This is a genomic window from Rhizobium sp. 01L419, assembly GCF_056400025.1.
Genome location: NZ_JBFTSM010000005.1, coordinates 223,683 through 279,477, shown reverse-complemented (window position 1 = coordinate 279,477; position 55,795 = coordinate 223,683). Strand labels below are relative to the sequence as shown.

Here is a 55,795-nt window from a genome sequence, read left to right as displayed (position 1 = left end):
TTCGGTCATGTCGAGGCCGTCACCACGGATATGGTCAAACCCTACGCCGACCGTCCGCAGAAGGAAGGCGGCCGCCGCGCGGTGGAGAATCACGATGCAGCCAATGTGCTGATGCGTCTCGGCGGCGGCATCTCCGCCGTGCTGATGGCCAATCGTGCCGCCTGGGGCCGCAAGGGCCGCATCGCGCTGCAGATCTACGGCTCACAGGGCTCTATCCTCTACGATCAGGAGCGCATGAACGAGTTCGAACTCTATCAGGCCGAAGGACGTGGTTCCGAGCAGGGCTTCCGCAAAATACTGGCAGCACCCGTCCATCAGCCCTATGATCGCTTCATTCCGGCCCCCGGCCACGGTCTCGGCTTCAATGACCTCAAGATCATCGAATGCCGCGAGCTTATCCGGGCGATTTCCGGAGAGCCGGCGTCTATCGTGACATTCGAAGACGGTCTCAGGATAGAGAAGTCGGTTCATGCCATGGCACAGTCCTTCCATGAGCGCCGCTGGATCGAGATCGGCTGAGGTTAGCCTTCGCTTCCGTTGACGGCGTTTGGGGCAGGGGATAGGCCTTGTCCCTGTGGAATGGCGGATATTCGGGAGTGATATCGTGACGGACAGACTGGTGATCATCGGCGCGGGGCAGGCAGGCTTCGCATTGGCAGCCAAACTGCGTGCGCTGAAGGATATGCGCCCGATCACGATCATCGGCGCCGAAGACGTGCTTCCCTATCAGCGCCCGCCACTCTCAAAGAAATACCTGCTGGGCGAGATGGCCTTCGACCGCCTGCTGTTCCGCCCCGAGCATTGGTACCCAGACAATAATGTCGAGATTCGCCTGTCGACCTGGGCCGAGCAGATCAAGCGCGATGCGAAGCAGGTCTTGCTGCAGGATGGCTCCGTTCTCGACTATGGCACGCTGGCACTCGCGACGGGCTCGACGCCCCGCCGTCTGCCGGCGGCGATCGGCGGGGATCTCGATGGCGTCTATGTCGCCCGCGACAAGCGCGATGCCGATTTGCTGGCCGAGGAAATGCGACCCGGCCGCCGTGTGCTCATCATTGGCGGCGGTTATATCGGCCTTGAGGCTGCGGCCGTCGCCCGTCATCTCGGTCTTGAGGTGACCGTCATCGAGATGGCCGACCGGATCCTGCAGCGTGTCGCCGCCAAGGAAACTGCCGACATCATGCGCGCGATCCATAAGAGCCATGATGTGACGATTCGCGAAAAGACCGGCCTCAAACATCTTGTAGGCAAGGATGGCCGGGTGACCGGCGCCGAGCTTTCAGACGGCAGCACCATCGAGGTGGATTTCGTCATTGTCGGTATCGGTGTCGTGCCGAACGATCTCCTGGCGAAGGAAGCGGGTCTCGAAGTCGGCAATGGAATCATCGTCGATGAATTCGCCCGCACATCCGATCCATCGATCTTTGCGGCCGGCGATTGCGCGAGCTTGCCCTGGCAGGGCGGTCGCATCCGGCTCGAATCCGTGCAGAACGCCGTCGATCAGGCGGACGCTGCCGCTGCCGTCATTGCCGGCGGCAACGAATCGTACGACCCGAAACCCTGGTTCTGGTCGGACCAGTATGACGTGAAGCTCCAGATCGCCGGCTTCAATATGGGCTATGACGATACGCTGCTGCGCCCCGGCGCCCGCGAAGGAGCAAGCTCCGTCTGGTATTTCCGCGAGGGCAGGCTGATCGCCGTCGACGCCATCAACGATGCAAAGGCCTATGTGACGGGCAAGAAGATGCTGGAATCAGGAATCAATCCGGATCGGGCGATCCTGGCCGATCCTGCGGCCGATCTGAAGCAGTTGCTGGCCTGAATAAGCGCAGAGCGCGATCGGCTTTGGAGGCAGTTTCAGTTTTGACTGTCACCATCGCGTTTGCCGCCTAAATAAAGGACGTGTGAAAACTTCAAAAAAAGCTTGATCGTACCGGTGAATACCCATATCAGGGCTCCGACCGGAGAGGTGGCCGAGTGGTCGAAGGCGCTCCCCTGCTAAGGGAGTATACCAGGAATGGTATCGTGGGTTCGAATCCCATCTTCTCCGCCATTTTCCTTCAAACTCATAGAATGCTGACGTCGTGTGGCTAGCCACCACCACGGGCGGTTTTTCCCTTTTGCGAATTCGGGCGTCGAACGACCGGTTATGGAATCGATCTGATCGCGAACCGAATCGCGTCGGGAATCAGCGGGCTTCTCGGCGTGAAGACTGAAATCGGTTTCTTCTAATATATCACGACCGTTGCGCGACTGGCCGCCAATCACCCCCAAAGTGGCAGAATCAGGCGGAAAAATGGTGCCGATTTGGCACAGGAAGCGCCTCCGGCCTTTATGAAACCCCAATAAATACCGGGAAAATAAGCACTTTCTTAATAAAGCCTAAACAAGCAGCGGGCCCATTGCCCAACTTGTGGCCTTTCAGCAACAGGGTTTCGGTAAGGCTTTCGTAAACCCCTCCTGAACACAAGTTGGTGATTGCGTGACAGCCGCCGTCTTGTATTTTCACCCTCGGAAGCAAGGGCTTGACCGCCCGACTTCTTCAAACACCGGAGATGGGGCAGGGAAACGCTGTCCAGGCGTGATCCTATCTCCGATCGAAACTTGAATTGGAGGTCATTATGAACATCAAGAGCCTTCTTCTCGGCTCCGCTGCTGCTTTGGCAGTAGTATCCGGCGCTCAGGCAGCTGACGCAATCGTTGCTGCCGAGCCGGAACCGGTTGAATACGTTCGCGTCTGCGACGCCTACGGCACCGGCTACTTCTACATCCCGGGCACGGAAACCTGCCTGAAGATCAATGGTTACATCCGTTTCCAGGTTAACGTTGGCCCGAACGCCGGCGGCGACAAGACCACCAACGACTCTAGCTGGGATGCTGTCACCCGCGGTCAGCTTCAGTTCACGGCTAAGAGCGACACCGAATACGGTCCGCTCACCGGCGTGATCGTTCTTCAGACCAATGCGGACAATGCTTCGTCGCAGGTTTCTAAGCTTGACTCCGCTTACCTCGACATCGCGGGCTTCCGCGCTGGTCTCTTCTACTCCTGGTGGGACGATGGTCTCTCCGGCGAAACGGATGATATCGGTTCTGTCGTAACGCTGCATAACTCGATCCGTTATCAGTACGAAACCGGCTCCTTCTACGCTGGTCTGAGCGTCGACGAACTGGAAGACGGCGTTTACCAGGGTACCTTTGCTACCACCCCTGGCGGCACCACTGTCTTCACTGCGAACGATGGTCCGAACAATGTCGGCGTTGCCTTCGGCCTCGGCGGTAAGGCTGGCGCCTTCAGCTACCAGGTCACCGGCGGCTGGGACTTCGACAACGAAGACGGCGCAATCCGCGCTATGGGTACGGCTGAACTCGGCCCGGGCACGCTCGGCCTCGCTGCTGTCTACTCCAGCGGCCCGAACTCCTACTACTCGTCTGCTGAATGGGTAGTTGCTGCCGAATACGCCATCAAGGCAACGGACAAGCTGAAGATCACTCCGGCTGTTCAGTACTACGGTAACTACTTCGGCGGCAGCAAGAACGTTCCGGAAGACTTCGACGGTCTCGGCGATGCCTGGAAGGCCGGCCTGACGGTTGACTACCAGATCGTTGACAACTTCTACGCCAAGGCTTCGGTACAGTGGCTGGATCCGGAAGATAAGGACGACGTCACGACCGGTTACTTCCGCCTGCAGCGCTCGTTCTAATTCGAGTTGACTTCGGTCATAGAGAAGCCCGGCTTTTGAGCCGGGCTTTTTTTGTTAATTACCACCTTCGAAGTGGCGGGTGGTGTTTTGATGTCGCCGCTAGGCGCCATCACGAAAGCTCAGCTCAGCCTGCCGATAAATATCCTGATCGCCTCCGGAATGTCCCCGAGATGCAGAAGCGGCGCGTGACCTTGACCTTTTGCCGTGATCTGAACCATCCCCGGGTGCCGTTTCGTCATCTCCTCTGTTGTCTCTCGCGATAGCAGATTGGAGTTCTCTCCTCTGATCACCAGCAGCGGTGTGGAGCGCAGCCTCTCGAATTGCGGCCAGATGTCGGGGAGGGGATTGTTGAAATCGATTGTTTTCAACTGCTGGGCAATCGCCGGGTCATAGTCGGCGAGAGGTACGCCATTCTGTTCTCGATAGATGGCGTGCGCCATGCTCTCCCAGTCGGTGGGATCGAGCGAGGAAAAGGCAGCGCCGTGATTCTCCTTGAGGATATCGATCGCCTCACTCCAGCTTCGAGGTTTGCGGTCACGGTTGAGATAGTCCCTGATCGCCATCAGCCCGGCGGGCTCGATGACCGGGCCGATATCATTCAAGATGCCGCCGGTGAGCAGTTCCGGCTTTATTGCCGCCAGCAGATGCAGAATCAGCCCGCCGCGCGAGGTCCCAATGAAGATGGCGTGGTCTATGCCGAACGCATCGCAGGCGGCAATCACATCGCCGCATTCGACAGCGAGATTGTAATTCGCCTTGTTATCATCCCGATCAGACAGGCCACGTCCGCGATAGTCCACTGCCATGACACGCCGTGGGAAACCTGCGTCCCGCGACAGGATCAACGCGAGTTCGTGGAAATCGCGGGCATTGCGCGTAAGGCCCGGCAGGCAGACGACCGGCAACCGGTCGGTACTTTCACCGGTCGGCTGGTAGTTGCGGGCGTAAAGCCTGAGCCCATCGGTAGATTCAAAGAATTTTTCGGTAAACCCGTTGGTGACTGCGTTAGCCATGACATCTCCATCCGGTCTTCTGAACCGAGATGTAGCGTGCTTTCAACGTGGCTACTAGGCGAGCTTAGGTCGCGCCGCGACCGCCGATGAGGTCGCGCTCGATATCAGGGGACTGACCCAGTCGAGCCTTATAGACCTCGTAATTCTCCATCACCCTCTGCACGTAGTTGCGCGTTTCGGGGAAGGGGATGCGCTCGATCCAGTCGACGATCTCGTCGACCGGTTTGCCGCGCGGATCGCCATAGCGGCCGATCCATTCCGGCACGCGCTTCGGTCCGGCATTATAGGCGATGAAGGTCAGGATATAGGAGCCGCCGAAAGCTTCGATCTGCTCGCCGAGATAATGCGCGCCGAGCGTCGCGTTGTAGCCGGCATCGGCTGTGAGCTTGTCCTTGGAATAGGTGATGCTGTGCCGCTTGGCGACGGCCTGGGCCGTCCCAGGCAGAAGTTGCAGCAGACCGCGGGCATTGGCTGCGGAAACGGCCGCCGGGTTGAAAGCGCTTTCCTGCCGGGCGATCGCATAGGCGAGCGCCTTGCCCGAGCCGGAAATATTGGCGTTGGCGGGAATGACGCCGACCGGGAAGGCCAGCGCCGCGACATCGATGCCTCGCCCATAGGCGATCTTGCCGATCTGCAGCGAAAGATGATGGTCTCCCGCCTGCTCGGCCCTGGCCGTCAGGATCGCGAGCTCCCCGGGGCTCTGCAGCTGGTCGGCAAGGGCCAGGTAAATCGCTGCCGCACGCCAGCCATGACCTGCGGTCTCCAGCCGTCCGATCGCCTGCACGGCTTCGCGTTGCTGGAGATTCTGGCGGTCGGCTGGTGTCGGCGACGGATAGGTGACGTTCAAGGTCTTCCGCCCAAGCCGCTCAGCTGCCAGCTGCCCGTAGAATGTGCCCGGAAAATTCGCGGCCTTGGCGAAAAACTCGCTGGCCTTGCCCGGGCCGCCGGCTTCCGCTGAACGCCCGAGCCAATACCAGGCGCGAGAAACAGAGAGCGGGCCGTTCGAAACCTGCAGGATCTTGCGGAAATGTGTCTCGGCCGTCGTCGGGTCCTGCAATCCTCGCAGCGCATACCAGCCGGCATGGAACTGCGCTTCGACGATATCGGTCGGCACCGTCGCAACGGAGGCGGCAACGATCTGGTAGGCTGTCTTGAACTGGCCCTGGTCGACGAGACCGCGGCTGACGATCCGCTGCTCGTTCCACCATTCGCCCGAATTCATCAGTTCAGTCCGGTCGCGCGGTATCTGCTGCAGCAGTTTGGCGGCGTCGAGATACTTGTCCTGCTTGCGCAGATATTCGATGCGCGCGAACAGAAAGCCGGGATCGCTGCGCCATTTTGCGTCGATCGCGGTCAGCAATGCGCCGGCATTGCCCGCATTGTTGTCGACGGCAGCCCATGCCTTGTAGAGCGATTGCGCCTGGCCCATGTCGCCGAAGCGCTTGGCCTGTGCCACGCGGCCGCGATACATCAGGTAGTCCATCCGCGTCTTGTGGTCGGCAGCGGTCAGCACGCCGGCAAATTCGGCCAGGATTTTGTCTTCGGTCGCCTTGTCGAGCGCCTGTCCGCGCCAGATCTTGCCGATATATTTCGCCGCCTGCGCAGATTTGCCGGTTGCTACAAGCGCGCGCGACATGATGATCGCACCCTGCCACGTCTCGGGCGCGGTATCACCGAAGGCGTTCAGCACGGCAGCAGGAGCGGGATTCTCGTCATAGAGTGCGCGCTCGGAATTGTCGCGGAGCCGCTCGAGACCCGGCCAACCTTTCAGCTCGTCCGAAGCACTGGCTATCTCATAGGAGGGAACGCCCTTCAGCCCGGAAGTCGCGATTGCCCAAGTCAGGATATGGCGGTCGAGTGTTCCTGTCGCCATCGTATTGCGGATGGCGAGCGCCTGCTGCGGATCCTTGTTGGAGAGCGCATCGAGACCCGCCTTCAGATCGCTGCTGACAGGCGCGATCGCCGAATTGCGCGGAATGGCGCCGGTCGTAATCGCCTCGGGGAAGGATGATGTCTCCGGCACGAAGCCCAGCGGCTTGACGGCCGGCGCGGGGGCGCCCTCGCCGGGGAGCGGCGATGCGGCGCTGCCCCAGGCCGCGGCCACCAGGCCGAAGGCGGACAGGATCAGAACGGCTCTCTTCATCCGTATGACTCGCAACGAAAACATGCCCTTCCATTTGGCTGGAGGCATCTTAACGAAACCTTACCATAACAGGTAAAATTCATTCACATTTGCTATCGGAATTTGCCCTATCCGACTTATGCGCGCTTGTCGCAGCCATTTTGCCGCTCTATGGTGCGCAACTCTTATTCATGGAATGCGGCTGAAGCAAGGATATCGGCCGTGAGGAGCTTTGCATGTTCAATGGGTCCATCCCCGCGCTCGTAACCCCCTTCACCGATGCCGGACTGATCGACGAAGACAGCTTCGCCGCTCATGTCGCGTGGCAGATCGGGGAGGGCAGCAAGGGCCTCGTTCCGGTCGGCACGACCGGTGAGTCGCCGACGCTGTCGCATGCCGAGCACAAACGGGTGGTGGAACTCTGCATCGAAGTTGCGGGCAAACGCGTGCCTGTCATGGCCGGCGCCGGCTCGAACAATACGCGCGAAGCGATCGAGCTTGCCCAGCATGCCGAGAAGGTCGGCGCCGACGCGGTGCTCGTCGTCACGCCCTATTACAACAAGCCGACTCAAAAGGGCCTGATCGCCCATTATTCGGCGATCGCCGAAGCCGTTGACCTGCCGATCTACATCTACAACATCCCCGGCCGCTCGGTGGTCGACATGACGCCGGAGACGATGGGGGCGCTTGCCAAAACCCATAGGAACATCGTCGGCGTCAAGGATGCGACGGGTAAGATCGAGCGCGTCTCCGAGCAGCGCATCACCTGCGGTAAGGAGTTCCGTCAGCTTTCCGGCGAGGATGCGACCGCTCTCGGCTTCAACGCTCATGGCGGCGTCGGCTGTATCTCCGTCACAGCCAATATCGCGCCGCGCCTCTGCGCAGAGTTCCAGGCAGCGACGATTGCAGGTGACTATGCCAAGGCGCTGGAGCTGCAGGACCGGCTGATGCCGCTGCACAAGGCTGTCTTCATGGAGCCGGGCGTCTGTGGCGCGAAATACGGCCTCGCGAAGCTCGGCCGTATGAGCCGCACTGTTCGCTCTCCGCTGATGTCCTCGCTGGAACCCTCGACGGAGGCGGCGATCGATGCTGCCATGCGTCACGCCGGTCTGCTCAACTGAGGCTGCAAACCGGCCTGTCTTCACAAGACCGGGCCGCTCTCTTACATAGATGACAGGAAATGAGGGCGCGGCATTCGCGCCCCTCAAATGGAATTATCGTTATGGCCCCCAAAGGCAGCCAGCGTATCGTGAAGAAGGTCGTTGCGGAAAACCGCAAGGCTCGCTTCAACTACGAGATCATCGATACCTATGAGGCGGGCTTGGTGCTGATGGGCACCGAGGTCAAGTCATTGCGCGAAGGTAAGGCAAATATCGCCGAATCCTACGCTTCCGACGAGGATGGCGAGATCTGGCTGATAAATTCCTATCTGCCGGAATATCTGCAGGCGAACCGCTTCAACCATGAGCCGCGTCGTCGCCGCAAGCTGCTCTTGTCCGGGCGTGAGATCAACCGTTTGCGCGCGGGTATCAATCGCGAAGGCATGACGCTGATCCCGATGAAGATCTACTTCAACGATCAAGGCCGCGCCAAGATCGAGCTGGCGCTCGCGAAGGGCAAGAAGCTGCATGACAAGCGCGAGTCCGAGAAGGAGCGCGATTGGAACAGGCAAAAGAGCCGTCTGTTGAAAGACAACGGCTGATCATTTGCCTGCGGCATTCTGCAATTCGTGAATGAAGGCTTAAAGCATGTCGCGCAAAAGTGTGCAGCGGTTTTGAGCTAACGACATGCGAAAACGAAAGACCAAAGCGTGGCAAGCGAATCCTAGAGATCGCAACGCGCTTTAGTCTTCGAAATCGCTGGCCGGCGCCACTTCGGCGGGACGCGGAGGACGTTCGGAAGGATCGCGGCCGATCTCGGCTTTCAGCGACAGAAGATCGATGAAGTGGTCGGCCTGACGACGAAGGTCGTCTGCGATCATTGGCGGCTGGGTCGACATGGTCGAAATGACCGAAACCTTGCGTCCCTTGCGTTGCAGCGCTTCGACCAGATTGGTGAAATCGCCGTCGCCGGAGAAGATGACGAGATGGTCGACCGTTTCGGACTGTTCCATGGCATCGATCGCGAGCTCGATATCCATGTTGCCCTTGATCTTGCGGCGTCCCATGGAGTCGGTAAACTCCTTGGCAGGCTTGGTCACGACCTTGTAGCCGTTATAATCGAGCCAATCGATCAGTGGACGGATCGAGGAATATTCCTGGTCTTCGATCAGCGCGGTATAGTAGTAAGCGCGCAGCAGATATCCACGTTTCTGAAATGCTTTCAATAGCTTGCGGTAATCGATATCGAAGCCGAGACTCTTGGATGCAGCGTAAAGATTGGCGCCGTCTATGAATAGTGCAATTTTCTCGCGTGGGTCAAACATCGCTTACCAATCCAAAGAGAGTAATCGAAATCCATAAGCCACCAAGGCCAATAAAAACAGCGGCTTGTGGATGTGGCGTAGAGCTGTTTCATACTTTATGAATTATTCATATATGAAAGATTTAGGGCACGATTCGCGATATTCCAAGCAACCCCCGGTGGAAATGTCATATTGTGCATGGAAATTTGGACCGGCTACGGATAAAGGCGAGGGGACCCTAACGAAAAACTTGAATTTGCCCGGTTTTAATTGTATCGGGCGTTTTAATCCTGAAAAGACGACCGCAAAGGACAGGCAATGGCCCGTGTCACAGTAGAAGATTGCATTGACAAGGTGGAGAACCGCTTCGAGCTGGTTCTGCTCGCCAGCCACCGCGCCCGGCTGATTTCCCAGGGTGCATCGATCACGATCGATCGCGACAACGACAAGAATCCGGTTGTGGCTCTGCGCGAAATCGCTGATGAGACCTTGTCGCCCGATGATCTGAAGGAAGACCTGATCCACTCGCTGCAGAAGCATGTGGAAGTGGACGAGCCGGAGCCCGATCCGGCAAGCCTGATCGCAGCCGGTACGACGGCCGCCGCCGATGGCGAAGAGCAGGACGATGTGCCGGAAACGATCACCTTCGACCAGATGTCGGAAGAAGAGCTTCTGGCCGGCATCGAAGGCCTCGTCCCGCCGGAAAAGAGCGACGATTACTAAGCGCGTCCCTGGCCTCTGAACGGCCGGGGCTTCCTGCGCGGCAAAAGATCGACGATTACCAATCATCAATCTTGCGCCTGTAAGGCTTAGGCATAATATTGCCCATGTGTGCGCCAGTCTGCGATTGGCGCCCTTTTATTTTATTGGAGTGGCTTTGGAATGATGCGGCAGTACGAGCTCGTCGAGCGGGTTCAGAAATACAAGCCCGATGCCAACGAAGCTCTGCTGAACAAAGCCTATGTCTATGCCATGCAGAAGCATGGGCAGCAGAAGCGGGCGAGCGGCGATCCCTATATCTCGCATCCGCTCGAAGTGGCCGCCATCCTGACCGACATGCATCTCGATGAATCGACGATCGCAGTCGCCCTCCTGCATGACACGATCGAGGATACCACGGCGACTCGCGCCGAGATCGACGAGCTCTTCGGCGAGGATATCGGCCGCCTGGTCGAAGGTCTGACGAAGATCAAGAAGCTCGACCTCGTGACCAAGAAGGCCAAGCAGGCGGAAAATCTGCGTAAGCTGTTGCTTGCCATTTCCGATGACGTGCGTGTCCTGCTGGTCAAGCTTGCCGACCGCCTCCACAACATGCGCACCCTCGATCACATGTCGCAGGAGAAGCGCGCCCGCATTTCCGAAGAGACGATGGAAATCTATGCGCCGCTTGCCGGCCGCATGGGCATGCAGGACATGCGCGAGGAACTGGAGGAGCTGTCCTTCCGGCACATGAACCCGGAGGCCTACGAGACCGTCACCAAGCGCCTCGAGGAATTGTCGAAGCGCAATGAAGGGCTGGTCAAGAAGATCGAAGCCGAACTGCGCGACCTCCTGATTGCGAGCGGGCTGACGGCTGCCTATGTCAAGGGCCGGCAGAAGAAACCCTATTCGGTGTTCCGCAAGATGCAGTCGAAGTCGCTCTCCTTCGAGCAGCTTTCGGATGTCTACGGTTTCCGCATCATCGTTGAGGATATTCCCTCCTGCTACCGGGCGCTCGGTATCGTCCATACGCGCTGGCGCGTCGTGCCCGGCCGCTTCAAGGACTACATCTCGACGCCGAAGCAGAATGACTACCGGTCGCTGCACACGACGATCGTCGGCCCGTCGATGCAGCGTATCGAGCTGCAGATCCGCACCAAGCGCATGCATGAGATCGCCGAGTTCGGCATCGCCGCCCATACGCTCTATAAGGACGGCGCCACCAATGCCGATGGCGATATCCTGTCGCGCGAAAGCAATGCCTATTCCTGGCTCAGGCATACGATCGAGGCGCTGGCGGAAGGCGACAGCCCTGAAGAGTTCCTCGAACATACCAAGCTGGAGCTGTTTCAGGACCAGGTTTTCTGTTTCACGCCAAAGGGCAAGCTGATCGCGCTGCCGCGCGGCGCAACGCCGATCGACTTCGCCTATGCCGTCCACACGAATATTGGCGACACGACTGTCGGCGCCAAGATCAACGGCCGCATCATGCCGCTCGTCACCCGCCTCAACAATGGCGACGAGGTGGAGATCATCCGCTCCGGCGTGCAGGTGCCGCCGGCCGCCTGGGAAGAGATTGTCGTGACAGGCAAGGCGCGCGCCGCCATCAGGCGCGCGACGCGTGTGGCGATCCGCAAGCAATATGCCGGTCTTGGCCATCGCATCCTCGAGCGCACCTTCGAACGTGCCGGCAAGATTTTCTCGCGCGAAGCCATGAAGCCGGCCCTGCACCGTCTGGGGCAGAAGGACGTGGAAGATGCGATCGCCGCCGTTGGCCGCGGCGAGATGTCCTCGCTCGACGTGCTGCGCGCCGTCTATCCCGATCATCAGGACGAGCGTGTTACGGTCAAGCCGGCCGGCGACGAGGGCTGGTTCAACGTTCGCAGTGCCGCCGGCATGATCTTCAAGATCCCCGGCAAGACCAAGACCCATCTCGATGGCGAACGCGCCTCCACCGAGAGCGATCCCGATATCGTGCCGATCCGTGGTCTATCAGGCAATGTCGACGTCAAGTTCTCGCCGACCGGTGCCGTGCCAGGTGATCGCATCGTCGGCATCATGGATAAGGGCAAGGGCATCACCATCTATCCCATCCAGTCGCCGGCACTGCAGCGCTTCGACGATCAGCCGGACCGCTGGATCGACGTGCGCTGGGATCTGGACGAGGCCAACAAGTCCCGCTTCATGGCCCGCATCATGGTCAACGCGCTGAACGAGCCCGGTACGCTCGCCAAGGTGGCGCAGACGGTGGCAAGCCTCGACGTCAACATTCGCATGTTGAATACTGTGCGTGCGGCAACAGACTTCACCGAAATGGTGCTGGAGGTGGAGGTCTGGGACCTGCGTCAGCTCAATCAGCTTCTTGCTCAACTCAAGGATCTCGACTGCATTGCGACGATCCGGCGTCTCTATGAGTAGGATTTTGTTAAATTATTACCCTCGACAGAATTGCGGTTTGCACATTTTGTGACCATTTAATGGTCTGATGGGCACATCGAAATGGCAAGCCATGCACATTGCGCATGGCTGTGCTCAGGTTACAGTGGTGGTAATTAACCGTTGCGACGACTATCTTCTGGTCATCAAGAAATGAAACGAAGATGAGGTAAAGCAATGTTTGAACCGATCAGAAAGTTCGCCCGCGCTCTTCGCGCTCCGACCGCTCAGGAACGTGAAATGGCCTATCTTAATGGCTCGCATGACCGTATCGATCTTGAATATCGTCAGCGCCAGGTCGATCGCGGCATCTTCCGCAGCCGCTAATCGCTGAGATATACTTGACGCAAGGAAGGGGGCGTTATGCATGATCCACGCCCCTCGAAAGAAAAGAAGAATAGACGGCCTGTTTGTTAAGCGGTTCCATTTGCCGCTCTTGTCATGGTCATGTGCGCTGCACTAAATACCGGCCATGTTGTTTCGTCGTCGCAAACCTGCGGGATTTATGGAAAAGCTGCGAGAGCTCGTATGGCCTCGCAAGGGTTTTCTGCGCCCGCCAAGATATCTCATGATGCGCGTCCTGCGCCTGACTGCCTCGCCGCATGCCGTTGCGGTCGGCGTCGCTGCGGGTGTCTTCGTTTCGTGGACACCCTTTATCGGCGTGCATTTCATCATGGCCTTCGTCATCACCTATTTCCTGTCGGGGAATATGGTGGCGGCAGCCCTTGGCTGTGCGGCTTTCGGCAATCCGCTGACCTATCCGTTTATCTGGGGCATCACCTGGGAAGTCGGTCACCTGCTGCTCAGCCGGCAGGACCAGATGGACGGGCAGTCGATCAATCTCGCCGAGCTGTTTCAGAAACTGCATTTCACTGAACTCTGGAAGCCGGTGCTGGAGCCGATGCTGATCGGCGCCATCCCGCCCGCGACCGTTACTTCGGTTGCGCTTTATGTGCTGACATTCTACACCGTCCGGGGTTTTCAGGCGCGCCGACGCGCCCGGCTGATGGAGCGTGCGCGGCTTCGGATCGCCGATCCCGCCGCCGATCTGCCGACCGTCTGAGCCCGAAGCAGAATCATTCCGAAAGGCTTTTCGCATGATCATCGGCATTGGCAGCGACCTCATCGACATCAGACGCGTGGAGAAATCCATCGAGCGTTTCGGTGACCGCTTCACGCATCGCTGTTTCACCGAGGTCGAGCGCGCTCGCTCGGATCGCCGCGCCAACCGCGCCGAATCCTACGCCAAGCGTTTTGCCGCCAAGGAGGCTTGTTCCAAGGCGCTCGGCACGGGGCTTTCGCAGGGCGTTTTCTGGAAGGATATGGGCGTCGTCAACCTGCCGAGCGGCAAGCCGACGATGCAGCTGACGGGTGGTGCCGCAACCGTTCTGCAGGCTCTGCTGCCGGCAGGTCACAAGGCCGCCATTCATTTGACAATAACCGATGATTATCCCTTGGCTCAGGCTTTTGTGATCATCGAAGCGCTGCCCGATGCCGTATGATAGCGACCTCTCGTCGCTTTTAATGCCGTCGTTATTGCCGCCATCGGCCGAAGCCGCTAGAGAGAACATCAGAACGAAATGCGCCTTTATGGCGTCTTGAAGGAATAAGACTGCGTGTCCGAAAAAGTCGAAGCCAAGCCGAACGCCCTCTGGGAAAATATCAAGGTCATCATCCAGGCTCTGATCCTGGCGATGGTTATCAGGACTGTATTGTTCCAGCCCTTTACCATTCCCTCGGGCTCGATGATGCCGACACTGCTGGTCGGTGACTATATCTTCGTCAACAAGTTTGCTTACGGCTATTCGAAATATTCGCTGCCTTTCTCGCCTGACATTTTCAGCGGACGCATTTTGGGTTCCGATCCGAAGCGTGGCGACATCGTCGTCTTCCGTTTTCCGCCGAATCCCGATGTCGATTACATCAAGCGCGTCGTCGGCCTGCCGGGCGATCATATCCAGGTTACTGACGGCATTCTCTACATCAACGGCAAGCCGGTTCCGAAGGTGCCCGATGGCACCTTCAACTCCGATTATAAGCTCGATCCGGGCCAGGACGTGCCGGTATTCCGCGAGACGCTGGACACTGGCAAGACTTACGACACGCTCGATCAGTCGCCGGTCTCGCGCGGCGACAACACCCGCGAGTTCATCGTTCCGGAAGGCCATTACTTCATGATGGGCGATAACCGCGACAACTCGCTCGACAGCCGCTTCGATGTCGGCTTCGTCCCCGCGGAAAATCTCGTCGGCCGCGCCAGCGTCATCTTCTTCTCGCTCGGCAACGACACGTCCTTCCGCGAAATCTGGAAATGGCCGACCAATATGCGCTGGGACCGCCTCTTCAAGGTTGTTGAATGAGCAAGGCGCAGACGCTCTCAGCGGCGGACCGCGCAAAGCTTGAAACCCTGATCGGGCATGAATTTGCCGAAAAGGAACGTCTGGACCGCGCGCTGACCCATGCCAGCGCGCGTACCGACAAGGGCAATTACGAGCGGCTTGAATTTCTCGGCGACAGGGTTCTCGGACTCAGCATCGCCGAGTTGCTGTTCCGCACGTTCGGGACTGCGGCGGAAGGCGAACTTTCGGTGCGGTTGAACCAGCTCGTCAGCGCCGAAACCTGCGCGGCGGTTGCCGACGAACTCAATCTCCATCTTTACATCCGCACCGGCGCCGACGTGAAGAAACTCACCGGCAAGCGCATGATGAACGTGCGGGCCGATGTCGTCGAAAGCCTGATTGCCGCTCTCTATCTCGATGGCGGCCTGGAGGTCGCCCGTCGTTTCATCCTGCGATACTGGGAAGGCAGGGCCGTGCGGGCCGATGGCGCCCGCCGTGACGCGAAAACCGAGCTGCAGGAATGGTCGCACGCCAAATTTGGCGTCACGCCCGTCTACCGGGTTGAGGAACGCAGCGGACCGGATCATGATCCGCGCTTCAGGGTGACTGTAGAAGTCGCTGGCGTTACACCGGAAACGGGAGTAGAGCGCTCCAAACGCGCCGCAGAACAGGTCGCCGCTACGAAAATGCTCGAGCGCGAAGGCATTTGGCAGCCGACGTCTGCCGGAAACTGACGGGATCAATGACAGAAGAAAACGAAATGGCAGCCGAGAACGCTGCCGAAAGCAGTCCGACGCATTCCGGCTTTGTCGCCCTCATCGGACCGACCAATGCCGGCAAGTCGACGCTGGTCAACCGCCTCGTTGGCGCCAAGGTATCGATCGTCAGCCACAAGGTGCAGACGACGCGTGCCATCGTGCGCGGCATTGCCATCCACAACAATGCGCAGATCGTCTTCATGGATACGCCCGGCATCTTCAAGCCGCGCCGGCGCCTCGATCGCGCCATGGTGACGTCGGCCTGGGGCGGCGCCAAGGATGCCGACTTCATCATGCTGCTGATCGATAGCGAGCGCGGCCTGCGTGGCGACGCAGAGGCGATCCTCGAAGGTCTCAAGAATGTTCCGCAACCGAAGCTCCTTGCGCTCAACAAGGTCGATCGCGTCAATCGCGAAAGCCTGCTGGCGCTTGCCGCTGCAGCAAACGAGAAGATCGCCTTCGAGCAGACCTTCATGATCTCGGCTGAAAACGGTTCCGGCTGCGACGACGTCATGGATTATCTGGCAAAGACCCTGCCGGAAGGCCCCTGGTATTATCCGGAAGATCAGATCTCCGATCTGCCGATGCGCCAGCTTGCCGCCGAGATCACCCGCGAAAAGCTGTTCCTGCGCCTGCATCAGGAGCTTCCCTATTCCTCGCATGTCGAGACCGAAAAGTGGGAAGAGCGCAAGGATGGCTCCGTGCGCATCGAACAGGTCATCTATGTCGAGCGCGACAGCCAGAAGAAGATTGCACTCGGCAAGGGCGGCGAAACCATCAAGGCGATCTCTTCCGCCTCCCGCCGTGAACTGTCTGAAATCCTTGAACAGCCAGTCCATCTCTTCCTGTTCGTCAAGGTGCGCGAAAACTGGGGCGATGATCCCGAACGCTTCCGTGAGATGGGTCTCGACTTCCCGCGTTAAAGCATGTCGCGCAAAAGTGTGCAGCGGTTTTGCGATGACGGCATGCGCAAGCAACAGCATGTCGCGCAAAAGTGTGCAGCGGTTTGTGATAACAACATGCGGAAAGCAAAGTGACAAGAAAACCGGCAAGCGGGCTCCAGCTCCTTGTTTCCGTGTAAAAATTGCTGCCTGTTCCAAGGAACAAATCGGCCTGTCTGCGCATTGACCTGCCAACGGCGCTGCACCCTGCAGCGCCGGTTTTTGCGATGGCAGGGACAAGATGGCGACGGCAAAACCTACCCATTCCTTCAAGACACCCTGCGAGCAGTGTCCGTTGCGGCCATTACCGCATTTCCGGGAGTTCGACCGTGACGAACTGGAATTCGTCTCGAAGTTCAAGAGGGGGGAACTGGCCGTCGATGCCGGGGCGACCATCCTTGTCGAAGGCGCTCATAGCGCCCACCTCTTCACCGTGCTCTCCGGCTGGGGCTTCCGTTACAAGATGCTGGAGGATGGCCGCCGGCAGATCCTGAATTACGTCATGCCGGGCGACCTGGTCGGTCTGCAGGGCACGATCATGGGCGAGATGCAGCACTCCGTAGAGGCTTTATCGCCGGTAACGCTCTGCGTCTTCGAGCGCGATAAGCTGATGTCTCTCTATAACAAGCACGCTTCGCTGGCCTTCGACATCACCTGGATAGCGGCGCAGGAAGAACGGATACTCGACGAACACCTGTTGAGCATAGGACGCCGCACCGCGCTTGAAAGAGCCGCGTATCTGATCGCCTTCCTCTTCGAACGCGCACGGAAATTCGGCCTTTTCAATGGCCGCAATGTCATCCCGATCACGCAGCAGCACATCGCCGATACACTCGGCCTTTCGATCGTTCACACCAACAAGACACTAAAAAAGCTCGCCGCGCGAAGCCTCATCCGCTGGCAGGAGCGCGGCTGTGATGTGCTGGACGGAGAAGGCCTGATGCAGGTGGCGGGCTGGGAAGGGTTGCGCGAAGGAAAGCGCCCTTTCATCTAAAGCACGTCGCGCAAAACTGTGCAGCGGTTTTGCGAAAATGACATGCGTCAAGCAAAGCCTCGAAGCGTGGCAAGCGAATCTGAAAGATCGCGACACGCTTTGGAGTTTCCTGCTAGGATTGGTCAGCCTTGATGTCTTTTTTAAATGCAAAGCGATGCCGGAAAAAATAGAGTTGCGTCATCTTTCCCCGATTTTCGTTTTATCGACGGGAGGCGAAAATGTGGCTATCCAGTTCTGGTGGGCAACCACCCTCAACGGTCCAGGCGGGGCACCGACGGAATGATGTTTGCAAAAAGGTCGAAGCGCTGCAATGCTTGCGCTTCACGAGGGGCATGGAGATCATGAACGCAAGAACCCGTGTTCTGGTCCTGGAAGACAGTCTGATCATCGCCATGGAGGCGGAGGATATTCTGCGCCTGGTCGGCGCCGATACCATCGATATCGCCAATAGCCTCGATCAGGCCAGGGACGCAATCCAAGTCGCAGATTACGATTTCGCGCTTCTCGATGTGAATCTGGGTGAGGCGCTGAGTTTCGATTTCGCGCGCGATCTGTCGCAGGCCAATATTCCCTTCGGCTTCGTCAGCGGCTATTCCGATACACAGGATTTCCCGACAGACCTTCAGGACGTGCCGCTTCTCGTCAAGCCTTTCGACGAGAATGCGATGCGCGACTTCCTCCAGAAGCTTTTTCCATCGCCAGCGGAATGACATAGTTCTAGCCGTGCTTTAGAATGAATCGGCAGACTGAAGGACGGTTTTCCGATGCAATGGCAGGACCAGGCGATCATTCTTGGCGTCAAGCGCCACGGCGAGACGAGCGTCATCGCCGAGGTGATGACGCGTGAGCGCGGCCGTCATCTCGGTCTCGTCCGTTCCGGCCGCTCGCGGACCATGCAGCCGGTGCTGCAGCCCGGCAACGAGGTGGAAGTCACCTGGCGTGCCCGGCTGGATGAACATCTCGGTGAATTCCGCCTCGAACCGGTGAAGCTGCGCGCCGCGCGGCTGATGGAGACGGCAACCGCCGTCTATGGCGTGCAGGCGATGGGCGCCCTCTTGCGTCTGCTGCCGGAGCGCGATCCGCACCCGCATCTCTTCGAGGCGCTGGAAGTTATTCTCGACCATCTCCACAATCCCGCCGATGCCGGCGAGCTTTTCGTCCGCTTCGAACTCGCAGTGCTGAACGATCTCGGTTTCGGCCTCGACCTCTCGGAATGTGCGGCGACCGGTACCCGCGCCGATCTTGCCTATGTCTCGCCGAAATCCGGCCGTGCCGTCAGCCGCAGTGCCGGAGAACCCTGGGCCGACAAGATGCTGCTTTTGCCGCCTTTCCTGAGTACGCAAGAAAACCACGCAGCCGATCTTGAAGGCCTTACGACGGCATTCCGTCTGACTGGATTCTTTCTGCACCGCCATGTCTACGAGCCGCGTGGTCTGGAGGCTTCGGCGGCGCGTGAGGGCTTCGTTCAGGCAGCACTCAGGGCACTGAACCCGACCCCGCGGACGCTTTCCCGGCCGGATGAACTTTCTGCCTGACGGCTTTTCATCCCTGCAAAACAGTCTTCAATTTTGGCGGTTTACCCCTATGCGTGGCGCCCCTATCTCTCCTTGGATCGAACGCTCAAGGAGGAAGCCATGCTGACGAAGCCCGACACATCGACCACCATCAAGCTCTGGAACGGGCAGGAGATCCCCCGCCTCGGCATGGGCTGCTGGGCGATCGGCGGCCCGTTCTTTGCCGGCGAGACGCCACTTGGCTGGGGCGAGGTGGACGATAATGAATCCATTGCAGCCATCAACCGTGCGATCGATCTTGGCATCCGCTTCTTCGATACGGCCTCGAACTACGGTGCCGGCCATTCGGAAGAGGTCCTGGGACAGGCGATCGGCAATCGCGCCGATATCGTCATTGCCACCAAATTCGGCTTTGCCACCAATCCGGAGACGAAGCAGGCGACCGGCGCCTTTGCCGATCCGGCCTTCATCCGCCAGTCCGTCGAGACGTCGCTGCGCCGGCTGAAGCGTGAGCGTCTCGATCTCCTGCAATTCCATCTCAATGATTTTCCGCTGGAACAGTCCGACGAAGTCTTCGATACGCTGCAGGCCCTGCGGGCGGAGGGCAAGATCGACGCTATCGGCTGGAGCACGGATTTTCCCGATCGCGCCGCCCGCCATGCCGGCCGGCCGGGTTTCGTCTCGATCCAGCATACGATGAACGTCTTCGAGCCCGTGCCTCAGATGATCGATGTGGTCGAAAGGAACGATCTGATCTCCATCAATCGCGGTCCGCTTGCCATGGGCCTGCTGACAGGCAAGTTCACGCCGGAAAAGGCTGTCGGTGCCAAGGATGTACGCGGTGCCGCACTCGAATGGATGGTCTATTTTAGAGATGGCCGTATCGCGCCCGAATTCGCAGCAAGGCTCGATGCCGTGCGCAGCCTTCTCATATCGGATGGACGCACGCTGACCCAGGGCGCTCTCGCCTGGCTCTGGGCGCGTTCGCCGCGCACCCTGCCCATTCCTGGCTTCCGGACGGTTGCGCAGGTCGAGGAAAATGCCGGCGCGCTGGAAAAGGGCCCGCTGCCTTCTGATGTGATGGCGGAGATCGACACGGCGCTGGCCCGCGTCTGAGGCCAGAAAAGGCCAAGGCCTATGCTCGGGCGCGAACCTTGAAGGCCCAGCCCTCCGGCCGGGCCTCGATGACCTTGACCTGGTCGCCGATCGTGACCCTGCCGGTGCCACGCGGGGTGACGTTCCAGCCGAAAAGAGGGCCGGGCACGCGCCGGTCGCCCGACATGCGGATGCGGCCCATGGCGGGCATGGGGTTCGCCACCTCGCGTGAACCCGTCAACTGGTCCTGCGTCGTCATGATGCAACGGGCGCAGGGCTTGACGAGGTCGAAGCGGATACCGGCAATCTCGATTGCCGCCCAGCGGTCCTCTGCCCAGGCTTCATCCGTGTCTATGACGACATTCGGCCGGAAGCGCTCCATTCCGACGCCGCCTTCGGCATGGGCCGAGAGGTCGGCGTTCAGTGCCTTCAGCGATCCAGTCGTCGTCACCAGGATCTGGTAGCCGTCTGAAAAGGTCACCGGCGTGTCTCCGCCTGCCCATTCGGCATTGGCCGTTCGTTGAGCCTGACCGTCGAAGAAGACGAGCTTCACTTCGCGACCGAGCCATTCCGAAAGCCTGGCATTGCTGTCGTCGTCGGCTAGCGCGGCGCTGACGGTTGATCTCCAGACGATGACGTCGAGCCGCCGGTCCGGATGCGGCGGCGGCACGGCAATCTCCGGCTTGCCCTGCATCAGCAGCCGAAAAGCGCCGGCCTCGGGCTGCACGTCGATGCGGGCGAGCGCAGGCAGCTCGCGTTGCGTGATGAAATGTCCGTCCGCGTCCGTCACCATGGCGCGCCGGTCCCCGGGCAGACCGTAGGCATCGATCTCGGTAGAGGGCAGGGCGATACCGCGCGCGCTCTTGAGCGGGTAGATGAAGAGATCGCTGACACGCATCATAGGCTCCTAGATTTCGTCCATAAATGCCGCGAGGAAGTCGCGCAGGCTCCTGTCGCGGGCCGCTGCCAGTTCACGGCCGGTCCGAGTCTGGAAACCATCCGCCAGTTTGAACAGCTTCGTCTGGAAATGGTCAATCGCATAACGCTTGTCGTCGAGGGGACGGCCCTCGGCGGCAGGATCGAAAGGATCGTAGAGTCCCGATCCGAGCCGCCCGGCAATATAGAAACAGCGCGCCGCGCCGACCATGCCGATGGCATCCAGCCTGTCCGCATCCTGCAGGATCTTCGCTTCCAGCGTTTCCGGCGGCACATTCGCCGAGAAGCTGTGCGCCGTCACAGCATGGGCGACATCGGCGATATCCTCATCGCCCCATCCAAGCTCTTTCAATATCCGCGAAGCTTTTTCTGCGGCGAGCGCCGAGGCCTGGGCGCGCAACGGCGAATTCTTCTCGACGGCGACGCAATCATGCAGCAGCACGGCAGCGGCCAACACATGGCCCTTGCCGCCTTCCGCGGCGTGGATGCGCATGGCATTGCGGAAGACACGCAGAATATGGGCGAGGTCGTGAGACCCGTCGTCGCCCTCGGTCGCATGTGGAATGAGCTCCACAGCCAGAGACTCGTGGGGAGAGAAGGCTTCGGCCTTGAACATTGTCGTCACCGGTTTTCAAAGGGTTCGTATCCAGTCGATAACCGCTTGGACAGCGAGTCGCAATGTTTCGAAATCAGTACCGGAGCTTGGCGAACGGCGCAGCGCCGCCATTCTTCTTCGGCGGCATGGAAAGCATGCGGGCTACTTCGCCAAAGGGTTTCGGGGGGCTGATATAATAGCCCTGGATCTCGTCGCATTCCTCGTATTCGAGCAGCGCCATCTGCTCTGCGGTTTCAACGCCCTCCGCGGTCACGCGCATGCCGAGCGCATCGCCGAGCAGGATGATCGCACGCATGATCGCATGCGCTTCCTTGTTCTCGACGATGTCGTTCACGAAGGACTTGTCGATCTTGATCTTGTCGAAGGGGAAACTCGAAAGGTAGCTCAGCGACGAATAACCGGTTCCGAAATCGTCCATGGAGATGCGAATGCCGCGTTCCCTGAGCGCATGCAGGATCGGCAAGGCCTCATCGAGATTTTCCATCAGCACGCTTTCGGTGATCTCCAGTTCGAGACGTGACGGCGAGAGTTCTGCGGCGGCAAGCGCTTCATTGACATCCCGCGGCAGGTCGCTGCTGCTGAACTGGATAGCCGAGACATTGACGGCGATCTTGATATCTTCCGGCCATTGCGCTGCATCGTTGCAGGCGCGGCGCAAAACCCAACGGTCGATATCGACGATGAGGCCGACCTCTTCAGCAAGCGGGATGAATTCCATCGGCGTGACGCGGCCGCGCACTGGATGATTCCAACGGATCAGCGCCTCGAAGCCGCAGATGCGATGCTGCGTCAGGTCGTAGAGCGGCTGGTAGTGAAGCTCGAATTCCTCGTTCTGCACGGCGGCGCGCAGATCGGCCTCCAGCGCATGGCGGGCCTGCATCTTCTCGTCCATTTCGCCGCTGAAGAAGCGCTCGTGGCGGCGTCCGTCCGCCTTGGCGTGGGAAAGGGCGACTGCCGCGTTGCGCAGCAGCTTGTCGGTCTCGGTGGCATCGTCAGGGGCGATCGAAATGCCCATGGAAACAGTGAGTTCCACCTGCTTATCGCCGCGAAAGAAGGGTTCGCTGAGCTCACGGCGGATCTGGTCGGCGAGGGCGGTGATGTTCCACGGCTGCTGGCGGTGCGTCTGCAGGATCGCGAATTCGTCCGAGCCGAGACGAGCAAGGATATTTTCCGAGCCGGCCGAGGCGCGGATTCTCTCTGCGACCTGCTGCAGGATCTTGTCGCCGGCCGACACACCCAGGGTATTGTTGATCGACTTGAACCGGTCGAGATTGAGATGCACGAGCGCGATCTGCTCATCGTCCTTGCGCTCGGCAAGGGCGGCATCGAGCTGCTCGCGGAAGCGAATGCGGTTCGGCAGGCCGGTGAGCGGGTCGTGATGTGCGAGATAGGTGATGCGCTCGGCGGCCTTGCGGTCTTCTGTGATATCGGCATGGATGGCGATATTGCTGCCATCGGCAAGGATGGTGACGACGCTCTGGATGATGCGGCCATCATCCATCATCCATTCGCGCCTGCGGATGCGCCCTGCCTTCGAAGAGGCTTCCTGGCCTCGCTTTTTGCGGTGCGTCCCGGTGTTGGCGTGCTCCGTGCCGCGCGTTTTGCTCATCAGGTCGGCAATCGCCGTACCGGGTGTGACATCGCTTTCGGTAAAGCCGAAGAGCTGGCGGAAGCGCAGGTTGGAAAGGGTCAGCCGCTGGTCCGCATCGAACACGCTGAGGCCGAGTGGCAGGTTGTTCAGTACGATTTCGAAGAGCTTGCGTTGTTCCGCAAGCGCCTGCGTGGTGGAAGTGATCGTGTTCTTCAATTCGCGGTTTTCGGTGAGCAGCGTCTCAGCGCTATGCTCGATTTCGTCATATTCGCTTTCATGGCTGCGATAGGTCGCGATCACGAGCTCCATCAGATGCTCTGCATCGATCGATCCGTCCTGGTTGACGGCCTGCGTGCACTGTTGCCAGAAAAGCGTCTGAGCTTTCATGCGCACCCCCCGCGGGACGGTTGCGATGAAAGCATGGCAATAGGCGAAGGCGTCTTCGATTGGCAAGGATGCCATATCGCGCCGGACATAAAAAAGACCTTTCTGAAATGACTGCAAGAATCAATTTTTGTAAGCAGCAAGCAGCCATTTTCGGCAACTCGCATGCGGTATATTCTACCTCCCCGATTAATAATCGGTTGCAACTTCACGACCCTTTATAGCTAGCCGGCAATTTGTTTGTATCTCGCAAACTACTGAAATACTGAAGGAACCTGGCTTACCGAGGGAAATTGAAAGCGCCGCTGAAACGGGTAGTTACACTTTGTCAATCATAGTTAATCAACAGTTAACAGCTTATTGACCAGAAGCCCAAATCAGTTTAGTCAATGGGTCAAGCCCGATCTTTCCCACCCGTGTATTGCGTACAGACTCTCACCGGAAAAAGCGGTGAACGGAGGTTTGTATGACTGCTCTTTCATCAGTTTCAGACATCTCTTATGCATATTTGGCAACGCTCTCGCGGCTTGATGCCAATGGCGACGGCGTGCTGAGCCGCACGGAACGTGCGGCAGATAAGAAACCCGGCATCATCCGGGAATTTCTCGAAGAGGATAATTCTGGCAATACGCAGCCGAAATATCCGAGCAGCCTCGTCGCTCTCATGATGGAATACAGCGACAACGGCTCGGCGACCGGCACGGCCGTTCCCTATGCGCTGCAGCAGATTGCCCCTGATGGCGATGACCAGGCGATGCAGGCCTATCGCAATACCTACGGCGAATTCGATCTCGGTATTGCAGCCTGAGCGTTGGTCGCTAGCTGCACTAGTCTGGAGCCGGCCTTGTGGCCGGCTTTTTCTTGCCTTTTATGCAGGCAGGAACACCTTCCCTTATGAGGCGTTGGGACACAGTCCCCGAAACGGAAGGAAACCCGATGAAAATCATATGCACCATCGCTGCCCTCTGCCTGCTTGCGGCTGCGTCCCAAGGCCTTGCCCAGGACAAGCAGACGGCGACGGCAAATTTCATCGGCCCTGACGGCAAGGAGTCCGGCCGTGCCACGCTGACCGCCGCGGCCAATGGTGGTGTCTTCATCGAGGCGGAAATCTCGGGCCTGCCCGTCAACAAGTGGGTCGCCTTCCACATCCACGAAACCGGCCGCTGCGATGCTGCAACCCATCACGAATCGGCCGGTGGTCATTTCAATCCGACCAAGGCCGAGCATGGCTTCCTCGCCGCCAAGGGACCACATGCCGGTGACATGCCGAACCAGTATGTCGGTCAGGACGGCATCCTGCGCGCGCAGGTCTTCGACACCATGATCTCGCTCGACGGCAAGGAGGATGGTGTGCGTGGCCGCGCGCTGATGGTGCATGCGGAATCCGATGACTATCGAAGCCAGCCCTCAGGCGGCGCCGGCGACAGGATTGCCTGCGGTGTGATTGAATAAGCAGTAGGGCTATGTCTGCGGGGACGCCCTCGGCGTCCTCTTGCGGCCCGGAGCGTTGACGGGTGCTTCTTCCAAGGCTGGCTCTATGGTGGGAGCGTTCGAAGGCTGCGCTGGGGCTGAGGTATCATCCACCTCTCCCATCTTGTCGAAGGCGAGTTTGACGCGCTTGATCATGTCACGGCTGAGGCTCCACCAGTCGCCGGTCGATGCCCAGTAGCGCAATGTCATGCTGACCGCAGTGTCGCTGAGACTATCGATGAAGACACTTGGTGCCGGCGTTTTGAGCACTCGTTTGTCGGCTATCGCAAGCTTCATCAGTGTTTCCATTGCGAGGTCGAGATCGTCTTTGTGCGTAATGCTGATCTTCAGATCATTCTGCCGGGTTGGCTGGCGGCTATAGTTTGTGATCGGCGTATTCCAGAGGATCGAATTCGGCGCCAGGCGATAGAGGCCGTCCCCCGTCTTCAGTTCCGTGGCGAAAAGGCCGATCTCGAGCACCGTCCCGGTCACACTGCTTGTCTCGATATACTCCCCGACGCGGAAGGGGCGCAGCACGAGCAGCATGATGCCGGCTGCGATATTCTGCAACGTGCCCTGCAGCGCCAGACCGACGGCAAGGCCGGCGGCGCCGAGAGTGGCGATAATCGATGCCGTCTGCACGCCGAACTGCCCGAGAACGGTGACAAAGACCAGCACCAGCAGCGCATAGCGCACGACATTGGTGAAGAAACGGGCAAGCGTCTCGTCGATGCCGCGCACACGCGAGATGCCCTCATAGGCCCAGCGGCTGATGAGGCTCGCCGTCACCCAGCCGACGATGAGCAGGATGATCGCGCCCAGGATGGAGAAAGAATATTGTACGGCAAGCGCGCTCGCCTGATCGAGCGCCGAACGGGTTGCAATGATAAGGTCGGAGGCCTGCTGTTCCATCATATGCTCCTCGAATGCATCGTCGAGGGCTAGATGGAGCAGGGGCCAAGGGCGTCAACCGTTCGAATCGTCCCGGATGGTCAGCACGAAGGGTGCGTTGCCGTCGGCATCCGCACCGCGGCCGATGGCTTTCATGGCATCGACGAGCCGGCCGCGCCGACCAAGCAATGCATCGCCGATTTCGACGATCCGCGCATTGGGTGTCGCATAGGGCGAGGCGGCGCGCAGCCGGCGGGCAAGTGCCATGTCCTCCTGCTCGGGCGCCAGCGACAGGGCGGCAATCAGCGCTGCGGCGGGTGAGCGCGAAACGCCCATCCAGCAATGGATGAGAAGCGGCGCCTCCTGCTGCCAGCCGGCGGCGAAATCGATGATCGCCCGCACATGCCTCTCGTCGGGCGCCACGAGATCGCCCGTGCCCTTGAAGGTGATATCGTTCATGTTGAGCAGCAGATGCCGATCGGCCTGGATCACACCAGGACGGTGAAAGGCCTGTTCCTTCGCCATCAGGCTGATCATCTCGCGCGCCTTGTGCCGCACCGCCATCTCGGCAATGCGCGCCAGCGGAGAAACCACGATCACGGTCACGGGGTCACGCCCCGGGCTGCCTCGATCTCCGCAAAGCGTTCGCAGAAGAGCCGCTGCGCTTCGAGCGCTGGGAAAGGATCCATCGAGAGCATGTCCCTGGTGATCCCGCGCGGCTGGCCGAAGAACTTCTGTGCCTCTGCCGGCGTGAAGCCCGCAAGCACCGTTGCCTCGAAATAGGCGGCGATCGTATCGGCCTTCTTGATCTTGTCCTTGAGTTCGCGGGAAGGGTGCGGCGGCAGGCCGAAGCGCAGATGCACGGCGGCCTCCAGCCGCTTTTCGACCGTCTTGTATCCGCCACCGACGACCGCCTTGAAAGGGGAGATCATATCGCCGATCACATATTCCGGTGCGTCATGCAGCAGCGCCATCAGGCAATCGCCGGGTGTGGCGTCATTGAAGTGCCGGAAGATGGTTTCAACAATGAGACAATGCTGCGCAACTGAAAAAGCATGGTCGCCCGACGTCTGACCGTTCCACCGGGCGACGCGGGCAAGCCCGTGGGCGATATCGGTCAGTTCGACATCGAGCGGCGAGGGGTCGAGCAGATCGAGTCGCCGCCCAGACAGCATGCGCTGCCAGGCGCGTGGAGCCTTCGCAGTCGTCACGCGCTCGCCTCGTCCGAGGAGGTCGGGAAGCTGAGGCCGGACCAGGCCGGCAGGCTGAGCGTCACGGAAACATCGCCGGCAAGCAGCGGCGTACCGGATGCCATCGCCTCGCCGGCGCGGTCGATGCGCACGATCGCCAGTCCGTTTGTTCCCTCGACGGAGCCGAGCGTGCCGACCGGCTTGCCATTGGCGGTAATTTCAGTGCCGCTGGCGGGCAATGCGGCGCCGGCCGAAACAGTCACGACGCGGCGTCGTGCGGTGCCGCGATGATGCATACGGGACACCACTTCCTGGCCGACATAGCAGCCTTTCTTGAAGGAGAGGCCACCATTGAAATCCATCAGCACATCATGCGGGAAGGCATCCTGAAGCGCATAATCAGGCCCTGACGTAACGATGCCATGCTCGATGCGCAGCGCATCGTAGAGGGTCGCATTGTGGCTGCCATGATGACCGGCACGACGCAGCACGGTGACACCGGCCTTGGCGAATCGGCTGTCCTTGATGCCCGCTCCGGCCTCCTCGCCCCAGGAAATGGTGACGCCATCCTCTGCAACTGGCGTCAACGTCACCGGCGCGCGCAGGCGGTACATGGTCAATCGCTTCAGCAGCGCTTCGCGCTGGGAGGCGTCCGTTTCGATGACAAAGCCATCGCCGTCGCGCCAGATCATGAAGTCGAACAGGATCTTGCCCTGCGGCGTCAGCAACGCGCCCGGCCGCGCCTCGTCCTCACCAAGCGAGACGATATCAGTGGTGATGAGATTCTGCAGGAAGGCTTCTGCTTCAGGGCCGCCGACGGCAATAAGCGAGCGGTCTTTCAGGAATACGGCTGGCATGGCGAAACCTGTCGCGTTGGTGATCGCTCAGAGGTAAGTCTTTGAAGCTGATGGTGCAAGCGCTCTACAGCATCGGCGCAAAATCGGAAACGATTTTCGGAAAGCCTGATGCTTAGTTTCAATGAGTTAGAGCGTCCTTTGTGCATCCCAAAGGAGCCACGACGCTCTGGCGTCAGTCGCCGGCTGTGAAGAACTTCCATTTGCCGTCGGGCGTGATGCCGAGGCGGTAGAAATTATAGCCGCCGAACTCCTGCATATCGGAGAGGTCGCCTGCCGTGACGATGCGCAGCAGTTCGACGCGTTCCGGTGGGGTCAGCGATTTCAGATCCTTCTCGGCGAAATAGGGCCAGACATACATGTCATCAGCCGTGCCCTGGCCGACATGCACGAAGCCGGTCGAGATGACATCGAGCATGATGGCGAGGATCTCGTCGCCGTCAGGATCGCCGGAGAGATCCTTCAGCGTGCCGATTGGATCGTCTGTCGGTTCGCCGACCGTGACCTGTGTCTGGTCCGCGCCAGTGCCCATCAGCGGACGCAGGCGTTCGAGGTCGCCGGAGGCGGCCGCCTCGACGATCTGTTCGCGCATCTTGCGCACAGGTTCCGGCACCTTGCTGATGTCGTAGATCACTTCGGCGGGCTTGGAATTGTCGGACGCGCCCGGCGTCTTATCGACGCTCTGGCCTTCCTTGTTGACGAGCGGATCGGGCATGGGGACACCCGAGGAGCCGTTCTGCGGTGCTGCCGGTTGCTGTGGGTTCTGTTGCGCCGTGGCGGGCGCATCGGGCTGGCCCGGAATCTTCTGAAGTTCAGAAAGTGCGTAGGCGGAAGATGCGGACAGCACGCTGCCTGCGGCAAGGCCGACGGCAAGCAGGACCGGCGCGAGCGCAATTCGCGAGGAAATATCTTTACCGGTACGCATGAGACTCTCTGTATTGCCCTTATTGCAGGGTCCGGTTGGTGGAAAACTCACCTGCCAGCATGCGGTCGCGCAGCGAATCCAACAAGGCTTCGGCGCTGCTTTCTCCATGCAGTCTGATTGTCTCCCGCAGTGCATGGGCAATCGCAGCATCGGCAATGATTTCAGGCTCGATACCATCGGCCATTCCGTCGGCCCAAGCCTCGTTCTGGTATTCCAGAGCCGCCTGCATCTTTTCGTGGACGATCATGTCGTCGATGTCGTTGAGGCTTGGTTCCATTGTCTTTTCCTCAGAACTTCTCATGTCTTACCGCTATGTTAACAACACTAACAGCCTTTTCCCAAAACGACACGTCCGCATGCGAAAACAGGTTAATTAAACGTCAATTTCCAAACCGCGAAGTAATTTCTGTGGCAAGTGTTGCACCTTCGTTACGGTAGCGCTCTTCTGCCACGATGGCCGCCTGGGTGCAATCCGTATAAACCGAGGCAAAAGTGCGATAGCCGCGATTGAAGGCTGCGGTCAGTTTTTCCTTGCGCTGCGGCTCCCCATTCGTCTCGGAATCGAGCAGTTCCTGCATGTCGGCTCGCCATTCATCCGCGCCTTGAGCCTTGCAGAGCGTACGCAGGTAATGCACTGAACCCAAGACCTCTGCCAGCCGCGCCAGCTTGTCGTCATAGGGTACGACCACGACCGGCGGTGCGATCTCCTCCGTCGGCGCGGGAACTATATTCTTGCTGCCCTGCGCCCCACCTTGCGCCATTGTCGGACTGGCCCAGACGAGGCCGCCAAAGACAAGAGATGACAAGAGAACGCGTCGAACGGGAATCATGCTCCCAGTTGATACAGGGAGCATGACAGGAACAAGGCGGATGTGGCAGTTTCCACTTCTATTCTGCCAACTCTTCCGGCATTGGCCTCATTCGCCGGCTGCCAGCCGCTCGACGCATTCGAGCACGCTCTGCGGCGCCGGCATACGGCGGATCTCTTCCACACTGTACCAGCCGATTGCTGCTGCATCATCGGCAGCTTCCGCCACCAGATGGCGGTCCGCTTCGACGCGGAAGACGGAGAGAAAGAAATGGCTGCTGATGCTGCCGTCGGGCGCATGCGTCTTCAGGTCATAGGTGGAGAATAGGCGCGGGTTTCGTGCCCGGATGCCGGTCTCCTCGAAGAGTTCACGCAATGCTGTCTCTTCGGGTGTTTCGCCAGGCTCGCCGCGGCCGCCGGGAAAGGCATACATGTCGGCCGAGGGCGGGTTTCGCCGCAGTACAAGAAGGAATCGGCCATCACGTTCCAGGATGGCGGAGGAGGCGGGTCTGGCTTCGGAGGTCATCGGCTCGCACGTGTTGCTGTGATGCCTGCCTTATCCCATGGGCAACTCACCTTGCGCAATCGCTGGGCTAGCATGGAATATGGCCGCTGTGATTCCTGCGAGATGCCCGTGACCTACCTGATCTATGCCCTTGCCGCCCTCTTCGAAATTGCAGGCTGCTTTGCCTTCTGGGCCTGGCTGCGGCTGGCAAAGCCCGTCTGGTGGCTGGCGCCCGGCATGGTGTCGCTGGCGCTGTTTGCCTGGCTGCTGACGCTGGTGCCGAGCGAGGCCGCCGGACGCACCTTCGCCGCCTATGGAGGCATTTACATTGTTGCCTCGCTGTTGTGGCTCTGGCTGGCGGAGAACCGCGTTCCCGACCGCTGGGATATCGGCGGCGCGCTGATCTGCCTTGCCGGCACGGCGGTCATCCTCTTCGCACCACGCAGTTAGAGCCTTTCTGCGAAAGATGTGCAGCGGCTCTCCATTGGGAATTGCTTGTGGACAAAGCGCCTTGACCGATGCGGGGCAGGGTGCAAAGACATTCGCATGTGTGGACGTTTTGCCCTGACAGAAGTGGTCAAGGATATAGCCGAAGCTTTCAGCCTTGCCGAGCTGGAAAGCTTTCCGGCACGTTACAACATCGCGCCGACGCAGCCGATTCTCGTCGTCATATCAGGCGAAGGGCAGGAGCCGGGCAGCAACCTGCCGGATCGCCGCGCCCTGCTGGTGCGCTGGGGCTTCACGCCCGGCTGGGTCAAGGATCCCAAGGAATTCCCACTGCTGATCAATGCGCGCTCTGAAACCGCAATCGGCAAGGCATCCTTCCGCGCCGCCATGCGCCATCGCCGCATCCTCATCCCGGCTTCCGGCTTCTACGAATGGCATCGCCCGTCGAAGGAAAGCGGCGAGAAGGCGCAGGCCTATTGGATCCGGCCGCGCCGCGGCGGCGTCATCGCCTTTGCCGGGCTCATGGAAACATGGTCCTCAGCCGATGGTTCGGAAGTAGATACCGGTGCCATCCTGACGACCAGGGCCAACGGCGCGATCTCCTCGATCCATGACCGCATGCCGGTCGTCATCCAGCCGGAGGATTTTTCCCGCTGGCTCGACTGCAAGACGCAGGAGCCGCGCGCGGTCGTCGGCCTCATGCAGCCGGTCCAGGAGGATTTCTTCGAGGCGATCCCAGTTTCCGACAAGGTCAACAAGGTTGCAAACATGGGGCCGGATCTTCAAGATCCGGTACCGCTCGAGAAGGTGTCGAAGCCGCCCCAGAAGAAAACGCCTGACAATGGCCAGCTCAGTTTCTTTTGAAACCCGAACCCGCCGTCCTGCAACTTCAGCAGGACGTGCACCATGTTCTCTCCAATCGAGATTCATGCCTCCGAACCAAGTTAAAAACAGGTTGAAGGGCGCTGATTGCTTTCCGTACGAAGCGATTTTTTTGTGCGGCAGAGACAACTGGCTGACGCGAGAAGGCAGGCACGACCCACGACACATATTAACGAGGTAATCGAGATGGACGCCAGCCATTCAATTCTCCTCAAGCTGGTTATAGCTTTGCTGCTCGGAACGCTGATCGGCGCCGAGAGACATTTGAAGCAGCGCAACTCAAATCTCGTCACACACGCGCTGGTTTCCCTCGGCGCCGCGTCCTATGCGTCGCTTCCAAGTGCTATGGGTTTGGAGTTTGATTTACGTATGGGCGCTCAAGTGATCACAGGCATCGGCTTCCTCGGCGCTGGCCTCATTATCCGCGATGGCACCAACGTCAAAGGATTGAGCACGGCTGCGACGGTCTGGAGCACTGGCGCGGTGGGCGTCTTTGCTGGCTACGGGCAACTTCTGCTGGCCGTCGAGGCGGCGTTGTTTATCGTTGCCTTCAACTTTACGCTTCCCAAGCTTGGACGATATATTGAAACTTGGTCTGTGGTCGCGTCAGAACAGGACCGTATATACGACATAAGGCTGACGTGCCCGCTGGAGGACGAGATCGCAATCCGGGCGGCGCTCCTGCAATCACTAAACGCCAACAAACTCCAGTTCCGGTCGATTAAAAGCCGCCTTGACGAAGGCGACGGCAGCATGGAGATCGAAGCGATCGTTTTCAGCAAGAGTGATGAAGACAGCGTTGTCGAACAACTCGTGGCCCAGTTGAGCTTGAGATCGCAAGTGGCAAAAACCAGCTGGTCGAAAATCATCGACGACACTCAATGAACATGCAAGAGGCGGGCGGTGCTCAGTCTGTGATCGATGGATTATTGAGGATAACAGCCTCTGATTGCAAATGTTGCCTACCGAGCGAGCAGCCATCCTTCTGATCAGCGGGGCGGCCTGAAAGCATTTCCTGCGGATCCAACGAAATGCGCGTGACCTGACGGCTTGCCGCCGCCCAGTCAAGGGCATGAAACGACAGGCGGCGCTTTTTTGAAAGACGCATCCGAAACGGTCACGCAGGTGTAGTCCAGACTTCCGGTATCCGGCCCACATCTGCAAAAGATCCAGCTGTAACAAGAGTGCTATCACTGACGGCTTGCCGATTTTAACGACTAGCAGTAGTATTTGAGCATATACGAATTTGCCGCTGAAGACTGCTTCCATACGTTTTGACTTGAGAAATTATCTCGGCTCTGATGGAGACTGGTCGATGAAATTGGGACGTCGAGTTCCGTCGGCATGCCTCATAATATTGTCGGCAACGTTAATGTCCGCACCGAAGAACGCCGCGGCGCAGGCTGAGCCTTCCGTCGGCGTCTTCAGCATACCGGTTCAAGATGTCTCGCCGAAGCACGAATTCGTCGGTCGCGTGGAGGCGGTCAATGCCGTCGATATCCGTTCGCGGATCGAAGGCTTTCTGGACGAACGCCTTTTTGACGAGGGCGAACTGGTCAAGAAGGATCAGGATCTTTTCCTGATCGACAAACGATCCCTTCAGATATCGTTAGCGGATGCCAAGGCAGCGCTTGCGAGCGCCCAGGCGAGCTTGGATGATGCCCAACGCCGCGTTGCGCGAAATCAGTCGCTGACCGGCCAGACCGTATCGCGCGCGACGCTGGAGGAAAGCCAAGCGGCGCTGGAGACCGGACAGGCAAACCTGTTGTCGGCGCAAGCACGCGTGGCCCAGGCCGAGCTCAATCTCAGCTACACGAGGATTACCTCGCCGATTGACGGCCGCATCGGGGCAGCGGAACTGTCTGTGGGAAGCTTCGTCAGCGGCAGTTCGATGGCGCTGGCACGCGTCGTGGAAATGGATCCAATCCGCGTGGTATTCTCCGTGAGCGACCGATCCATCCTCGAACTGCGCGCAGCCGCCGGCGATATCGGCAAGGAAGAACTCGCCAGGCGCTACCAGCCCAGCCTGCGGCTCTCAAACGACCAAGCATACAGGGAGCCTGGAAAGATCGAATTCTTCGGCAACGAAATCGACCCGGCGACCGGGACGCTGGCGGTTCGAACACTGTTTTCCAATCCCGATGGCCTGCTCATTCCAGGGCAGTTCGTCACGGTCGTCATATCGGGAACGGAAAAGACACTACGCCCAGTTGTGCCCTTGGGGTCGGTGCAGCAGGACCGCGAAGGCAAGTTCGTCCTGCTGGTTAACGAGCAGAACGCTGTCGAGCTGCGGCGGATAAAGACCTCCCGGCAGATCAATGGCAACTGGGTGGTCGACGATGGTCTGAAAGGCGGCGAAAAACTCGTTGTCGAGGGCCTGCAGAACATCTCCGAAGGCGCGGCCGTCAGTCCCACAGAGGTCTCTCCAACCGATAGTAGCGTGATCTCGCTCGCTCCCGCCGCATCACAATCAGGGTCCGCGCAATGAACATATCGGCGCACTTCATCGCGAGACCGAGGTTCGCGATGGTCATCGCGATCGTGATGATGATCGCCGGAGGGGTCTCCCTCCTCTTGATACCCGTCGCGCAGTTTCCTCAAATCACACCGCCCGAAGTGCAGGTGACGGCAAGCTATCCGGGCGCGAATGCAAGCGTCATGACCGATAGTGTAGCAGCGCCGATCGAGGACCAGGTGAACGGCGTCGACGACATGCTCTACATGTCGTCATCGAGCACCAACAACGGTACCTATAGCCTGACCGTGACGTTTGCGGCCGGGACGGACCCGGCAATTGCCCAGGTCAACGTGCAAAATCGGGTGGCGATGGCAACGCCGCGGCTTCCTGCCGCTGTCACGCAGACAGGCGTTTCAGTCAGATCGCGTTCATCAAGCATGCTTTTGGGTTTCGCGATCTACTCGCCAAAAGGTACCAGAAACGATGTGTTCATCAGCAACTACGCGATGATAAACATCCGCGACGCTGTCGCCCGCCTGCCGGGCGTTGGTGAGGCGAGCGTGTTCGGTCCGGCCTACAGCATGCGCATCTGGATGAACCCCGATCGCATGCAGGCCCTTGGGGTAACTGCCGCCGACCTGACTGCCGCGATCCAGGCCCAGAACGCGCAAGCGTCCGCCGGCCAGCTCGGCTCTCCTCCCGCACCCACCGGCCAGCAGCTGCAGTTAACCGTCATGGCGAGAGGAAGGCTCGCGGATGCGGACGAGTTCGGCGACATCATCATCCGCACCAACAAGGATGGCGCGATCGTCCATCTCCGCGACGTCGCCCGGGTCGAACTCGGAGCAGAATCCTACGATACGACGTCGACCCTGAACGGCAAGCCCAGCGCGACCGTTGTCGTCTATCAGTCAGCCGACGCCAATGCGCTGGCAGTATCGAACGCTGTTCTGGACGAACTGCAGAGGTTGTCGAAACAATTTCCCGATGACATCGCTTACACGGTCGTTTTCGACACGACCGCTTTCGTTCGCCAGACCATCCATGAGATTTTCGTCACGCTGGCGATCACCTTCGCGCTCGTCGTGGCCGTCGTGTTCCTTTTCCTGCAGGACTGGCGCGCGACCATCATCCCGACACTGACGATACCGGTTTCACTGATCGGTGGCTTTGCCGTGCTTTATCTCATGGGCTATTCGGCGAATACGATCACGCTTTTCGCGATGATACTGGCGATCAGCCTGGTTGTGGACGACGCCATCATCGTGGTGGAAAACGTCCAGCGCATCATGAGCGAGGCTGGCGTTGACGTGCGCGAGGCGACGCTGCGCACTATGAGCCAGGTCACCGGTCCGATCGTTGCCACGACTTTGGTGCTGGCCGCCCTCTTCGTGCCGGTGGCGTTCCTCGCCGGCATAACCGGTGAGCTTTACCGGCAGTTTGCGGTGACCATCCTGGTGACGATCACGTTCTCGACGATCAATGCCCTGACGCTCAGCCCGGCGTTATGCGTCCTGATCCTGCGCCCGGCACAGGAGAGCCGCTCGCGGATCTTCAGCAGGATAAACGTCGCGCTCGATGCGTCGAGGCGGTTTTACGTGCGATTGCTGGCGGTCTTTGCGCGCAGGATCGCCCTCAGCCTGCTCGTTTTTGCGGTTGTCGTTGTCGGCATCTATGGCTGCTATCGCATTTTGCCCGTCGGTTTCGTGCCCTCGGAAGACCAGGGCTACTTGTTCATGAATGTGCAATTGCCGGACTCCGCATCCCTCGAGCGCACGCAGGAAACAATCGCGACGGTGACTTCAGTGCTCCAGCGGACGCCGGGCATTGCAAACACCATTGCTATTGCCGGAACGAGCATGATCGGCGGCGGTGGCTCCAATTCAGCAATGGTCATCTCGGCACTGACGCCCTGGAGCGATCGCGGATCGGATCAAAGCGCTTTTGCGCTGATGAACCGGCTGCGCGGAGAGTTCAGTAGAATTTCGACGGCATCAGTGGTGCCGTTCAATCCGCCGGCGATACCCGGTCTCGGCACGACCGGCGGATTTGATTTCCGCCTTCAGGCCCGTGCCGGGCAAAGCCAGGAAGAACTCGCCGAAGTGATGCGCGGGCTGATCATCGCAGCAAACCGGACGAAGCAGCTGACCAGCGTCTTCAGCACGTTTTCGGCGGACGCGCCGCAAATCTATCTCACCATCGATCGGCGGCGCGCCGAGATTTTCGGCGTTTCGCCTGCTGCGATCTTCAGCACGCTGCAAGCGCATCTCGGATCGGCCTATGTCGACGACTTCAACATATTTTCCCGCGTATACCAGGTTCGCATCCAGGACGAGCCGAACTTCCGCTCCCGCATCGAGGACATCCAACGTCTGAGGGTGCGGAGCCAATCGGGCGATCTGGTCCCCTTGCAGGGAATGCTTTCGATCTCAACCATCTATGGGCCGAACTCGGTCAACCGCTACAACCTTTTCCCGTCCGCGGCAATCAACGGACAGGCGGCGGCAGGGGCAAGTACCGGGGACGCCCTGAACGCCATGGAGGCGCTTGCCGCAGAGAAGCTGCCGCCAGGCTTCGGATACGAATGGACGGGGCTGGCTCTTCAAGAAAAGCAGGCCGGTGGGCAGACGGTCATCATCCTGATCATGGGGATCATATTCACCTATCTCTTCCTCGTCGCCCAATATGAAAGCTGGAGCGTCCCACTGGCGGTGATGATGTCCGTGACCATCGCGGTTCTCGGGGCCTTGGCGGGATTGGTGATCGGTGGCATCGATCTTAATATATACGCGCAAATCGGCCTGCTGCTGCTCATCGGGTTGGCGGCCAAGAACGCTATCCTCATTGTGGAGTTCGCCAAGGAGCGCCGGGAGGAGGGTTTCAGCATTACGGAAGCGGCAACCGAAGGGACCTCTCAGCGCTTCAGGCCTGTGTTGATGACAGCGATGGCGTCCATCTTGGGGGTTGTGCCGTTGGTTGTAGCATCGGGGGCCGGAGCGGGCAGCCGCCAAGCGATCGGCGTGACGGTCCTGGGTGGGCTGTTGGTCGGAACGGTCGCGGGCCTCCTTATCATTCCGTTGCTCTATATATTCGTTCAGACAGTGAGGGAGGCCGTCAAACGACGAATGTTCAGCGGTGCGCATACAAATAGCGGCTCATCTGCGGCCGCCACTCCGGATTAGAAATACGTTCGCTCGGAACGACGCTGGGGTTGGTGAAGGCAAGTTGGTCCACGACCGTATCGATGTCTTCGGACAAATGCTGCCATTTCACTGGATCAATGGCTCGGCTGGGCGCGAGCTTGGAACCGGCGCAACCGCAGTACCGAAGCTTCTACCAGCCCCGGACTATCCGGTTGGAATCATCGCCGGCGACATAGGTGTCAATCCAGTTTTCAGTTCCATCATAGAGGGGCCGAACGACGGGAAGGTGTCGGTCGCATCGACGAGATTGCAGGGTGCCGCCGAACATCTCGTGCTGCACACCACGCACACCTTCATAATGTTCAACCCGCGTCATCGTGGAGATCGTCAACTTCCTCGAAAGAGGCGAGTTTCTCCACGGCCTGACAATGCAGGAAGCGAGTGACACTATCGGCATCGTCACGAGCCTGCCGGCGGTCAGCCTGCTCGCGCGGTTCTTTACGCCCGCTTAGGCGAGCTTCTTGACCGGTGCCGGCTTTGCCATCATCGAGGCCGCAGCGACGGCCTTAAGGCCGAGCGGGCGGTAGTTGGTCGTGAGATCCGGCTTGGCTGTCTGCTGCTGTTCCGTTGTCTTCTTCGAGGTCACGATACTCTCCTTACGTGTTTCCTAGAATTTTATCTGTCTTGTTCTTTTGTCTTTAATAGCGACAAAAGAGAGGCATCGCCTATCAGGAAATGTAACCACGGAGCATAATTCGCGAGGCTTAACCGAAGCCTGCGTTCGTTAATACTTACTTAATAAAGTGGATGCTCAGATGTGACGACCGATGTCGTCCTCGCCGATACCGGGTTCCTCGATGGTCAGCGTGCCATATTTGCGTTTCCACTTCCGCGCTCCGAAGGGCAGCGAAATGAGGTAGGCGCAGACCGTGAAGACCATCACTTCCCAGGTAAAGCTCATCAGCATCGCGACGTAGATCACCACACCGAGCATGGCCGGCAGTACGAGATCACGGCGCATGCGGCTCTCGGATTTACCGGACCAGACAGGCAGGCGGCTGATGAGCAGGAAAGCGATGAGGACCGTGTAGCCCGAGGAGAGAAAGGCGAAGGTCCGGTCGGTGGTGAGGCCGAGAAAGCCGAGATAGACGGGCAGGAGCACCAGCATCGCGCCGGCCGGCGCCGGCACGCCGACGAAATATTCCGATTGCCAGGGCGCGCGGTTGTCGCGTTCCGACATCACATTGAAGCGTGCCAGCCTGAGGCCGGCGGCGATCGTGTAGATGAGCGCAGCGATCCAGCCTAGCGAGCGCGCCTGGTCGAGCGCATAGACATAGACCACGAGGGCAGGGGCGACGCCGAAATTGACGATGTCGGCAAGCGAATCCATCTGCGCGCCGAATTTCGACGTGGCCTTCATGAGGCGCGCCACACGACCGTCGATACCGTCGAGGAAGGCGGCGACGAGCACCATGGCGACAGCCAGCTCATAGCGGCTTTCGAAGGCGAGCCGGATGCCGGTCAGGCCGGCGCAGATGGCAAGGATGGTGATGAGGTTCGGAACGACGAGCCGGATCGGAATCTCGCGCAGGCGCGGCCCGCGCGCCGAATCGTCGCTCGGGCCGTTCGGTTCGAAGGGCGGAAAGGGTGTTTCCATATCGCGCTCTCCTGAAAATTAGCTGCGGCGGCTGATGACCGGACCCTTTGCCGAGGCGAATTCCGCAATGACGGTCTCGCCGGCAACCGCCGTCTGACCGAGCGAGACGCGCGGCGCGGTATCAGCAGGCAGGAACACGTCGAGCCGCGAACCGAAGCGGATGAGGCCGATACGTTCGCCGGCATCGACAGGTTCGTTGGCATGTGAAAAGCAGAGAATGCGCCGTGCGACGAGGCCGGCAATCTGCACGACGCCGATCTGCCCGTGGCGGGTCTCGATGACGAGGCCGTTGCGCTCGTTCTCCTCGCTCGCCTTGTCGAGTTCGGCATTCACGAAGCTGCCGGGGCGATAATTGATGCTGACGATGCGGCCGCGCATCGGCGCGCGGTTCACATGGCAGTTGAACACGTTCATGAAGACGGAGATGCGCAGCATCGGCTCGGTTCCGAGGTTCAGCTCGGCCGGCGGCGTCACCATCTGGATCGAGGAGACCTTGCCATCCGCAGGCGAGATGACGAGATCGTCGTCCTGCGGGGTGACGCGCTCGGGATCACGGAAGAAATAGGCGCACCAGAGCGTCAGGATAAGGCCGATCCAGAAGAGCGGCTTGAAGATCCAGCCCAATACGAGCGACGCGACGAAGAAGGCGGCGACGAAGGGATAACCTTCCTTGTGCACCGGAACAATCGTGTTGCGAACCGTATCGAACAAGCTCATGAATGCCGGCCTCCTGTCGTTTTTCGTATCCGCTGGTTACAGAAAAACGACCTGAGGAGCAATGGCATGGACCGCAGGCCGCTTTCGATGCGTCGGTTCTATACAACAAAACGAGCGGTTTGGCCCGTTTCCGGCGTTAGGTCGCAGGCGCCAGACGGTTGACGATGCCCAGTTCGTCGCTCTCGCGAACCTGCTTCAGATGCTCTTCGGCCTGTGTCGCCTCGCGCTGGCGGCTCCACATCGAGGCATAGAGGCCGTTCTGTTCGAGAAGAGCGGCATGCGTGCCGCGCTCGGCGATCTCGCCGCTCTTCAAGACGATGATCTCATCGGCGCTGATGACGGTAGACAGGCGGTGGGCGATAACCAGCGTCGTGCGGTTTTTGGAAACGACGTCGAGCGCCGTCTGGATTTCCCGCTCCGTCGTCGTGTCGAGCGCCGAGGTCGCCTCGTCGAGGATGAGGATGGGCGGGGCCTTCAGGATGGTGCGGGCGATTGCCACGCGCTGCTTCTCTCCACCCGAAAGCTTCAATCCGCGCTCGCCCACCTTGGTTTCGAAGCCCTCCGGCAGCGTCTCGATAAAATGCCCGATCTGGGCGATGTCGGCGGCCTGCTTCACGTCGGCTTCGCTGGCCGAAGGCCGCCCGTAGCGGATATTGTAGGCCACCGTGTCGTTGAACAGCACCGTATCCTGCGGCACCATGCCGATGACCGAGCGCAGGCTCTTCTGCGTGATGCCGCGTATATCCTGCCCATCGACAGTGATCGCGCCGCTCTGGATATCGTAGAAACGATAGAGCAGTCGCGACAGCGTTGACTTGCCGGCCCCGGAGGGGCCGACGACGGCGACCGTCTTGCCGGCAGGCACCTCGAAGGAAATACCCTTGAGGATCGGTCGGGCCGCATCATAGGCGAAATGCACATCCTTGAAGGAGATGGCGCCCTGGCCGATGGAAAGCGCCTTCGCATCAGGCGCGTCCAGCACTTCGGCCTTTACTTCCAGTAGATCGAACATCTGCTCGATGTCGATCAATCCCTGGCGGATTTCGCGATAGACGAAACCGATGAAGTTCAGCGGCACCGAAAGCTGCAGCAGCATGGAATTGATGAAGACGAAATCGCCGACCGTGTGCTCGCCGCTCTGCACCGACCAGGCCGAGAGAACGAGCATGATCGTCGTGCCGATGCCGAAGATCACACCCTGGCCGAAGTTCAGCCAGCCGAGCGAGGTCCACACATCGGTCGCCGCCTTCTCATAGCGTTCCATCGAGGCGTCGAAGCGCTTGGCCTCCATCTCCTCATTGCCGAAATATTTGACGGTTTCGAAGTTGAGGAGCGAGTCGATCGCCTTGGTGTTGGCGTCGGTATCGCTGTCGTTCATCGTGCGGCGGATGGAGATGCGCCAGTCGGAAGCGCGGATTGTAAACCAGATATAGGCCCAGACGGTAAAGGCGGTGACGGCGAGATAGGAGAAGCCGTAGCCCCACCAGAAGATCGCTGCCGTCAAAAGGAATTCGATGACGGTCGGGACGGAGTTCAGGATCGTGAAGCGCACGATCGTTTCGATGCCCTTGGTGCCACGCTCGATGATACGCGAAAGCCCGCCCGTCTTGCGCTCCAGATGAAAGCGCAGGGAAAGCTCGTGCATATGCACGAAGGTGCGGTAGGCAAGCTGGCGCACGGCATACTGGCCGACGCTGGCAAACAGCGAATCCCGCAGCTGGTTGAGGCCGAGCTGGATGAGGCGCGTCAGGTTGTAGGCGATGACGAGTGCGGTTGCGCCGATCAGCAGCGGGGGCAGCGTGCCTTGCAGGTCCATCCTGCCGTTCAAAGCGTCGGTGGACCACTTGAAGAAATAGGGCACCAGGAGCAGGACGAATTTCGAGATCAGCAGGTAGACCGAGGCCCACACCACCCGCATCCTCAAATCCGGCCGGTCCGCCGGCCACATGTAGGGCCAGAGATTGTAGAGCGTTCCCAGCAGGTTGGTATCTGAAACTGTCTTGCCGTTAGCCATGCCTATCTCCAGCCCGGCGGGCCGCTGCTGTCGCGACCTGTCGCCGTTCCCGCGAGATATGCCACTGGCTGGCCGAATACAACATTGATGCGGATTTTATGGGCGATAGTTGCGCGTCGGCTCTAACGAAAACGGCGGCCGATGGGCCGCCGTTTCGAAGTTTTAGAGGTGGCCGCCGGAGAGCCGCTTGCGGTGCAGCTCCTCGGCATTCGGCAGCGCATCCTTCGGCAGGCCGAAGACCTGGCCCGGACGGATATGGTCCGGATTGATGATCTTGTCCTCGTTGGCGATGTAGATCGTCGTATAGCGCACACCGAGGCCATAGGTGCGGCGCGAGATCTGCCACAACGTATCGCCACGGCGAATGATGACGGCGTTGTTGTTTGCCGTCAGCGGCGCCTGCTCGATCGTCTTCGGCTGGCTGGCATCGGACACCTCGTTCGCCGGGGGAACCGTCAGCTCGGCAATGATCGCGCCGAGATTGTCGAGCGCACTGCCGACGGACTTGGCGTCCTTCGGCAGGCCCTGCAATATCCTAAGCGCGTTGCCGGCGATCTGCGATGCGGAAGCCGATGCCTGCTTGAAGGCGTCGGTCGCATCGATGCCCGGACGGAAGTCGACGAGCGAGCGCAGAGAGAATTCCGTGGCCGAGCGGGCCGCCGCTAGCTGTTCGACACCCGGCACCTTGCCGTCTGCAAACAGGCCCCTCAGCAGGCCGAAAGCCTTCGCCGCGTCGCCCTTGAGCTTGCCGAGCTGGCCTTCGTCGAGTGGGAGTGCGGCTTGATTTGCATTGCTGCCGGACTGGGCGGCAACCGTGACCTGATCGCCCGCCGGGCGGTTGAAATTAACGGTGGCGCGCACCAGCACCTTGCCGGCGGCATCGACGACATCGACGCGGATCTTGTGGTCGCCGACCGAAAGATCCTTCACCCCATCAATGACGAAGTGACCGTCCGGCCCTGCGGTATCCTGGCCGATCAGCGCATCATCGGCATAGCCAATGACCTTGGCGTTGGCGTGCGTCGTGCCGGCGATGAAGATCTTGTTGCCCTCGATCTCGACCGCGCTGACCATCACGTCAGCCGTGCTGCCGCCACCCAGCTGGGTGCCGGGAACTGCCGGTGCCGTCTTGGCATTGTCGCCGGCGCCGGCAGGCATATCCGGGGTCTGCATGGCGACCTGATCCTTTGCCTCGCCATCGGGAGCAGGGGCGGCGTTGCCGGCAGACGCTGCGGATGCATCATTGGCGGAAGGCGGCTGGGCGCTGGCGACCTCAGCCTTCGGCGCCGTGATGATGCGGCTTGCGGTGCCGGGCTTGGAGACCATGGCGAGCAATTCGCTGCCGCTGCCGTCCTTTGGCACGGAAACGGTCGCAACTTCTTCCGAGAGCGTGGTCTTGCCGTCCTTGCCCGTCACTTTCAGCACGAGCTGATGGTCGCCGGCGGGAAGCGGATTGTCGAGAACGACGGCAAAATCGCCGGTTCCATCGACATCGGTCGTCACGACCACCTTGTCGCCGTCAAGCACTTCCAGCTTGCCATGCGGCTCGGCCGAGCCGGCAATGACGGTCGAACCATCGGGCTCGACGCGCAGAACGTCGAAAGCAGGCACCTTCGGGCCGGTGCTGGAAGCGGTATCGGCAGCGGGAGGCGTCTGGCCATTGGCAGCAGCCGGCTGGCCGGCTGGCTCCGACGTACCGGCCAATGCGATTTCGGCCCGTGCGAGTGCAGCCAGCGCATCGGCGGCATTTTCAGGGAGATTCTGGATAATGTCGCGCGCCTTGCCCGCACCGTCCTTGGCCTTGGAGACGAGGCCTGCGGTTGTGGTGTCGAGACCTTCGGGAGCGGCGAAATCGACGATCGCGGTCAGCGCGTTCACGGCTGTAGTTTTGACGCCTGCAAGCGCATTGGCGGCTGGCACCTTGCCATCGACGAACAGCGCCTTAAGTCCCGAGAGAGATTTGCCGGCATCGGCGGTGAGGCTGCCGATCTTCTGGACGACGGGTGCTGCATCCACAACGGCGGAGCGGGAGGTCTTGGACGTTTCGTTAACCGTGTTGTGGACCTCAGTGCCGGCCTGGTTGATGGCGTCACCAACCTTCGCCACATCGGAACCGAGACGAGGCATGACGAAAAACACCATCAGTATGATTGCAATTATAAGCACTGCGAGGGCCAGCAAGCCGGCACGGTTTTTCATCATTACGTCTCCCAAGGCGGCAAATTGCCGTAGTATTCAGAAATTGCTAGCGATTCCCGTTGCTTTTCACAAGCATTCAAAGCAATTACGCAAGCGCTGCACGCCGCTTTTCAGTCAATTTTCTTGACTGCATTGAAATGGAATAGTTGTTTTTCCCCTATGACCGAACAATCTGTATCGATTCGATCCATCTGCGTTTACTGCGGCTCTCGGCCGGGACGCGATCCTTCCCATATGGCTGCCGGCCGCGCACTCGGAAAAGAGATCGCAGAATATGGCCTTCGCCTCATCTACGGCGGTGGCACGAAAGGCATCATGGGTGCTGTGGCCAGCGGGACCCTATCCAACGGTGGTCAGGTGACGGGCATCATTCCCGAGTTCCTGATCGACATGGAGGCGACTCGCCATTCCCTGGGCCAACTCAACGAGCTTATTGTAACCCCTGACATGCATGCGCGCAAACACACGATGTTCGAGCGCTCTGATGCTTTCGTCGCGCTGCCCGGAGGCATCGGCACACTGGAGGAGATCGTCGAGATCATGACCTGGGCACAGCTCGGCCGTCATGAAAAGCCGATGGTCTTCGCTAACATCAATGGTTTCTGGGATCCGATGATGGAGCTCTTGCGCCACATGACGGGCGAAGGTTTCCTGCACACCGCCCACCGTGTCCAGCCGCTCGTCGTCGACGAGATCTCGGGCATCATCCCGGCCATCATGGCGCAGGCGGCAGAGCTTGCCGCCGATCGTGACGGCGAGGACGAGGTCATCTCGAAGATGTAGGTTCTCAAGCAATTCCAGCAAAGCTGTGCAACGGTTTGCGTCCGGAATTGCGTGAAAAAGGCTGCGCTCAGCGCCCGCGCGCCGTCTTCAGCATCGACCAGCTGTAGAAGAAGAGACCCGCCCAGATCAGCGGGAAGGCGATCATGCGCGCCGTGTTCATCTCTTCGTGGAATATGAAGACGGCGATGAGGAAGATCATCGTCGGCGCGATATACTGCATGATACCGATCGTCGACAGCTTGAGCAGCTTGGCGCCGTTGGCGTAGATCATCAAGGGCACGGCAGTAATCAGTCCGCAGCCGAGCAGCAGGGCGGTGTCGGAAAGGCCCGTGCGGTATAAGTGCCCTTCGCCGCTGACGAATTCCAGGTAGAGGATGTAAAGCAGCGCCGGCAGGCTGAGAATCAGCACTTCCAGGAAGAAGCCCTGGTTGGGGCCAAGCGGCAGCGTCTTGCGAAACAGCGCATAGAAGCCCCAACTGATGGCGAGCGTCAGCGCCACCCAGGGAATGCCGCCGCTGTCGAAGGCGAGTACCACGACCGCAAGGCCGGCAAGGCAGATCGCCGCGATCTGCATCGGCTGCAGCTTTTCCTTCAGGAGCACTGCACCGAGAAAGATGCTGAAGAGCGGATTGATGAAATAGCCCATGGCCGCGTCGAGCGAATGGCCGGCGCCGATCGCCCAGACATAGGTGCCCCAGTTCACGGTGATCAGCGCCGCGGTCATCATTGCCATGGCGAGCATGCGGGGAGAGCGCAGAGCAACCGCAATATCCTGCGTGCGCCCCAGCACCAGGAGCACGATGCCGGCGAGCGGCAGCGACCACAGAATGCGGTGGGCGATAACTTCGGCCGGCGAGATATGCGCCACTGCCTTCATGTAGATCGGCAGGAAGCCCCACAGAAGATAGGCCGTCAGCGCGAAGGCAAAGCCGCGTGGACTGTCTTCGTTCTTGATGAGGGGGGCGCTTGCATCGGCAGACATCCGGTGTTTCCATCTTTGTTCTGTTTCTGATCCGGATTAGCTTAAGCGGCGTGAATAAGCCAATTCATTTCGGTGAATAGACGGTCATGGCTCAGGCAGGGCTGGGGAGGCTGGATATGGGTGAAACGGAACTGGTGATCTGCCGAAAGGCCTATGCTGCCCAGATGCTGGCGAAGATGGGTATCGTGGGCGACGAGCGGCTGCGACAGACCTTTGCCGCGGTGCCGAGGGAGGATTTCCTCGACCCGCCGCCATGGCGCATGGCGAACGGGACCGGTTATCAGGACATGGCTTCCACCGATCCCGTCGTCCTTTATCAGGATGTTCTGATTGCGCTGCAGGAGGGACGGCAGGTCAACAACGGCAGTCCCTCGCTGCATGCGCTCGGCCTTCACTGGCTGGCGCCGCAACCCGGCGATACTGCCTGCCATATCGGCGCCGGCGGCGGCTACTATACCGCCATGCTGTCCCATCTGGTTGAAAGCGGCGGCCATGTCGTGGCGATCGAATATGACCGGGAACTCGCCGCCCGCGCTAGTGCCAATCTCGCCCCCTACGGTAATGTCGAGGTCATCTGCGGCAATGGTCTGGAATGGCCGCAATCGCCGTCCGACGCGATCTACGTCAATTTCGCGGCTCACAGGCCAGCCGAAGCCTGGATCGACAATCTTGCTGTTGGCGGCAGGCTGATCTTTCCGCTCTGCGCACCCTCGCGTGACGGCAATGACAATCTGCGGCCGCGCAGCGCCCGCGGCGGCTTCTTCCTGATCCGGCGCACGCCGGAGGACTATCGCGCCCGCCATCTCAGCCCCACTTTCTTCGTCTGGGGCCATGGCGCGACCGGTACGATCGAAACCTACAGGGCGCTGGAGTCCACTTTCCGGCAGGGTGGCATGGAGAAGATCACGCGGCTGCGCTGGAAGGTGCCGAAGCAAGAGGACGAATGGTATTCGGAGGAGGACTGGGGCCTCCTATAGAGCATTTCCGTTTTTTCTTCGAATGACGGAAATGCTCTATCTCTTTGTTTCCACGCAATTCCGGACGCAAAACCGCTGCACACTTTTGCTGGAATTGCTTTAACATTCACTCGGCGGCGATCTTGCCGGCAAGCTGCCGGTTCTTCATCAGCTTGTAGATGACCGAATCCATCAGCGCCTGGAACGAGGCGTCGATGATGTTCTCGGACACGCCGACCGTCCACCAGCGCACGCCGCTGGAATCGGTGGATTCGATGAGAACGCGGGTGATGGCCTCGGTGCCGCCATTGAGGATACGCACCTTGAAGTCGGCGAGCACGAGATCGTCGATCTCATGCTGATACTTGCCGAAATCCTTGCGCAACGCGAGATCGAGCGCGTTGACCGGGCCTTCCGCCTCCGCGACCGACATCAGCGTCTGGCCGTCGATGGCGATCTTCACCACGGCTTCGGAGACGATCTTGATACGGCCGTGGGAATCGAAGCGTCGTTCGATCATCACCCGGAAACCGTCGATCGTGAAGAAGTTCGGAATGGTGCCCATGGTGCGCCGCGCCAGAAGTTCGAAGCTCGCATCCGCACCCTCGTAGGCATAGCCGGATGCTTCGCGTTCCTTGACGATGGAGATCAGGAGGTCGAGCTTCGGATCGTCCTTGGCGACATCGATGCCGCGCCGCCTCAACGCATTGATGAAGTTTGCCTTGCCGCCCTGGTCCGAGACCATGACCTTGCGGAAATTGCCGACACTTTCCGGCGGCACGTGCTCGTAGGTGCGCGGGTCCTTCAGCAGGGCGGAGGCGTGGATGCCGGCCTTGGTGGCGAAGGCAGACGCGCCGACATAGGGCATCTGATGATCCGGCGAGCGGTTCAGCAGTTCGTCGAAGGCATGCGACAGGCGGGTGAGGTTGGTCAGCCGCTCTGCGTCGATCGCCGTTTCGAAACGCGTATTATAAGCGCTCTTCAGCGCCAGCGTCGGGATCAGCGTCACCAGATTGGCATTGCCGCAGCGCTCGCCGACACCGTTGAGCGTGCCCTGGATCTGGCGCACGCCCGCCTCGACGGCGACCAGAGAATTGGCGACTGCCTGGCCGGTATCGTTATGTGCATGTATACCGAGACAGTGCCCCGGCACGCCTGCGGCGATCGCTGCTTCGACGATGGCGCGTACTTCCGGCGGCTGCGCGCCGCCATTTGTGTCGCAGAGCACCACCCAGCGCGCGCCGTTCTCATAAGCGGTCTTGGCGCAGGCAAGCGCATATTCCGGATTGGCCTTGTAGCCGTCGAAGAAATGCTCGCAATCGACCATCGCCTCCTTGCCGGCGGCAACGGCAGCCTTGACGCTTTCGGCGATACATTCGAGGTTTTCCTCGTTGGTGCAGCCGAGTGCGACCTGCACATGATAATCCCAGCTCTTGGCGACGAAACAGATCGCGTCGCTGCGCGCCTGCAGCAGGCCGGCAATGCCCGGATCGTTGGAGGCGGAAACACCCGGCCGCTTCGTCATGCCGAAGGCGACGAAGGAGGCCTGGTTCGTGCGTTTCTCAGCAAAGAAGGCGGTATCGGTCGGGTTCGCACCCGGATAGCCGCCCTCGACATAATCCAGCCCGAACTCGTCTAGCATGCTCGCAATCGCAATCTTGTCCTCGACGGAAAAGTCGATGCCGGGCGTCTGCTGCCCGTCCCGGAGCGTCGTATCGAAGAGGTAGATTCTTTCGCGTGTCATGGTGGTGTTTCCTGTCGCCGCCTGCGGCTTTTATAGTTTCCCTGCAAACTTATCCGTCGCCCGGATGAGCTGGTCGAGAATCCCGGGTTCCGAGAAGGCATGACCTGCACCCTCGATCAGGTGGAAATCGGCCTTCGGCCATGCCTTATGCAGCTTCCAGGCATATTTGGCCGGGCAGGGCATGTCGTAGCGCCCATGCACGATGACACCCGGAATATCCTTGAGCTTGTGGGCATCGCGCAGCAGCTGGCCCTCATCCATCCAGCCGGCATGGACGAAGAAGTGGTTCTCGATACGCGCGAAGGCATAGGCGAACTCGGCTTCCTCGAACTTGCCACTGGTCGACTTCTCGGGCAGCAGCGTGATCGTCTCGCCTTCCCAGATGCTCCAGGCCTGCGCCGCTTTCAGCGCGACAGCCCTGTCCCGACCGGTGAGACGGCGGTTATAGGCGAGCATCATCTCGTGGCGCTCTTCCGGCGGGATGGGTGCTACGAAGCGCTCCCACTTGTCCGGAAACATCTCGGAGACGCCGAATTGATAGTACCAGTCGAGTTCGGCCCTGGTCAGCGTATAGATACCGCGCACGATGATTTCGGAAACATGTTCCGGATGCTTCTCGGCATAGGCGAGCGCCAGCGTGGAGCCCCAGGAGCCGCCGAAGACCTGCCATTTGTCGACCCCGGCCATCTCGCGCAGCCGCTCGATATCGGCAACGAGATGCCAGGTCGTGTTGGCCTCCAGGCTCGCATGCGGGGTCGACTTGCCGCAGCCGCGCTGGTCGAACAGCAGGACGTCATAAAGCTTGGGGTCGAAGACCCGGCGATGCGCCGGCGAAATGCCGCCGCCCGGGCCGCCATGCAGGAAGACCGCCGGCTTGGCGCCCGGTGTGCCGCAGCGTTCCCAATAGATTACATGGCCATCGCCGACATCGAGATGGCCCGACGCATAGGGTTCGATTTCCGGATAGAGCGTGCGCAGCACTTCGGTCATATCTTCACGCCTTTTGCGGGCCAGATGGGGGTGTCGTGGTCGGGATGCTGGAAGGAGATGATTGCCTCCTGCCGGGCGTAAAAATCCGGGTCCTTGTGGACAGGTGCGTCGAAGATCGTCTCGACCCAGGGCAGGCGGGCATCGTAGTTGACCTGGACCTGCGGAGCCAGATCGCTCCGGTCGTCGAACGTGCCGATTGCAAGCTCCAGGCCGCCCGGATGACGGTAGGTCATCGGCGTACCGCAATCCTGGCAGAAGCCGCGCTCGATATTGATCGAGGACTGGAAATAGGCGGGCTCGCCGCGCGACCATTCCATGCCTTCTTCCGGCGCCGTCACCAGCGCCGAAAAGAAGCCGCCGAACTGCTTCTGGCACATGCGGCAATGGCAGATGGACGGGCGTCCGAGCTTACCTGAAATGCGGAAGCGCACGGCACCGCACTGGCAGCCGCCTGTTCTTATCGTCTCGGTCATGGATCTGCTCCGGGTGGCCAGTGGGATGTATCGTGGTCGGGATGCTGGCGATTGCTCGCCGCGATCCGGTCCTCGCGATCGGTTGTTTCCGGTTCGGGCTCGATCGGCAAGCCGTCAAGCGCATGGAACCAGACCATTTTGCTGTCGAGATTGGATTGCATGACCGGCTTTACGGCCTGCGGATCGTCAAGCGAGCCGAGCGTGACGTTGACGGAGTCGGTATCGGGAATATCGTAGAAGAGCGGCGTGCCGCATTCGCCGCAGAAGCCGCGCCGCACGAGACCGGAGGAGGAAAACCATTTTGGCTCCCCGCGCGTCAGCTCGAAATCCTCACGCATCACGCCTGCAAGCGGCAGGAAATAGTTGCCGGCGGCTTTCTGGCACATGCGGCAGTGGCAGATATGCGGATAGCCGAGTTCGCCGCGCGCCCGATAACGAACCGCGCCGCACTGGCATCCACCCGTCTGCTCCGCCGTTTCCATCAAGCGTGATCCTCCGGCGGGCAGACCGGGGTATCATGGTCCGGATGCTGGTATGAAACGATCTCGTGGAGGAAGGAACCGGCCGCAAGATCCGCCTCGGTCCGCTCTCCGGGTAGTTCGTGCAGATGATCGACGAAGCCGATCTTGCCTTCCACGCCCCACTGAATGGTCGGCGGCAGCAGCGATGGGTCGTCGAACGCGCCCGCCGCAACCGCCATGCCGTCCGGCGCCTCGTAGGTCAAGGGCGTGCCGCAATCGCCGCAGAAGCCGCGGCTGACGAAATTCGAAGACCGAAAGGTCTTGCGCTGCCCTCTGGTCCACTCGAACTCCATCCCGCGCATGGAAACCAGCGGCGCATAATAGGCACCGAATGCCTTCTGGCACATGCGGCAATGACAGATCGACGAATCCTGCGGGACGCCTGTGGCACGGAAGCGGATCGCCCCGCACTGGCAGCCGCCGGTATAGGTGTTCATTTCTTCACCTCCCACGTCGTCACCCGCTCGCCTGTTGCCGGGTCCTTGCCATCCTTGAGCTGGATGCCTTCGGCGGCAAGCGTATCGCGGATTTGGTCGGCTTCGGCGAAATTCTTCGCCTTCAAGAGTTCCAGCCGCGCCTTGACCCGCGCATCGATTTCCGTGGCGACAGCTTCGTCGATCTCGGTCTTCTTCGGCAGCACGCCGAGCAGCGCCGCGCTGGCGGCGAAGACGGCGGCGTTGCCGGATTGTGCCAGCGCATGCAGCGCCTGGACGGCTGCGACCGTATTGAGATCGTCGGCCAGCGCATTCAGCACCGTCGCATCCGGCTTGGCATCGCCGGGTTCGGCAGCCGGCCATTTGGCAAGCAACCGCTCGGCTTCCTCCAACCGCTTGACGGAGAAGTCGATCGGCTCGCGATAATGCGTCATCAGCATTGCAAGACGCAGCACTTCGCCCGGCCACTGGCGACCGGCGAATGTCTCCGTGTGCAACAGCTCATAGATGGTTACGAAATTGCCTTCGGATTTCGACATCTTGCGGCCTTCGACCTGCAGGAAGCCGTTATGCATCCAGACATTCGCCATCACGTCAGTACCGTGGGCGCAACGTGACTGGGCAATCTCGTTCTCGTGATGCGGGAAAATCAGGTCCAGCCCGCCGCCATGAATATCGAAGACGTCGCCGAGATAACGCCCGCTCATGGCCGAGCACTCGATGTGCCAGCCAGGACGACCGCGGCCCCACGGGCTTTCCCAGCCGGGCTCGTTGTCGTCCGACAGCTTCCAGAGCACGAAGTCGCCGGGGCTCTTCTTGTGCGCATCGACGGCAACGCGGGCGCCGGCCTGCTGCTCATCGAGATTGCGCTTCGAAAGCTGGCCGTATTCGGCCATCGACTTCGTGTCGAACAGTACCTCGCCTGATGCCTGGTAGGCATGGCCCTTCGCGATCAGCCGTTCGATGATCTCGATCATCTCTGCGATATTATCGGTGGCACGCGGCTGCACCGTCGGCTCGAGCGAGCCGAGTGCCAAGGCATCGTCAAGAAACTGCGTCTCGGTCTTCTCCGTCACCGCCCGGATCGCCGCATTCAGCGGCAGACCCGGATAATCCCGCAGCGCCCGGGCGTTGATCTTGTCATCGACGTCGGTGATGTTGCGGACATAGGTGACATGGCTCTCGCCATAGAGATGGCGCAGCAGGCGGAACAGCACGTCGAAGACGATGACCGGCCGCGCATTGCCGATATGGGCGTAATCGTAGACTGTCGGGCCGCACACATACATGCGGACGTTTTCGGCATCGATCGGCTTGAAGACCGATTTCTCCCGCGTCAGCGTATTGTACAGCTTCAGTTCCGGCGTGCCGCCCATTCCACTCTCCCAAGATGCATAAGCAAAAAAAATATCGCCACCGGCGGGCCGGGGCGTTTCTCATCTTGGACATTTGGGAGACGAAAACGGCCAGGCCAGCTTTGGGCTAGCGAATAATCTTCCGGCAGTTAATGCAGATAACCGTTTTCATGACGCGTTTTATGGCGTGGGATCGAAGTTTGGTCAAGAGGGCGAACAACGATCCCCGAGGCAACCTGACTTATCTATCTCGCAAATCGACGGCAGTGACGGACGCCCAGCGAAGGAGGTATGCCTGCCTTAAGATTCTCGGTCACTTTCAAGACGTAAATCTCGCATCGCCAATTGCGAAGCCATTGAAAACAGGAGGAATGAGTGAGGGGAGTTGCACGATGGACAATCGGCGCGACCGCAATTCTGGCAGTCGCGTCAGCTGCATATTTCGCCTACGATTTCGGTATGGTCCGCTTCAACAATCCGTCTCTAAGCCGCTATCCGATCCAGGGTATAGATGTCAGCCACCATCAAGGCGACATCGATTGGAAGACCGTCGCCTCGAAGGCGAACGTCCGCTTCGCGATCATGAAGGCGACGGAAGGTGGAGATCACCGGGATTCCAAGTTCGCTGAGAACTGGCAGCGCGCCGGAGATGCCGGATTAGTAAGAGGCGCATATCATTTCTTCACCTTCTGCCGCCCCGGCAAGGATCAGGCGCATAATGTCCTCGCGACCGTGCCGAAGGAAGCGGGAACCCTGCCGATCGCCGTCGACCTGGAGTTCGTCGGCAATTGCGACAAAATCCCGACGCTCGATGAAATGGCTGCGGAGGTGAACGTGTTTTTCGCGGAGCTTAAAGGCACATTTCCGGAAAAGCCCATCTTTTACGTCACCGAGGAGTTTTTCGATCAATATCTGAAAGGCAATGAAGCGCGCTTCCCCGACCATTATCTGTGGGTGCGAAGCGTCTTCAAGGAACCGACGCAGGAGGGATGCAGTCGTTGGTCGATATGGCAATTCGCCGATAACGGCACCGTGGAAGGCATTCGGGGACCGGTCGACCTTAATGCGTTGTGCGCGTCGGAGACCCGTTTGGCTCACCTGTTCCCGACCGTTGCAGCGAATTGAAGCGTCCGACTAGTCCGGCAGCCGATAATCCACCAGCTTGTTTTCGCGCACGATGAACAGCTTGCCGGTCTCGGTCACGCCGGGGCCGAGCAAGGGAAGGATTGCTTTCGCCACCTCGGAAGGATGCGGCAGGCTCATCGGGTCTTCGCCGGGAACGGCCTGGGCGCGCATGGCGGTGCGCGTGGCGCCCGGATCGACGCTGGTGATGCGCAGCGACGTTGTTTGCGTCTCGCCGGCCCAGGTGCGCGCCAGCGCTTCGACTGCCGCCTTGGAGGCGGAATAAGCGCTCCAGAAAGGGCGGCACTTGTGGGCGGCACCCGAGGACATGATGACGGCTCGGCCGGCATCCGAGCGCGTCAGCAGCGGATCGACCGAGCGGATGAGACGCCAGGTGGCGTTTACATTGATGTTCATCACCTTCTCGAAGACCTTGGCTTCGATATGGCCGATCGGCGAGATGACGCCGAGCACGCCGGCATTGGCGACGAGGATGTCGAGCTTGCCCCAGCGCTCGAAGATCGAGCCGCCGAGACGATCGATCGCTTCCATGTCGGCGAGATCGAAGGGGACGAGGGTCGCAGAGCCGCCCACAGCCTTGATGGCATCGTCAAGCTCTTCCAGGCCGCCGACGGTGCGGGCGCAAGCGATCACATGCGCGCCGGCCTTGGCGAGTTCGAGTGCCGTGAAATAACCGATGCCACGCGATGCGCCCGTGACCAGCGCGATCCTGCCTTCAAGATTGATGTTCATCTGCCCCGGTTCCGGATGTGCTTGAAAAGGTAAGGGGCGCAATAAGCGCCCCAGATAGGAAAGTCAAAGTGGAAGCGGCTCAGCCGTTGCTGGCAAGCATGGAAATCTTGCTGCCCATCGACTCGCCGTTCTTGTCGAGCAATCGGGTCGGATAGTCACCGGTGAAGTAGTGGTCGGTGAACTGCGGGCGTGCATTGTTGCGGTCTTCGCCGCCGACGGCGCGATAGAGCCCGTCGATCGACAGGAAGGCGAGCGAATCTGCGCCGATATATTTGGCCATGGCGTCGACATCGGCATACTGGTTTGCCAAGAGCTTGTCGGCATCAGGCGTATCGATGCCGTAGAAATCCGGGAAGAAGATCATTGGGCTGGCGACGCGGATATGCACTTCCTTGGCGCCGGCCTCACGGATCATCTGCACGATCTTCAGCGAGGTCGTGCCGCGCACGATTGAATCGTCGACCAGCACCACGCGCTTGCCTTCGATCATCGCCCGGTTGGCGGAATGCTTGAGCTTCACGCCGAAGGCGCGGATCTGCTGCGTCGGCTCGATGAAGGTGCGGCCGACATAATGGTTGCGGATGATGCCGTATTCGAAGGGAATGCCGCTCTGCTGGGCATAGCCGAGAGCAGCCGGCGTGCCACCGTCAGGCACCGGCACGATCACGTCGGCATCGATGGGCGATTCCTTGGCGAGGTTCATGCCCATGTTCTTGCGCGTCGTATAGACGTTGCGGCCGCCGACGACCGAATCCGGTCGGGCGAAATAGACATATTCGAACAGGCAGAGGCGCTCCGGCTGTGGCTTGCTGGGCTTGCGGGCATCGATGCTGATCGAGCCGTCAGGCTGGATTTCGCAGATGACGACCTCGCCGTTTTCCACGTCGCGGATGAACTTGGCGCCGATAATGTCGAGTGCGCAGGTTTCCGAGCAGAAGATCGGCTTGCCGTCGAGTTCGCCCATCACGAGCGGGCGGATGCCCGTGGGATCGCGCGCGGCAATCAGCTTCGTGCGCGTCATGGCGAGCATCGAATAGCCGCCTTCCATCTGGCGGATGGCGTCGATGAAGCGATCGGATGTGGAAGCGTGGCGGGAGCGGGCGATGAGATGGAGGACGACTTCGGTATCCGACGTCGACTGACAGATGGCGCCTGTCGCAATGATCTGGCGGCGCAGCGTCAGGCCGTTGGTGAAGTTGCCGTTATGGGCAATGGCAATGCCGCCTTCTTCCAGCTCGGCAAAGAGTGGCTGAACGTTGCGCATCGCCACTTCGCCAGTTGTCGAATAGCGCGTGTGGCCCATAGATATGCTGCCGGGCAGGCGGGCGAGCGTTGCCGGGTTGGTATAGTGGTCGCCGACGAGGCCCATATGGCGCTCCTGATGGAAGCGCTTGCCGTCGAAGGAGACGATACCGGCCGCTTCCTGCCCTCGATGCTGCAGGGCGTGGAGACCGAGCGCCGTCAGCGCCGCAGCATCGTCATGTCCCAGAATTCCGAAAACGCCGCATTCTTCATGCAGCGTATCTCCGTCGAGCGGATCGTCAATCGGGAAGGAATGGGACTGGTTCATTTCTGCGGGCCTCTGCTCTCACAAGAATGGATCGGCATTTCCAGGTGCATGATAGCGGAAAAACGCTGCTTTCCGATAACATCATGCTGAACGGCAATTGCTTTCAGAACCAGCTTGCCGGCTCTGAAACGGCTGAGGCCCGGCAGAGCGGAATGCCCGGCCGGACCTTTGGTCTTACGTCCCGCTCAAATGGCAATTGCCAGGCCGCGGGTCAAGCTAGTGAACACTGCGTCAATTCGATGGCTGCTGTGCGCCATTGTTAGGCGCGGGTGCTGCGTCTTCCGCCGGAGCCTGATCGTTGGCCGGCGCATTTTCTTCCGTCGTGCGCGCGCCACCAAGCTTCTCGGTGATGCTCTTCTGGATCATCTGCGCGAATTCATCCGGCAAGACCGCCTGCAGGCGAACGACG

56 protein-coding genes, 1 tRNA gene and 1 pseudogene (2 of these 58 only partly in view) are annotated in these 55,795 nt (G+C 60.0%); 29 read left to right on the top strand and 29 right to left on the bottom strand.

Going from position 1 to position 55,795, the window contains the following annotated elements; all coding sequences use genetic code 11:
- From AC1DUP_RS13060 to AC1DUP_RS13045, 4 genes are all read left to right on the top strand, one after another.
- Nucleotides 1-519, top strand: partial view of a Gfo/Idh/MocA family protein gene (locus AC1DUP_RS13060; protein ID WP_477832847.1) — the end only. It extends 597 nt beyond the left edge of the window; only the last 519 of its 1,116 coding nucleotides appear in the window; its start codon lies beyond the left edge, outside the window; it ends in the stop codon at nt 517-519.
- Between the two features lie 85 nt (nt 520-604).
- Entirely contained in the window at nt 605-1,822 is a 1,218-nt protein-coding gene (locus AC1DUP_RS13055; RefSeq protein ID WP_113509183.1) for an FAD-dependent oxidoreductase, read from the top strand.
- A gap of 141 nt (nt 1,823-1,963) precedes the next feature.
- Nucleotides 1,964-2,053: transfer RNA gene (locus AC1DUP_RS13050), tRNA-Ser, on the top strand.
- A gap of 568 nt (nt 2,054-2,621) precedes the next feature.
- Nucleotides 2,622-3,701 (top strand): porin, encoded by a 1,080-nt coding sequence (locus AC1DUP_RS13045; protein ID WP_115035422.1) that lies wholly within the window; start codon nt 2,622-2,624, stop codon nt 3,699-3,701.
- Nucleotides 3,702-3,820: 119 nt separating this feature from the next.
- Here the strand turns inward: AC1DUP_RS13045 and AC1DUP_RS13040 are convergent, their stop codons facing one another.
- Nucleotides 3,821-4,714: an alpha/beta fold hydrolase gene (locus AC1DUP_RS13040; protein WP_113295182.1), complete on the bottom strand. Its 894-nt coding sequence runs from the start codon at nt 4,712-4,714 to the stop codon at nt 3,821-3,823.
- Between the two features lie 64 nt (nt 4,715-4,778).
- The gene (locus AC1DUP_RS13035) at nt 4,779-6,857 is read right to left on the bottom strand and encodes a lytic transglycosylase domain-containing protein (RefSeq protein WP_477832846.1); all 2,079 of its coding nucleotides are present in this window, start codon (nt 6,855-6,857) and stop codon (nt 4,779-4,781) included.
- A gap of 215 nt (nt 6,858-7,072) precedes the next feature.
- Between AC1DUP_RS13035 and dapA the strand changes: the two genes are divergently transcribed.
- The gene (gene dapA, locus AC1DUP_RS13030; RefSeq protein ID WP_113295184.1) at nt 7,073-7,957 is read left to right on the top strand and encodes a 4-hydroxy-tetrahydrodipicolinate synthase; all 885 of its coding nucleotides are present in this window, start codon (nt 7,073-7,075) and stop codon (nt 7,955-7,957) included.
- A 101-nt stretch (nt 7,958-8,058) separates the two neighbouring features.
- On the top strand, nt 8,059-8,538 hold the full coding sequence (gene smpB, locus AC1DUP_RS13025) for an SsrA-binding protein SmpB (RefSeq protein WP_007820124.1): 480 nt from the start codon (nt 8,059-8,061) through the stop codon (nt 8,536-8,538).
- A 141-nt stretch (nt 8,539-8,679) separates the two neighbouring features.
- On the opposite strand, the gene AC1DUP_RS13020 is transcribed toward smpB, so the two are convergent.
- On the bottom strand, nt 8,680-9,261 hold the full coding sequence (locus tag AC1DUP_RS13020) for a LabA-like NYN domain-containing protein (protein ID WP_007820126.1): 582 nt from the start codon (nt 9,259-9,261) through the stop codon (nt 8,680-8,682).
- A 297-nt stretch (nt 9,262-9,558) separates the two neighbouring features.
- On the opposite strand from AC1DUP_RS13020, the gene rpoZ reads away from it, so the two are divergent.
- The 13 genes from rpoZ (at nt 9,559) to AC1DUP_RS12955 (ending at nt 20,037) form a co-directional block, all read left to right on the top strand.
- Nucleotides 9,559-9,963, top strand: a complete 405-nt coding sequence (rpoZ, locus tag AC1DUP_RS13015) for a DNA-directed RNA polymerase subunit omega (RefSeq protein ID WP_113295185.1) — start codon at nt 9,559-9,561, stop codon at nt 9,961-9,963.
- Between the two features lie 159 nt (nt 9,964-10,122).
- Nucleotides 10,123-12,357, top strand: a complete 2,235-nt coding sequence (locus AC1DUP_RS13010) for a RelA/SpoT family protein (RefSeq protein WP_115035421.1) — start codon at nt 10,123-10,125, stop codon at nt 12,355-12,357.
- A 195-nt stretch (nt 12,358-12,552) separates the two neighbouring features.
- Complete coding sequence (locus AC1DUP_RS13005) at nt 12,553-12,702, top strand: DUF3563 family protein (protein ID WP_113295187.1); 150 nt, start codon at nt 12,553-12,555, stop codon at nt 12,700-12,702.
- A gap of 145 nt (nt 12,703-12,847) precedes the next feature.
- On the top strand, nt 12,848-13,438 hold the full coding sequence (locus tag AC1DUP_RS13000; protein ID WP_113295188.1) for a DUF2062 domain-containing protein: 591 nt from the start codon (nt 12,848-12,850) through the stop codon (nt 13,436-13,438).
- Nucleotides 13,439-13,472: 34 nt separating this feature from the next.
- Nucleotides 13,473-13,877: a holo-ACP synthase gene (gene acpS / locus AC1DUP_RS12995; protein WP_113295189.1), complete on the top strand. Its 405-nt coding sequence runs from the start codon at nt 13,473-13,475 to the stop codon at nt 13,875-13,877.
- A 114-nt stretch (nt 13,878-13,991) separates the two neighbouring features.
- Entirely contained in the window at nt 13,992-14,735 is a 744-nt protein-coding gene (gene lepB / locus AC1DUP_RS12990) for a signal peptidase I (RefSeq protein WP_113295190.1), read from the top strand.
- Nucleotides 14,732-15,448, top strand: a complete 717-nt coding sequence (gene rnc, locus AC1DUP_RS12985) for a ribonuclease III (protein ID WP_113295191.1) — start codon at nt 14,732-14,734, stop codon at nt 15,446-15,448. The genes lepB and rnc overlap by 4 nt, the downstream gene beginning before the upstream one ends.
- A gap of 8 nt (nt 15,449-15,456) precedes the next feature.
- On the top strand, nt 15,457-16,395 hold the full coding sequence (era, locus tag AC1DUP_RS12980) for a GTPase Era (protein WP_113295192.1): 939 nt from the start codon (nt 15,457-15,459) through the stop codon (nt 16,393-16,395).
- Nucleotides 16,396-16,654: 259 nt separating this feature from the next.
- The gene (locus AC1DUP_RS12975) at nt 16,655-17,407 is read left to right on the top strand and encodes a Crp/Fnr family transcriptional regulator (RefSeq protein ID WP_113295193.1); all 753 of its coding nucleotides are present in this window, start codon (nt 16,655-16,657) and stop codon (nt 17,405-17,407) included.
- A 37-nt stretch (nt 17,408-17,444) separates the two neighbouring features.
- Entirely contained in the window at nt 17,445-17,690 is a 246-nt protein-coding gene (locus AC1DUP_RS12970) for a hypothetical protein (protein ID WP_113295194.1), read from the top strand.
- Nucleotides 17,691-17,748: 58 nt separating this feature from the next.
- On the top strand, nt 17,749-18,117 hold the full coding sequence (locus AC1DUP_RS12965; protein WP_477832845.1) for a response regulator: 369 nt from the start codon (nt 17,749-17,751) through the stop codon (nt 18,115-18,117).
- Nucleotides 18,118-18,171: 54 nt separating this feature from the next.
- The gene (gene recO, locus AC1DUP_RS12960) at nt 18,172-18,942 is read left to right on the top strand and encodes a DNA repair protein RecO (RefSeq protein WP_477832844.1); all 771 of its coding nucleotides are present in this window, start codon (nt 18,172-18,174) and stop codon (nt 18,940-18,942) included.
- A gap of 99 nt (nt 18,943-19,041) precedes the next feature.
- Nucleotides 19,042-20,037 (top strand): aldo/keto reductase, encoded by a 996-nt coding sequence (locus tag AC1DUP_RS12955; protein WP_477832843.1) that lies wholly within the window; start codon nt 19,042-19,044, stop codon nt 20,035-20,037.
- Nucleotides 20,038-20,056: 19 nt separating this feature from the next.
- Here the strand turns inward: AC1DUP_RS12955 and AC1DUP_RS12950 are convergent, their stop codons facing one another.
- The 3 genes from AC1DUP_RS12950 to AC1DUP_RS12940 all read right to left on the bottom strand — a co-directional run bounded on the left by AC1DUP_RS12950 (nt 20,057) and on the right by AC1DUP_RS12940 (nt 23,546).
- Complete coding sequence (locus tag AC1DUP_RS12950; RefSeq protein ID WP_477832842.1) at nt 20,057-20,914, bottom strand: MOSC domain-containing protein; 858 nt, start codon at nt 20,912-20,914, stop codon at nt 20,057-20,059.
- A 9-nt stretch (nt 20,915-20,923) separates the two neighbouring features.
- Nucleotides 20,924-21,568 carry an HD domain-containing protein gene (locus tag AC1DUP_RS12945; RefSeq protein ID WP_477832841.1) on the bottom strand — a complete coding sequence of 215 codons (645 nt, stop codon included), beginning with the start codon at nt 21,566-21,568 and terminating at the stop codon, nt 20,924-20,926.
- Nucleotides 21,569-21,641: 73 nt separating this feature from the next.
- Nucleotides 21,642-23,546: a putative bifunctional diguanylate cyclase/phosphodiesterase gene (locus AC1DUP_RS12940; protein ID WP_477832840.1), complete on the bottom strand. Its 1,905-nt coding sequence runs from the start codon at nt 23,544-23,546 to the stop codon at nt 21,642-21,644.
- Between the two features lie 463 nt (nt 23,547-24,009).
- Between AC1DUP_RS12940 and AC1DUP_RS12935 the strand changes: the two genes are divergently transcribed.
- Together AC1DUP_RS12935 and AC1DUP_RS12930 are read left to right on the top strand one after the other, a co-directional pair.
- Nucleotides 24,010-24,351: a hypothetical protein gene (locus tag AC1DUP_RS12935; RefSeq protein ID WP_113295199.1), complete on the top strand. Its 342-nt coding sequence runs from the start codon at nt 24,010-24,012 to the stop codon at nt 24,349-24,351.
- Nucleotides 24,352-24,479: 128 nt separating this feature from the next.
- Nucleotides 24,480-24,995, top strand: a complete 516-nt coding sequence (locus AC1DUP_RS12930; RefSeq protein WP_113295200.1) for a superoxide dismutase family protein — start codon at nt 24,480-24,482, stop codon at nt 24,993-24,995.
- Between the two features lie 9 nt (nt 24,996-25,004).
- Here AC1DUP_RS12930 and AC1DUP_RS12925 read toward each other — a convergent pair whose 3' ends face one another.
- From AC1DUP_RS12925 to AC1DUP_RS12890, 8 genes are all read right to left on the bottom strand, one after another.
- Nucleotides 25,005-25,925 (bottom strand): mechanosensitive ion channel family protein, encoded by a 921-nt coding sequence (locus AC1DUP_RS12925; protein WP_477832839.1) that lies wholly within the window; start codon nt 25,923-25,925, stop codon nt 25,005-25,007.
- A gap of 54 nt (nt 25,926-25,979) precedes the next feature.
- On the bottom strand, nt 25,980-26,510 hold the full coding sequence (locus AC1DUP_RS12920) for a tyrosine phosphatase family protein (protein ID WP_113295202.1): 531 nt from the start codon (nt 26,508-26,510) through the stop codon (nt 25,980-25,982).
- Nucleotides 26,507-27,115 (bottom strand): HD domain-containing protein, encoded by a 609-nt coding sequence (locus AC1DUP_RS12915; protein WP_113295203.1) that lies wholly within the window; start codon nt 27,113-27,115, stop codon nt 26,507-26,509. Before AC1DUP_RS12915 ends, AC1DUP_RS12920 begins: the two co-directional genes overlap by 4 nt.
- Nucleotides 27,112-27,951, bottom strand: coding sequence for a CAF17-like 4Fe-4S cluster assembly/insertion protein YgfZ (gene ygfZ / locus AC1DUP_RS12910; RefSeq protein WP_477832838.1), 840 nt, complete (start codon nt 27,949-27,951; stop codon nt 27,112-27,114). The genes AC1DUP_RS12915 and ygfZ overlap by 4 nt, the downstream gene beginning before the upstream one ends.
- Nucleotides 27,952-28,123: 172 nt before the next feature.
- On the bottom strand, nt 28,124-28,873 hold the full coding sequence (locus AC1DUP_RS12905) for a hypothetical protein (RefSeq protein ID WP_113311450.1): 750 nt from the start codon (nt 28,871-28,873) through the stop codon (nt 28,124-28,126).
- Between the two features lie 19 nt (nt 28,874-28,892).
- Entirely contained in the window at nt 28,893-29,150 is a 258-nt protein-coding gene (locus AC1DUP_RS12900) for a hypothetical protein (RefSeq protein WP_113184571.1), read from the bottom strand.
- Nucleotides 29,151-29,253: 103 nt separating this feature from the next.
- Nucleotides 29,254-29,727, bottom strand: coding sequence for a TIGR02301 family protein (locus AC1DUP_RS12895; protein WP_477832837.1), 474 nt, complete (start codon nt 29,725-29,727; stop codon nt 29,254-29,256).
- A 63-nt stretch (nt 29,728-29,790) separates the two neighbouring features.
- On the bottom strand, nt 29,791-30,207 hold the full coding sequence (locus AC1DUP_RS12890) for an NUDIX hydrolase (RefSeq protein WP_477832836.1): 417 nt from the start codon (nt 30,205-30,207) through the stop codon (nt 29,791-29,793).
- 108 nt (nt 30,208-30,315) lie between these two features.
- On the opposite strand from AC1DUP_RS12890, the gene AC1DUP_RS12885 reads away from it, so the two are divergent.
- The 5 genes from AC1DUP_RS12885 to AC1DUP_RS12865 all read left to right on the top strand — a co-directional run bounded on the left by AC1DUP_RS12885 (nt 30,316) and on the right by AC1DUP_RS12865 (nt 37,155).
- Complete coding sequence (locus AC1DUP_RS12885) at nt 30,316-30,636, top strand: YnfA family protein (protein WP_113295335.1); 321 nt, start codon at nt 30,316-30,318, stop codon at nt 30,634-30,636.
- 96 nt (nt 30,637-30,732) lie between these two features.
- Nucleotides 30,733-31,497: an SOS response-associated peptidase gene (locus tag AC1DUP_RS12880; RefSeq protein ID WP_477832835.1), complete on the top strand. Its 765-nt coding sequence runs from the start codon at nt 30,733-30,735 to the stop codon at nt 31,495-31,497.
- Nucleotides 31,498-31,701: 204 nt separating this feature from the next.
- Entirely contained in the window at nt 31,702-32,400 is a 699-nt protein-coding gene (locus AC1DUP_RS12875) for an MgtC/SapB family protein (RefSeq protein ID WP_113509062.1), read from the top strand.
- A 430-nt stretch (nt 32,401-32,830) separates the two neighbouring features.
- Nucleotides 32,831-34,003, top strand: a complete 1,173-nt coding sequence (locus tag AC1DUP_RS12870; RefSeq protein ID WP_477832834.1) for an efflux RND transporter periplasmic adaptor subunit — start codon at nt 32,831-32,833, stop codon at nt 34,001-34,003.
- Entirely contained in the window at nt 34,000-37,155 is a 3,156-nt protein-coding gene (locus AC1DUP_RS12865) for an efflux RND transporter permease subunit (RefSeq protein ID WP_477832833.1), read from the top strand. Before AC1DUP_RS12870 ends, AC1DUP_RS12865 begins: the two co-directional genes overlap by 4 nt.
- A 469-nt stretch (nt 37,156-37,624) precedes the next feature.
- Here AC1DUP_RS12865 and AC1DUP_RS12860 read toward each other — a convergent pair whose 3' ends face one another.
- From AC1DUP_RS12860 to AC1DUP_RS12840, 5 genes and pseudogenes are all read right to left on the bottom strand, one after another.
- Nucleotides 37,625-37,762: a hypothetical protein gene (locus AC1DUP_RS12860; protein WP_477832832.1), complete on the bottom strand. Its 138-nt coding sequence runs from the start codon at nt 37,760-37,762 to the stop codon at nt 37,625-37,627.
- Between the two features lie 165 nt (nt 37,763-37,927).
- Nucleotides 37,928-38,773: a CDP-diacylglycerol--serine O-phosphatidyltransferase gene (pssA, locus tag AC1DUP_RS12855; protein WP_113311445.1), complete on the bottom strand. Its 846-nt coding sequence runs from the start codon at nt 38,771-38,773 to the stop codon at nt 37,928-37,930.
- Between the two features lie 18 nt (nt 38,774-38,791).
- Nucleotides 38,792-39,493: pseudogene (locus tag AC1DUP_RS12850) on the bottom strand (phosphatidylserine decarboxylase); the annotation flags it as partial.
- 133 nt (nt 39,494-39,626) lie between these two features.
- The gene (locus tag AC1DUP_RS12845) at nt 39,627-41,504 is read right to left on the bottom strand and encodes an ABCB family ABC transporter ATP-binding protein/permease (RefSeq protein WP_115035406.1); all 1,878 of its coding nucleotides are present in this window, start codon (nt 41,502-41,504) and stop codon (nt 39,627-39,629) included.
- 162 nt (nt 41,505-41,666) lie between these two features.
- On the bottom strand, nt 41,667-43,706 hold the full coding sequence (locus AC1DUP_RS12840; RefSeq protein WP_477832831.1) for a LysM peptidoglycan-binding domain-containing protein: 2,040 nt from the start codon (nt 43,704-43,706) through the stop codon (nt 41,667-41,669).
- A 156-nt stretch (nt 43,707-43,862) separates the two neighbouring features.
- On the opposite strand from AC1DUP_RS12840, the gene AC1DUP_RS12835 reads away from it, so the two are divergent.
- Complete coding sequence (locus AC1DUP_RS12835) at nt 43,863-44,486, top strand: LOG family protein (RefSeq protein ID WP_113295216.1); 624 nt, start codon at nt 43,863-43,865, stop codon at nt 44,484-44,486.
- A 67-nt stretch (nt 44,487-44,553) separates the two neighbouring features.
- On the opposite strand, the gene rarD is transcribed toward AC1DUP_RS12835, so the two are convergent.
- Complete coding sequence (gene rarD / locus AC1DUP_RS12830; RefSeq protein ID WP_477832830.1) at nt 44,554-45,468, bottom strand: EamA family transporter RarD; 915 nt, start codon at nt 45,466-45,468, stop codon at nt 44,554-44,556.
- A 116-nt stretch (nt 45,469-45,584) separates the two neighbouring features.
- Here rarD and AC1DUP_RS12825 point away from each other — a divergent pair, with 116 nt between their 5' ends.
- Entirely contained in the window at nt 45,585-46,445 is an 861-nt protein-coding gene (locus AC1DUP_RS12825; protein WP_477832829.1) for a protein-L-isoaspartate O-methyltransferase family protein, read from the top strand.
- 106 nt (nt 46,446-46,551) lie between these two features.
- Here the strand turns inward: AC1DUP_RS12825 and cimA are convergent, their stop codons facing one another.
- Genes cimA through cysS form a run of 6 tightly spaced genes read right to left on the bottom strand, consistent with a single transcriptional unit; the run spans nt 46,552 to nt 51,962 of the window.
- Entirely contained in the window at nt 46,552-48,168 is a 1,617-nt protein-coding gene (gene cimA / locus AC1DUP_RS12820) for a citramalate synthase (RefSeq protein WP_113509070.1), read from the bottom strand.
- Nucleotides 48,169-48,198: 30 nt separating this feature from the next.
- Nucleotides 48,199-49,158 carry a prolyl aminopeptidase gene (gene pip, locus AC1DUP_RS12815; RefSeq protein WP_477832828.1) on the bottom strand — a complete coding sequence of 320 codons (960 nt, stop codon included), beginning with the start codon at nt 49,156-49,158 and terminating at the stop codon, nt 48,199-48,201.
- Nucleotides 49,155-49,631, bottom strand: coding sequence for a GFA family protein (locus tag AC1DUP_RS12810; RefSeq protein ID WP_113295221.1), 477 nt, complete (start codon nt 49,629-49,631; stop codon nt 49,155-49,157). The genes pip and AC1DUP_RS12810 overlap by 4 nt, the downstream gene beginning before the upstream one ends.
- On the bottom strand, nt 49,628-50,113 hold the full coding sequence (locus AC1DUP_RS12805; protein WP_477832827.1) for a GFA family protein: 486 nt from the start codon (nt 50,111-50,113) through the stop codon (nt 49,628-49,630). The genes AC1DUP_RS12810 and AC1DUP_RS12805 overlap by 4 nt, the downstream gene beginning before the upstream one ends.
- Entirely contained in the window at nt 50,113-50,589 is a 477-nt protein-coding gene (locus AC1DUP_RS12800; RefSeq protein WP_477832826.1) for a GFA family protein, read from the bottom strand. The genes AC1DUP_RS12805 and AC1DUP_RS12800 overlap by 1 nt, the downstream gene beginning before the upstream one ends.
- Complete coding sequence (cysS, locus tag AC1DUP_RS12795) at nt 50,586-51,962, bottom strand: cysteine--tRNA ligase (protein WP_477832825.1); 1,377 nt, start codon at nt 51,960-51,962, stop codon at nt 50,586-50,588. The genes AC1DUP_RS12800 and cysS overlap by 4 nt, the downstream gene beginning before the upstream one ends.
- Before the next feature lie 354 nt (nt 51,963-52,316).
- Here cysS and AC1DUP_RS12790 point away from each other — a divergent pair, with 354 nt between their 5' ends.
- Entirely contained in the window at nt 52,317-53,066 is a 750-nt protein-coding gene (locus AC1DUP_RS12790; RefSeq protein ID WP_477832824.1) for a glycoside hydrolase family 25 protein, read from the top strand.
- A gap of 9 nt (nt 53,067-53,075) precedes the next feature.
- Here AC1DUP_RS12790 and AC1DUP_RS12785 read toward each other — a convergent pair whose 3' ends face one another.
- The 3 genes from AC1DUP_RS12785 to AC1DUP_RS12775 form a co-directional block, all read right to left on the bottom strand.
- The gene (locus AC1DUP_RS12785) at nt 53,076-53,816 is read right to left on the bottom strand and encodes an SDR family NAD(P)-dependent oxidoreductase (protein ID WP_113295226.1); all 741 of its coding nucleotides are present in this window, start codon (nt 53,814-53,816) and stop codon (nt 53,076-53,078) included.
- Between the two features lie 79 nt (nt 53,817-53,895).
- Nucleotides 53,896-55,386 carry an amidophosphoribosyltransferase gene (gene purF / locus AC1DUP_RS12780; RefSeq protein WP_113295227.1) on the bottom strand — a complete coding sequence of 497 codons (1,491 nt, stop codon included), beginning with the start codon at nt 55,384-55,386 and terminating at the stop codon, nt 53,896-53,898.
- A 231-nt stretch (nt 55,387-55,617) separates the two neighbouring features.
- Nucleotides 55,618-55,795 carry the 3' end of a CvpA family protein gene (locus AC1DUP_RS12775; RefSeq protein WP_113295228.1) on the bottom strand. 443 nt of this gene lie beyond the right edge of the window, so 178 of the gene's 621 nt are visible here — the last part of the coding sequence; its start codon lies beyond the right edge, outside the window — the gene reads right to left on this strand; the stop codon is at nt 55,618-55,620.

Bases quoted from the DNA above. Each gene is read 5' to 3' on its own strand.
- AC1DUP_RS13045 (WP_115035422.1), top strand. From the start codon at position 2,622: ATGAACATCAAGAGCCTTCTTCTCGGCTCCGCTGCTGCTTTGGCAGTA.
- AC1DUP_RS13040 (WP_113295182.1), bottom strand. From the start codon at position 4,714: ATGGCTAACGCAGTCACCAACGGGTTTACCGAAAAATTCTTTGAATCT.
- AC1DUP_RS13035 (WP_477832846.1), bottom strand. From the start codon at position 6,857: ATGAAGAGAGCCGTTCTGATCCTGTCCGCCTTCGGCCTGGTGGCCGCG.
- dapA (WP_113295184.1), top strand. From the start codon at position 7,073: ATGTTCAATGGGTCCATCCCCGCGCTCGTAACCCCCTTCACCGATGCC.
- smpB (WP_007820124.1), top strand. From the start codon at position 8,059: ATGGCCCCCAAAGGCAGCCAGCGTATCGTGAAGAAGGTCGTTGCGGAA.
- AC1DUP_RS13020 (WP_007820126.1), bottom strand. From the start codon at position 9,261: ATGTTTGACCCACGCGAGAAAATTGCACTATTCATAGACGGCGCCAAT.
- rpoZ (WP_113295185.1), top strand. From the start codon at position 9,559: ATGGCCCGTGTCACAGTAGAAGATTGCATTGACAAGGTGGAGAACCGC.
- AC1DUP_RS13010 (WP_115035421.1), top strand. From the start codon at position 10,123: ATGATGCGGCAGTACGAGCTCGTCGAGCGGGTTCAGAAATACAAGCCC.
- AC1DUP_RS13005 (WP_113295187.1), top strand. From the start codon at position 12,553: ATGTTTGAACCGATCAGAAAGTTCGCCCGCGCTCTTCGCGCTCCGACC.
- AC1DUP_RS13000 (WP_113295188.1), top strand. From the start codon at position 12,848: ATGTTGTTTCGTCGTCGCAAACCTGCGGGATTTATGGAAAAGCTGCGA.
- acpS (WP_113295189.1), top strand. From the start codon at position 13,473: ATGATCATCGGCATTGGCAGCGACCTCATCGACATCAGACGCGTGGAG.
- rnc (WP_113295191.1), top strand. From the start codon at position 14,732: ATGAGCAAGGCGCAGACGCTCTCAGCGGCGGACCGCGCAAAGCTTGAA.
- era (WP_113295192.1), top strand. From the start codon at position 15,457: ATGACAGAAGAAAACGAAATGGCAGCCGAGAACGCTGCCGAAAGCAGT.
- AC1DUP_RS12975 (WP_113295193.1), top strand. From the start codon at position 16,655: ATGGCGACGGCAAAACCTACCCATTCCTTCAAGACACCCTGCGAGCAG.
- AC1DUP_RS12970 (WP_113295194.1), top strand. From the start codon at position 17,445: ATGACATGCGTCAAGCAAAGCCTCGAAGCGTGGCAAGCGAATCTGAAA.
- AC1DUP_RS12965 (WP_477832845.1), top strand. From the start codon at position 17,749: ATGAACGCAAGAACCCGTGTTCTGGTCCTGGAAGACAGTCTGATCATC.
- recO (WP_477832844.1), top strand. From the start codon at position 18,172: ATGCAATGGCAGGACCAGGCGATCATTCTTGGCGTCAAGCGCCACGGC.
- AC1DUP_RS12955 (WP_477832843.1), top strand. From the start codon at position 19,042: ATGCTGACGAAGCCCGACACATCGACCACCATCAAGCTCTGGAACGGG.
- AC1DUP_RS12950 (WP_477832842.1), bottom strand. From the start codon at position 20,914: ATGCGTGTCAGCGATCTCTTCATCTACCCGCTCAAGAGCGCGCGCGGT.
- AC1DUP_RS12945 (WP_477832841.1), bottom strand. From the start codon at position 21,568: ATGTTCAAGGCCGAAGCCTTCTCTCCCCACGAGTCTCTGGCTGTGGAG.
- AC1DUP_RS12940 (WP_477832840.1), bottom strand. From the start codon at position 23,546: ATGAAAGCTCAGACGCTTTTCTGGCAACAGTGCACGCAGGCCGTCAAC.
- AC1DUP_RS12935 (WP_113295199.1), top strand. From the start codon at position 24,010: ATGACTGCTCTTTCATCAGTTTCAGACATCTCTTATGCATATTTGGCA.
- AC1DUP_RS12930 (WP_113295200.1), top strand. From the start codon at position 24,480: ATGAAAATCATATGCACCATCGCTGCCCTCTGCCTGCTTGCGGCTGCG.
- AC1DUP_RS12925 (WP_477832839.1), bottom strand. From the start codon at position 25,925: ATGGAACAGCAGGCCTCCGACCTTATCATTGCAACCCGTTCGGCGCTC.
- ygfZ (WP_477832838.1), bottom strand. From the start codon at position 27,951: ATGCCAGCCGTATTCCTGAAAGACCGCTCGCTTATTGCCGTCGGCGGC.
- AC1DUP_RS12905 (WP_113311450.1), bottom strand. From the start codon at position 28,873: ATGCGTACCGGTAAAGATATTTCCTCGCGAATTGCGCTCGCGCCGGTC.
- AC1DUP_RS12900 (WP_113184571.1), bottom strand. From the start codon at position 29,150: ATGGAACCAAGCCTCAACGACATCGACGACATGATCGTCCACGAAAAG.
- AC1DUP_RS12895 (WP_477832837.1), bottom strand. From the start codon at position 29,727: ATGCTCCCTGTATCAACTGGGAGCATGATTCCCGTTCGACGCGTTCTC.
- AC1DUP_RS12890 (WP_477832836.1), bottom strand. From the start codon at position 30,207: ATGACCTCCGAAGCCAGACCCGCCTCCTCCGCCATCCTGGAACGTGAT.
- AC1DUP_RS12880 (WP_477832835.1), top strand. From the start codon at position 30,733: ATGTGTGGACGTTTTGCCCTGACAGAAGTGGTCAAGGATATAGCCGAA.
- AC1DUP_RS12875 (WP_113509062.1), top strand. From the start codon at position 31,702: ATGGACGCCAGCCATTCAATTCTCCTCAAGCTGGTTATAGCTTTGCTG.
- AC1DUP_RS12870 (WP_477832834.1), top strand. From the start codon at position 32,831: ATGAAATTGGGACGTCGAGTTCCGTCGGCATGCCTCATAATATTGTCG.
- AC1DUP_RS12865 (WP_477832833.1), top strand. From the start codon at position 34,000: ATGAACATATCGGCGCACTTCATCGCGAGACCGAGGTTCGCGATGGTC.
- pssA (WP_113311445.1), bottom strand. From the start codon at position 38,773: ATGGAAACACCCTTTCCGCCCTTCGAACCGAACGGCCCGAGCGACGAT.
- AC1DUP_RS12845 (WP_115035406.1), bottom strand. From the start codon at position 41,504: ATGGCTAACGGCAAGACAGTTTCAGATACCAACCTGCTGGGAACGCTC.
- AC1DUP_RS12840 (WP_477832831.1), bottom strand. From the start codon at position 43,706: ATGATGAAAAACCGTGCCGGCTTGCTGGCCCTCGCAGTGCTTATAATT.
- AC1DUP_RS12835 (WP_113295216.1), top strand. From the start codon at position 43,863: ATGACCGAACAATCTGTATCGATTCGATCCATCTGCGTTTACTGCGGC.
- rarD (WP_477832830.1), bottom strand. From the start codon at position 45,468: ATGTCTGCCGATGCAAGCGCCCCCCTCATCAAGAACGAAGACAGTCCA.
- AC1DUP_RS12825 (WP_477832829.1), top strand. From the start codon at position 45,585: ATGGGTGAAACGGAACTGGTGATCTGCCGAAAGGCCTATGCTGCCCAG.
- cimA (WP_113509070.1), bottom strand. From the start codon at position 48,168: ATGACACGCGAAAGAATCTACCTCTTCGATACGACGCTCCGGGACGGG.
- pip (WP_477832828.1), bottom strand. From the start codon at position 49,158: ATGACCGAAGTGCTGCGCACGCTCTATCCGGAAATCGAACCCTATGCG.
- AC1DUP_RS12810 (WP_113295221.1), bottom strand. From the start codon at position 49,631: ATGACCGAGACGATAAGAACAGGCGGCTGCCAGTGCGGTGCCGTGCGC.
- AC1DUP_RS12805 (WP_477832827.1), bottom strand. From the start codon at position 50,113: ATGGAAACGGCGGAGCAGACGGGTGGATGCCAGTGCGGCGCGGTTCGT.
- AC1DUP_RS12800 (WP_477832826.1), bottom strand. From the start codon at position 50,589: ATGAACACCTATACCGGCGGCTGCCAGTGCGGGGCGATCCGCTTCCGT.
- cysS (WP_477832825.1), bottom strand. From the start codon at position 51,962: ATGGGCGGCACGCCGGAACTGAAGCTGTACAATACGCTGACGCGGGAG.
- AC1DUP_RS12785 (WP_113295226.1), bottom strand. From the start codon at position 53,816: ATGAACATCAATCTTGAAGGCAGGATCGCGCTGGTCACGGGCGCATCG.
- purF (WP_113295227.1), bottom strand. From the start codon at position 55,386: ATGAACCAGTCCCATTCCTTCCCGATTGACGATCCGCTCGACGGAGAT.